General features: G+C 61.6%; 56 protein-coding genes and 1 tRNA gene (2 of these 57 only partly in view). 36 read left to right on the top strand and 21 right to left on the bottom strand.

The window, feature by feature from the left end; all coding sequences use genetic code 11:
- On the bottom strand, positions 1–548 hold the 5' end (the start) of the coding sequence (locus tag G489_RS18845) for a lytic transglycosylase domain-containing protein (protein ID WP_051332243.1). 1498 nt of this gene lie to the left of the window's left edge; only the first 548 of its 2046 coding nucleotides appear in the window; the start codon lies at positions 546–548; its stop codon lies off the left edge, out of view.
- A gap of 283 nt (positions 549–831) precedes the next feature.
- Between G489_RS18845 and dapA the strand changes: the two genes are divergently transcribed.
- On the top strand, positions 832–1707 hold the full coding sequence (gene dapA / locus G489_RS0102910; protein ID WP_029040251.1) for a 4-hydroxy-tetrahydrodipicolinate synthase: 876 nt from the start codon (positions 832–834) through the stop codon (positions 1705–1707).
- Positions 1708–1749: 42 nt separating this feature from the next.
- Positions 1750–2208: an SsrA-binding protein SmpB gene (smpB, locus tag G489_RS0102905; RefSeq protein ID WP_029040250.1), complete on the top strand. Its 459-nt coding sequence runs from the start codon at positions 1750–1752 to the stop codon at positions 2206–2208.
- A 521-nt stretch (positions 2209–2729) separates the two neighbouring features.
- On the opposite strand, the gene G489_RS0102900 is transcribed toward smpB, so the two are convergent.
- Positions 2730–3377, bottom strand: coding sequence for a uracil-DNA glycosylase (locus tag G489_RS0102900; protein WP_029040249.1), 648 nt, complete (start codon positions 3375–3377; stop codon positions 2730–2732).
- 14 nt (positions 3378–3391) lie between these two features.
- Positions 3392–3955, bottom strand: coding sequence for a LabA-like NYN domain-containing protein (locus G489_RS0102895; RefSeq protein ID WP_029040248.1), 564 nt, complete (start codon positions 3953–3955; stop codon positions 3392–3394).
- A 269-nt stretch (positions 3956–4224) separates the two neighbouring features.
- On the opposite strand from G489_RS0102895, the gene rpoZ reads away from it, so the two are divergent.
- The 7 genes from rpoZ (at position 4225) to era (ending at position 10528) form a co-directional block, all read left to right on the top strand.
- Positions 4225–4593, top strand: coding sequence for a DNA-directed RNA polymerase subunit omega (rpoZ, locus tag G489_RS0102890; protein ID WP_029040247.1), 369 nt, complete (start codon positions 4225–4227; stop codon positions 4591–4593).
- A 123-nt stretch (positions 4594–4716) separates the two neighbouring features.
- Positions 4717–7011 carry a RelA/SpoT family protein gene (locus G489_RS18840; RefSeq protein ID WP_051332242.1) on the top strand — a complete coding sequence of 765 codons (2295 nt, stop codon included), beginning with the start codon at positions 4717–4719 and terminating at the stop codon, positions 7009–7011.
- 61 nt (positions 7012–7072) lie between these two features.
- Positions 7073–7657 carry an orotate phosphoribosyltransferase gene (gene pyrE, locus G489_RS0102880; RefSeq protein WP_029040246.1) on the top strand — a complete coding sequence of 195 codons (585 nt, stop codon included), beginning with the start codon at positions 7073–7075 and terminating at the stop codon, positions 7655–7657.
- Positions 7654–8073 carry a holo-ACP synthase gene (acpS, locus tag G489_RS0102875; RefSeq protein ID WP_029040245.1) on the top strand — a complete coding sequence of 140 codons (420 nt, stop codon included), beginning with the start codon at positions 7654–7656 and terminating at the stop codon, positions 8071–8073. The genes pyrE and acpS overlap by 4 nt, the downstream gene beginning before the upstream one ends.
- 30 nt (positions 8074–8103) lie before the next feature.
- The gene (lepB, locus tag G489_RS18835; protein ID WP_051332241.1) at positions 8104–8907 is read left to right on the top strand and encodes a signal peptidase I; all 804 of its coding nucleotides are present in this window, start codon (positions 8104–8106) and stop codon (positions 8905–8907) included.
- A complete protein-coding gene (gene rnc, locus G489_RS0102865) occupies positions 8907–9614 on the top strand; it encodes a ribonuclease III (protein ID WP_029040244.1) in 708 nt (235 codons plus the stop codon). The genes lepB and rnc overlap by 1 nt, the downstream gene beginning before the upstream one ends.
- The gene (gene era, locus G489_RS0102860) at positions 9611–10528 is read left to right on the top strand and encodes a GTPase Era (RefSeq protein WP_029040243.1); all 918 of its coding nucleotides are present in this window, start codon (positions 9611–9613) and stop codon (positions 10526–10528) included. Before rnc ends, era begins: the two co-directional genes overlap by 4 nt.
- Before the next feature lie 15 nt (positions 10529–10543).
- Here the strand turns inward: era and G489_RS0102855 are convergent, their stop codons facing one another.
- Positions 10544–13186: a bifunctional diguanylate cyclase/phosphodiesterase gene (locus tag G489_RS0102855; RefSeq protein ID WP_155889292.1), complete on the bottom strand. Its 2643-nt coding sequence runs from the start codon at positions 13184–13186 to the stop codon at positions 10544–10546.
- Positions 13187–13345: 159 nt separating this feature from the next.
- Here G489_RS0102855 and G489_RS18830 point away from each other — a divergent pair, with 159 nt between their 5' ends.
- The 6 genes from G489_RS18830 to parC all read left to right on the top strand — a co-directional run bounded on the left by G489_RS18830 (position 13346) and on the right by parC (position 20048).
- The gene (locus G489_RS18830) at positions 13346–13717 is read left to right on the top strand and encodes an ArsR/SmtB family transcription factor (RefSeq protein WP_051332240.1); all 372 of its coding nucleotides are present in this window, start codon (positions 13346–13348) and stop codon (positions 13715–13717) included.
- The gene (locus G489_RS0102845) at positions 13701–14210 is read left to right on the top strand and encodes an arsenate reductase ArsC (protein WP_029040241.1); all 510 of its coding nucleotides are present in this window, start codon (positions 13701–13703) and stop codon (positions 14208–14210) included. The genes G489_RS18830 and G489_RS0102845 overlap by 17 nt, the downstream gene beginning before the upstream one ends.
- 3 nt (positions 14211–14213) lie before the next feature.
- The gene (locus G489_RS0102840; protein WP_029040240.1) at positions 14214–14894 is read left to right on the top strand and encodes an aquaporin; all 681 of its coding nucleotides are present in this window, start codon (positions 14214–14216) and stop codon (positions 14892–14894) included.
- Positions 14895–14975: 81 nt separating this feature from the next.
- Positions 14976–16790: an ABC-F family ATP-binding cassette domain-containing protein gene (locus G489_RS0102835; RefSeq protein ID WP_029040239.1), complete on the top strand. Its 1815-nt coding sequence runs from the start codon at positions 14976–14978 to the stop codon at positions 16788–16790.
- A 255-nt stretch (positions 16791–17045) separates the two neighbouring features.
- Complete coding sequence (recO, locus tag G489_RS0102830) at positions 17046–17765, top strand: DNA repair protein RecO (protein ID WP_029040238.1); 720 nt, start codon at positions 17046–17048, stop codon at positions 17763–17765.
- Between the two features lie 39 nt (positions 17766–17804).
- Entirely contained in the window at positions 17805–20048 is a 2244-nt protein-coding gene (parC, locus tag G489_RS0102825) for a DNA topoisomerase IV subunit A (RefSeq protein WP_029040237.1), read from the top strand.
- Between the two features lie 177 nt (positions 20049–20225).
- Here the strand turns inward: parC and G489_RS0102820 are convergent, their stop codons facing one another.
- From G489_RS0102820 to hemB, 6 genes are all read right to left on the bottom strand, one after another.
- Positions 20226–21254 (bottom strand): endonuclease/exonuclease/phosphatase family protein, encoded by a 1029-nt coding sequence (locus G489_RS0102820; protein ID WP_029040236.1) that lies wholly within the window; start codon positions 21252–21254, stop codon positions 20226–20228.
- 132 nt (positions 21255–21386) lie between these two features.
- The gene (locus tag G489_RS0102815) at positions 21387–22406 is read right to left on the bottom strand and encodes an endonuclease/exonuclease/phosphatase family protein (RefSeq protein WP_029040235.1); all 1020 of its coding nucleotides are present in this window, start codon (positions 22404–22406) and stop codon (positions 21387–21389) included.
- Positions 22407–22436: 30 nt separating this feature from the next.
- Positions 22437–23165: an arginyltransferase gene (locus G489_RS0102810; protein WP_029040234.1), complete on the bottom strand. Its 729-nt coding sequence runs from the start codon at positions 23163–23165 to the stop codon at positions 22437–22439.
- Positions 23166–23189: 24 nt separating this feature from the next.
- The gene (locus G489_RS0102805) at positions 23190–24983 is read right to left on the bottom strand and encodes an SLC13 family permease (RefSeq protein WP_081691366.1); all 1794 of its coding nucleotides are present in this window, start codon (positions 24981–24983) and stop codon (positions 23190–23192) included.
- Between the two features lie 136 nt (positions 24984–25119).
- Positions 25120–25662 (bottom strand): RDD family protein, encoded by a 543-nt coding sequence (locus G489_RS18825; protein ID WP_051332238.1) that lies wholly within the window; start codon positions 25660–25662, stop codon positions 25120–25122.
- A gap of 83 nt (positions 25663–25745) precedes the next feature.
- The gene (gene hemB / locus G489_RS0102795) at positions 25746–26732 is read right to left on the bottom strand and encodes a porphobilinogen synthase (protein ID WP_029040232.1); all 987 of its coding nucleotides are present in this window, start codon (positions 26730–26732) and stop codon (positions 25746–25748) included.
- Positions 26733–26939: 207 nt separating this feature from the next.
- Between hemB and G489_RS0102790 the strand changes: the two genes are divergently transcribed.
- The 11 genes from G489_RS0102790 to G489_RS0102740 all read left to right on the top strand — a co-directional run bounded on the left by G489_RS0102790 (position 26940) and on the right by G489_RS0102740 (position 35785).
- Entirely contained in the window at positions 26940–27326 is a 387-nt protein-coding gene (locus tag G489_RS0102790) for a hypothetical protein (protein ID WP_029040231.1), read from the top strand.
- Positions 27327–27506: 180 nt separating this feature from the next.
- A complete protein-coding gene (gene ldtR / locus G489_RS0102785; RefSeq protein WP_029040230.1) occupies positions 27507–28016 on the top strand; it encodes a transcriptional regulator LdtR in 510 nt (169 codons plus the stop codon).
- Between the two features lie 402 nt (positions 28017–28418).
- Complete coding sequence (locus tag G489_RS18820; RefSeq protein WP_035871213.1) at positions 28419–29717, top strand: L,D-transpeptidase family protein; 1299 nt, start codon at positions 28419–28421, stop codon at positions 29715–29717.
- A 27-nt stretch (positions 29718–29744) separates the two neighbouring features.
- Positions 29745–29996 carry a DUF6898 family protein gene (locus tag G489_RS18815; protein WP_051332237.1) on the top strand — a complete coding sequence of 84 codons (252 nt, stop codon included), beginning with the start codon at positions 29745–29747 and terminating at the stop codon, positions 29994–29996.
- Between the two features lie 96 nt (positions 29997–30092).
- Positions 30093–31391 carry a serine hydroxymethyltransferase gene (glyA, locus tag G489_RS0102770; protein ID WP_051332236.1) on the top strand — a complete coding sequence of 433 codons (1299 nt, stop codon included), beginning with the start codon at positions 30093–30095 and terminating at the stop codon, positions 31389–31391.
- Between the two features lie 17 nt (positions 31392–31408).
- Positions 31409–31888: a transcriptional regulator NrdR gene (gene nrdR, locus G489_RS0102765; protein ID WP_029040228.1), complete on the top strand. Its 480-nt coding sequence runs from the start codon at positions 31409–31411 to the stop codon at positions 31886–31888.
- Positions 31885–32976 (top strand): bifunctional diaminohydroxyphosphoribosylaminopyrimidine deaminase/5-amino-6-(5-phosphoribosylamino)uracil reductase RibD, encoded by a 1092-nt coding sequence (gene ribD / locus G489_RS0102760; protein WP_029040227.1) that lies wholly within the window; start codon positions 31885–31887, stop codon positions 32974–32976. The genes nrdR and ribD overlap by 4 nt, the downstream gene beginning before the upstream one ends.
- On the top strand, positions 32976–33599 hold the full coding sequence (locus tag G489_RS0102755; protein WP_035871211.1) for a riboflavin synthase: 624 nt from the start codon (positions 32976–32978) through the stop codon (positions 33597–33599). Before ribD ends, G489_RS0102755 begins: the two co-directional genes overlap by 1 nt.
- Positions 33596–34057: a 6,7-dimethyl-8-ribityllumazine synthase gene (gene ribH, locus G489_RS0102750; protein WP_029040225.1), complete on the top strand. Its 462-nt coding sequence runs from the start codon at positions 33596–33598 to the stop codon at positions 34055–34057. The genes G489_RS0102755 and ribH overlap by 4 nt, the downstream gene beginning before the upstream one ends.
- On the top strand, positions 34047–34526 hold the full coding sequence (gene nusB / locus G489_RS0102745) for a transcription antitermination factor NusB (protein WP_035871210.1): 480 nt from the start codon (positions 34047–34049) through the stop codon (positions 34524–34526). The genes ribH and nusB overlap by 11 nt, the downstream gene beginning before the upstream one ends.
- Positions 34527–34552: 26 nt before the next feature.
- Positions 34553–35785, top strand: coding sequence for an MFS transporter (locus tag G489_RS0102740; protein ID WP_051332235.1), 1233 nt, complete (start codon positions 34553–34555; stop codon positions 35783–35785).
- 133 nt (positions 35786–35918) lie between these two features.
- Here G489_RS0102740 and G489_RS0102735 read toward each other — a convergent pair whose 3' ends face one another.
- Positions 35919–36368 (bottom strand): outer membrane protein assembly factor BamE, encoded by a 450-nt coding sequence (locus G489_RS0102735; RefSeq protein ID WP_029040222.1) that lies wholly within the window; start codon positions 36366–36368, stop codon positions 35919–35921.
- Positions 36369–36518: 150 nt separating this feature from the next.
- Here G489_RS0102735 and G489_RS18810 point away from each other — a divergent pair, with 150 nt between their 5' ends.
- The 6 genes from G489_RS18810 (at position 36519) to G489_RS0102705 (ending at position 40753) form a co-directional block, all read left to right on the top strand.
- Positions 36519–37103 carry a ubiquinol-cytochrome C chaperone family protein gene (locus G489_RS18810; protein ID WP_051332234.1) on the top strand — a complete coding sequence of 195 codons (585 nt, stop codon included), beginning with the start codon at positions 36519–36521 and terminating at the stop codon, positions 37101–37103.
- A complete protein-coding gene (locus G489_RS0102725) occupies positions 37075–37647 on the top strand; it encodes a YceD family protein (RefSeq protein ID WP_162142397.1) in 573 nt (190 codons plus the stop codon). Before G489_RS18810 ends, G489_RS0102725 begins: the two co-directional genes overlap by 29 nt.
- Positions 37648–37724: 77 nt before the next feature.
- Positions 37725–38795 carry a phosphate acyltransferase PlsX gene (plsX, locus tag G489_RS18805; protein WP_051332232.1) on the top strand — a complete coding sequence of 357 codons (1071 nt, stop codon included), beginning with the start codon at positions 37725–37727 and terminating at the stop codon, positions 38793–38795.
- A 5-nt stretch (positions 38796–38800) separates the two neighbouring features.
- On the top strand, positions 38801–39766 hold the full coding sequence (locus G489_RS0102715) for a beta-ketoacyl-ACP synthase III (RefSeq protein WP_035871350.1): 966 nt from the start codon (positions 38801–38803) through the stop codon (positions 39764–39766).
- Between the two features lie 104 nt (positions 39767–39870).
- Positions 39871–40182: an integration host factor subunit alpha gene (locus tag G489_RS0102710; protein ID WP_029040219.1), complete on the top strand. Its 312-nt coding sequence runs from the start codon at positions 39871–39873 to the stop codon at positions 40180–40182.
- A 124-nt stretch (positions 40183–40306) separates the two neighbouring features.
- A complete protein-coding gene (locus G489_RS0102705) occupies positions 40307–40753 on the top strand; it encodes a MerR family transcriptional regulator (protein ID WP_029040218.1) in 447 nt (148 codons plus the stop codon).
- 9 nt (positions 40754–40762) lie between these two features.
- Here G489_RS0102705 and G489_RS0102700 read toward each other — a convergent pair whose 3' ends face one another.
- Entirely contained in the window at positions 40763–41857 is a 1095-nt protein-coding gene (locus G489_RS0102700; protein WP_029040217.1) for an ATP-dependent DNA helicase, read from the bottom strand.
- A 99-nt stretch (positions 41858–41956) separates the two neighbouring features.
- On the opposite strand from G489_RS0102700, the gene G489_RS0102695 reads away from it, so the two are divergent.
- Complete coding sequence (locus tag G489_RS0102695; protein ID WP_029040216.1) at positions 41957–42340, top strand: response regulator; 384 nt, start codon at positions 41957–41959, stop codon at positions 42338–42340.
- Positions 42341–42343: 3 nt separating this feature from the next.
- On the opposite strand, the gene G489_RS18800 is transcribed toward G489_RS0102695, so the two are convergent.
- From G489_RS18800 to G489_RS0102670, 5 genes are read right to left on the bottom strand one after another with little or no spacing between them, the layout of a single operon-like run.
- Entirely contained in the window at positions 42344–42739 is a 396-nt protein-coding gene (locus tag G489_RS18800; RefSeq protein ID WP_035871207.1) for a response regulator transcription factor, read from the bottom strand.
- A gap of 4 nt (positions 42740–42743) precedes the next feature.
- Positions 42744–46220, bottom strand: coding sequence for a PAS domain S-box protein (locus G489_RS0102685; protein WP_029040215.1), 3477 nt, complete (start codon positions 46218–46220; stop codon positions 42744–42746).
- Entirely contained in the window at positions 46210–47538 is a 1329-nt protein-coding gene (locus G489_RS18795) for a GGDEF domain-containing protein (RefSeq protein ID WP_051332231.1), read from the bottom strand. Before G489_RS18795 ends, G489_RS0102685 begins: the two co-directional genes overlap by 11 nt.
- A 34-nt stretch (positions 47539–47572) precedes the next feature.
- On the bottom strand, positions 47573–47896 hold the full coding sequence (locus tag G489_RS0102675) for an Hpt domain-containing protein (RefSeq protein ID WP_162142396.1): 324 nt from the start codon (positions 47894–47896) through the stop codon (positions 47573–47575).
- Entirely contained in the window at positions 47896–49176 is a 1281-nt protein-coding gene (locus tag G489_RS0102670; RefSeq protein ID WP_029040213.1) for a response regulator, read from the bottom strand. Before G489_RS0102670 ends, G489_RS0102675 begins: the two co-directional genes overlap by 1 nt.
- Before the next feature lie 213 nt (positions 49177–49389).
- On the opposite strand from G489_RS0102670, the gene G489_RS0102665 reads away from it, so the two are divergent.
- Positions 49390–49466, top strand: a tRNA-Pro gene (locus tag G489_RS0102665).
- Positions 49467–49505: 39 nt separating this feature from the next.
- Positions 49506–50537, top strand: a complete 1032-nt coding sequence (locus tag G489_RS18790) for a phosphotransferase enzyme family protein (protein WP_051332230.1) — start codon at positions 49506–49508, stop codon at positions 50535–50537.
- On the opposite strand, the gene G489_RS0102655 is transcribed toward G489_RS18790, so the two are convergent.
- The 4 genes from G489_RS0102655 to G489_RS0102640 all read right to left on the bottom strand — a co-directional run bounded on the left by G489_RS0102655 (position 50516) and on the right by G489_RS0102640 (position 55057).
- On the bottom strand, positions 50516–51775 hold the full coding sequence (locus G489_RS0102655) for an O-antigen ligase family protein (RefSeq protein WP_029040212.1): 1260 nt from the start codon (positions 51773–51775) through the stop codon (positions 50516–50518). The two genes, G489_RS18790 and G489_RS0102655, sit on opposite strands and share 22 nt — an antisense overlap.
- A gap of 5 nt (positions 51776–51780) precedes the next feature.
- On the bottom strand, positions 51781–53178 hold the full coding sequence (locus tag G489_RS0102650) for an undecaprenyl-phosphate glucose phosphotransferase (protein ID WP_245578796.1): 1398 nt from the start codon (positions 53176–53178) through the stop codon (positions 51781–51783).
- A 204-nt stretch (positions 53179–53382) separates the two neighbouring features.
- Positions 53383–54498: a glycosyltransferase family 4 protein gene (locus tag G489_RS22180; RefSeq protein WP_029040210.1), complete on the bottom strand. Its 1116-nt coding sequence runs from the start codon at positions 54496–54498 to the stop codon at positions 53383–53385.
- 4 nt (positions 54499–54502) lie between these two features.
- On the bottom strand, positions 54503–55057 hold the full coding sequence (locus G489_RS0102640) for a polysaccharide biosynthesis/export family protein (RefSeq protein WP_029040209.1): 555 nt from the start codon (positions 55055–55057) through the stop codon (positions 54503–54505).
- A 189-nt stretch (positions 55058–55246) separates the two neighbouring features.
- On the opposite strand from G489_RS0102640, the gene G489_RS0102635 reads away from it, so the two are divergent.
- Positions 55247–57077 carry the 5' portion of an exopolysaccharide transport family protein gene (locus G489_RS0102635; protein ID WP_029040208.1) on the top strand. Its footprint extends 575 nt past the window's final position, so only the first 1831 of its 2406 coding nucleotides appear in the window; its start codon is at positions 55247–55249; its stop codon lies beyond the right edge, outside the window.

The raw sequence follows: 57077 nt of genomic DNA, 5'->3' as shown, positions 1-57077 counted from the left end.
GTCCAGATGTATTGAACGATCCGCATCCCACGGTCGACCTGCCCGGTCTTCACATAGGAGGCCGCCAGGGCAATCTGGCCCTCGACGGTGTTGGGCATCTCCCCGCCAAGCAGCGAGATGACCTCGTTGGCGCCGGGATTGCCCTTGATGAGCGCCTGTTCGAGTCGGGTCCTGTAAAGCGAGGCAGAGGCGAAATGCGGGGCATCTTCGGCGAACCGGGCCACCGATTGATAGTCGACTTCGCCCTTGCCGAAATAGATCGCCGCCCACTGTATGGCCCGGCGTTCGACCGGATGCTGCAGCCCGCGCGCCATGGCATAGGCTTCGGCATATTTGCCGTCTTCCAGCAGGTTGGCGGCCTTGCGGAACCCGATCGAGCCATTGGCTTCAAGCGGCTGAATGCTGCTCTGACTGACCGAATTGGTGATCAGGCTGGCAATAGGGTCTTTGGCGATGCCTGCACCCGTGCCTGCCGCGATCAGCATCGCGGCGACGGTGGCGGTTCGGGCGAGCCGCGCAAGCGGCGCTCTCGAGAAACTGCGAAACATGATCCGGCCTGTTGGTCCGACGCGTTACAACCTGTCCAACAAGGTGCCCCCGCACCCTTGAGGCTCGGTGACGCATGGTGCGCCTTCAAGGTGAACAAACCGTTGAGACGCTTGCCAGTTCGATGGATTTAGGCCACCAAACGGGCTTCTTGTCGCCACCGGGACTTGCCATTATGGTGCACAACTCAAGCCAAACCATGGTGTCGCCATGGCCGCACCGGGGCACGCCCGGGGCGTGAATGGGGCCACGGTTCCATTGACGCAGGAATAGAAGGAATACTGCATGTTCAGCGGGTCGATTACCGCACTGATCACCCCGTTCCGTGACGGGGCGGTCGATAAGGAAGCTTTTGTCCGTCTCCTCGAATGGCAGATTGCCGAAGGGACCCACGGTGTCGTGCCGGCCGGGACCACCGGTGAATCGCCGACCCTGACCCATGAGGAGCACCGCGACCTCATCAAACTGTGTGTCGAGGTGGTAGACAAACGCATCCCGGTGATTGCCGGTGCTGGCTCGAACTCGACCGCTGAAGCCATCGATTTCATCAAGCACGCCGAATCCGTTGGCGCGGATGCGGTGCTTTCGGTCACCGGCTACTACAACAAGCCCAATGCCGCCGGTCTCGTCGCCCATTACGAGGCGATCGGCAAGGCCAGCACCATGCCGGTGTTTCTCTATAATATTCCGCCGCGCACCGTGATCGACATCTCGGTCGAGACCATGGCCGCGATCCGCAAGGCCAACCCCAACGTGATTGGCGTCAAGGACGCGACCGCGGACATTTCCCGCGTGTCGGCGACCCGGCGTGTGGTGGGCGAAGACTTCATCCAGCTCTCGGGCGAGGACATCACCGCCCTCGGCTTCAATGCCCATGGCGGCCTTGGCTGCATCTCGGTCTCTGCGAATGTGGCGCCGAAGCTGTGTTCCCAGTTCCAGGAAGCGACCCTCAAGGGCGATTACAAGACCGCCCTTGCGCTTCAGGACAAGCTGTCCGCGCTTCACAAGGCCCTGTTCATCGAGCCCAACCCGGCCGGCGTCAAATATGTCGCCTCCCGGCTCGGCATTTGCGCCGAAGACCTTCGCCTTCCGCTCGTGCCCGTATCACCCGCGACCCGGGCGGTCATTGACGAAGCGCTCGAAATCGCGGGCCTCGTTTAGGCCGGCGTCATGGCCAAGAACAAGAAGACCGGCAAGAGCGGCATGATCTCGACCGGCCCGGTGGCGGAAAACCGCCGGGCCAAGTTCGACTATGAGATCCTCGACACAGTCGAGGCGGGGATCGTGCTGACCGGCACAGAGGTCAAATCCCTGCGCCGCGGCAAAGCCCAGATCACCGACAGCTATGCCTCGCCCGAGGAAGGCGAGATCTGGCTGATCAACGCCTTCATCCCCGAACTGGCCGAAGCCAACCGCTTAAACCACTTCGAACGGCGCAAACGCAAATTGCTGCTCAACAAGCGCGAAGTGAACAAGCTTTCCGGAGCCGTCCAGAAAGAGGGCAACACGCTGGTGCCGCTCCGGCTCTATTTCAACGACCGCGGCATGGCCAAGCTGCTTTTGGGCCTTGGCAAGGGCAAGAAGCAGTTCGACAAGCGCGAAACCCAGAAACAGCGCGACTGGAACCGCCAGAAACAGCGCCTGTTGAAGGACCACGGCTAGGGGCCGCGGCTGAACCGCCGCACCTTCCACTTTCCTTGTCACCCTCGGGCAGCCCGCCGACGAACTCGGCGTCACTCCCGTGAAAACGGGAATCCAGCGGCAGGTTGGCCGAGACGGCGCGGAAGGTGTGGCACCGCGTATCTTCCACTCTTCTCGTCACCCTCGGGCTTGACCCGAGGGTCCATGAGGCACTGCAAAGACTTCGGCGGTCGTGGCTGGATGTTACGGTTCCCGCGCATCAACTCATCATGGATTCTCGGGTCAAGCCTGAGAATGACGAGCGAGAGAGGCGAAGGCCTCGCCAAACAACCGGTGTCATTCCCGTGAAAACGGGAATCTAGCGGCAGGCTGTCCAGCCTGCCATTAATCCCTGCAAGCCGACAGCGCAGTTTTACCCGCAATGAAATGGCGCGCTGGGACGGGAGTGGGTGGGACGGCGCCCGAACCAAAACACTTACTTCATCCTGAGGTGCGAGGCGCAGCCGAGCCTCGAAGGATGGGCCGTGTCGCGCACCCCAGCCCTAACCCGCGGCGGCCTTGGCCTTGCCGATCACATCCTCGAACATCTCGGTCGTCAGCCGGCCGGTGTTCGTGTTGTAGCGCGAGCAGTGATAGCTGTCATAGATCACGCGGCCATCGGGCAAATCGTGCCGGGCGGCGTGGCCGAAGGGGTAGGCCGAGCGCTTGAGATCGAGAGTCGTCAGCAAGGTATCGTGGGCGATACGCCCGAGGGTCACGAATACCTTGATCGGGGCATGGGCCTCGATATTCCCGGTCAGAAAGGGTCGGCAGGTCTTGATTTCGGCGCCGGTGGGCTTGTTCTGCGGCGGCACGCAGCGCACGGCATTGCAGATCCGGACATTGTGCAATCGCAGGCTGTCATCCGGGCGCTTGTCATATTCGCCCGAGGCGAGGCCGAACTTCTTGAGCGTCTCGTAGAGCAAATCGCCGGCATAATCGCCGGTGAAGGGGCGCCCGGTGGCGTTGGCCCCCTTGAGGCCTGGGGCCAGCCCCACGATCATGATCGCGGCATTGGCATCGCCCCAGCTCGGCACGGGCGCATTGAAGAACTCGGGATATTGCCGGGCATTGTCGTGACGGAAGTCGGCAAGGCGCGGACACAGCGCGCAATCATGCGGCGGTTCGGCAAGGGCAGGGGTTTCAGACATCGGCTGGGCGCGGCTCAGTCGTCATCCCGGGTGACATTCCCCCGGTTTTCCGCGGGCACCCGTCCGGCGCGCTTGATGAGATCGGCAACCTCGATGAAGGTGTCGGCCTGGCGGCGCAGATCGTCGGCGATCATCGGCGTGGCAGTGGCGAGCGTCGAGGCGACGGTCACGCGCTTGCCCTTGCGCTGCAGTGCGGCGACCAGCGCGGTGAAATCGCCATCCCCCGAGAACAGGACGATGTGATCGTAATGCGGGGCCATTTCGAGCGCGTCGACCGCCAGCTCGATATCCATATTGCCCTTGATCTTGCGCCGGCCCTGCGGGTCGGTGAATTCCTTGGCCGGCTTGGTGACTACGGTGTAGCCATTATAGTCGAGCCAGTCGATCAGCGGCCGGATCGAGGAATATTCCTGATCGTCGACCAGCGCCGTGTAGTAATAGGCGCGCAGCAGATAGCCGTCTTTTCGGAATTCATCGAGAAGTCGTCGGTAGTCGAGGTCGGTTCCAAGCGCTTTGGCGGTGGCGTAAAGGTTCGCACCATCGATGAACAGAACAATCTTCTCGCGCTGGTCCGGCATATATCGGCTACCTCAAATCTCTTAAAACAAACAACGTTTTCAATCCGCTTCCGGTTCAATCACCTGAGCCGGCACGGCGAACACCTGAAAATTGCACCTTCGGCGTTCGTTACAATGCCACCATACTCACCTCGGAACTGAAAAAACAGGTGAAATGAATTGCGCGCGCGGGTGAGCGGCCATGTCGCACCCGCTCGCATCGGAAAGCTTGAATTCCCAGCGGCCTTGATGTAGGGAACGCCTGTTTTCCCGTCATCAGGAGATTGCACGTGGCGCGCGTCACCGTCGAAGATTGCATTGAACGCATCCCCAATCGCTTCGAGCTCGTCATGGCCGCTGCCCATCGGGCGCGCCTGATCTCGACCGGTGCGCAGATCACCGTCGACCGCGACAATGACAAGAATCCCGTCGTTGCCCTGCGTGAAATCGGCGATGGCACCATCTCGCCGGAAGACCTCAAGGAAGACCTCATCCACTCGCTGCAAAAGCATGTTGAAGTGGACGAGCCCGAGCCCGAAACCGCGCCGGTCATCGAAAGCCAGGGTGACGATGATTCCGTCAGCTTCGACAAGATGAGCGAAGAAGAACTGCTGCGCGGCATCGAAGGGCTGGCTCCGCCTGAGCGCCGCGACGATTGATCTTGCGCCGCAAAAGGCGACAACGTTACAATTTGAGGGCGCTTGCGGCGACGCGGGCGCCTTTTTATTTGGCGGGCGGCATCGCCCGCTGAGCGGAATCGAGTTGGAGTGTCGTGACGCCCCATGATGCGTCAGTACGAGCTGGTCGAGCGTGTCCAGGCCTATAATCCGAATGCCGACGAAGCCTTGCTCAACAAGGCTTACGTCTATGCCATGCAAAAACACGGCATGCAGAAGCGTGCCTCGGGCGATCCCTATTTCGCCCACCCGCTCGAAGTCGCAGCCATCCTGACCGACCTGCATCTCGACGACGCCACTGTCGCGGTCGCGCTCCTGCATGACACGATCGAGGATACCGATGCGACCCGGGTCGAGATCGACCAGATGTTCGGCGCCGAGATCGGCGCCCTGGTGGAAGGGCTGACCAAGATCGAGCGGCTCAACCTGATGTCGCGCGAGGAAGCGCAGGCCGAAAACCTCAGAAAGCTCCTGCTCGCCATCGCCGAGGATGTGCGCGTGCTGCTGGTCAAGCTCGCGGACCGGCTGCACAACATGCGCACCCTCGAGTTCATGAAGCCGGCCTCCCGCCGTCGCATCGCGCAGGAGACCATGGATATCTATGCCCCGCTGGCCGGGCGCATGGGCATGCAGGACATGCGCTCCGAGCTTGAGGACCTGGCGTTCAAGGTTCTGCAGCCCGAGCATTACGAGGCGCTGACGGCGCGGTTGAAGGCATACCAGGAAGAGGCGGCGGATTCGGTCAAGCAGATCACCGACGAGCTTTCCCGCTATCTCGAAGAGAAGGGGATTGCCGCTAGGGTGCAGGGGCGGTTCAAGCGGCCCTATTCGGTGTTCCGCAAGATGGAGCGCAAATCCATCGGCCTCGAACAGCTCTCGGACATTATCGGGTTCCGGGTAATCGTCGACACGGTCGATGACTGCTATCGCGCGCTGGGGGTGGTGCATTCGCGCTGGTCGGTCGTGCCCGGCCGGTTCAAGGATTACATCTCGACCCCCAAGCAGAATGACTACCGCTCGATTCACACCACCATTGTGGGGCCGAACCGCCAGCGCGTCGAACTGCAGATTCGCACCCGCGAAATGCATCAGGTGGCCGAATACGGCATCGCCGCTCATGCGCTCTACAAGGACGCGATCTCCGGGAACATGTCGCGGTTGGAGACTGAAAGCCGCGCCTATGGCTGGCTGCGGGCCACGATCGCGCATCTGACCGAGGGCGAAAACCCCGAGGAGTTCCTCGAGCACACCAAGCTCGAACTGTTCCAGGACCAGGTGTTCTGTTTCACCCCGCGCGGGCGGCTGATCGCCTTGCCGCGCGGCGCCACCCCGATTGATTTCGCCTATGCGGTGCATACCGACATCGGCGACAGCACCGTTGGCTGCAAGATCAATGGCGCCATCCTGCCGCTGATCACAACGCTGCGGAACGGCGACGAGGTCGAGATCATCCGCGACCCGGCGCATGTGCCGCCGCCCAACTGGGAGAATATCGCGGTCACCGGCAAGGCCCGTGCAGCCATCCGCCGGGCCGTGCGTCAGGCCGCGCATCAACGCGCCGAAGTGCTGGGCCGCCAGATCCGCGCGGCTGTGGTCGAGCGCGAAGGCATTCAGCTCACCGAGAAGGAGCAGCACAATCTGCTGACAGCGCTCTCGCTGACCAATGAACATGAATTGCTGACCGCGCTCGGGGAAGGCCGCATAGACAGCGACGATCTGGCCCGCGAGATGTGGGCCCTGCGCGGCAAGAGCCCGCAGCGCCGCCGCGACCTGACTTTGCCCGCGGGCACAAGCGCCGACGGCTGGTTCGCCTTGCGGGCCTCCGAAATGTTCCGCTTCCGCATTCCAGGCGGCCAGACGGTGAAAATCGCCAATGGCGCCTCGGGTCGGACGCTCGAATTCAATACCCCGGTGCTGATCTCGGTCGAAGGGGCGGTGCCCGGCGACCGGCTGGTGGGGATCTATGGCGACGACAAGACCGTCACCGTCTATCCCATTGATTCCGAAGCTCTGGTCGCCCATCACGATGCCGATGTGATCTGGCTCGATGTACGCTGGGACCTGAAGGAAAACGAAGACCGGCTGCATCGCTGCGTCGTCGCGCTTAACGCGGTCAACCGGCCCGGCGCGCTTGCCCAGGTCACTGCGGCCATCGCCGCTTGCGATGCGAACATCCACAATGTGCTGGTGCATGCCATCTCGCCCGATTTCCATGCCATGCTGTTCGAACTCGAACTGCGCGATGTGACCCAGCTCAACGATGTGTTGACAACCCTCAAGCGCACACCGGGATTGACCGAGGTGCATCGCGCCTCGGTTGACGAGGCCGCCGCCTTTGCCGCACTAAACCGGCCACAACTCAATGGCAGCGGCGCACGGGCCGAACAGAGCCCCGCATGATGGCAGCCCTCATGACAAGGATCGACGCATGACTGAGCCCAAGGCCGTATCCGAGGCTTCAATGACCCGCGACGAGGTGCTTGCCGTGTTCAAGCAATGCGGTGCCATCCTCGAAGGGCATTTTATCCTCTCTTCGGGACTGCGCTCGCCGGTTTTCCTGCAAAAGGCGCATGTTTTCATGCACCCGGACAAGGCTGAAATTCTGTGCAGGGCGTTGGCCGGCAAGATCCGTGCAAGCGGGGTAGGAGACTTCACCCAGGTCGTGTCTCCGGCGGTCGGGGGCATCATTCCGGGCTATGAAACCGCACGGCATCTCAAGGTCCCGGCGATATTCACCGAACGCGTCAACGGTCAGTTCGAACTGCGCCGGGGCTTTCATATCGAGCCGGGCGAGAAGGTGATTGTTGTCGAGGATATCGTCTCGACGGGCCTCTCGATTCGCGAATGCGTCGATTGTCTCAAGGCGCTGGGCGCCGAGGTTGTGGCGGCCGCGTGCCTCGTCGACCGCTCTGCCGGCAAGGCCGATGTGGGCGTGCCACTGATCGCGCTGGCCGAATACGAAGTGCCGGCCTATCCGGCTGACGCCTTGCCGCCCGAACTGGCGGCCATTCCGGCGGTCAAACCTGGCAGCCGTGGCCTGCAATGATCATCGGGCTCGGCAACGATCTGTGTGACATCGCCCGGCTCGAGCGAGTGCTCGAGCAATATGGCGAGCGCTTTACCTATCGCTGCTTCACCGAAATCGAGCGGAACAAGTCGGATCGCCGCCGCGCCCGCGCGGCCTCTTATGCCAAGCGGTTCGCGGCCAAGGAGGCCTGCGCCAAGGCGCTCGGCACTGGGCTGTCCCACGGGGTCTACTGGCGCGATATGGGAGTGGTGAACCTGCCCAGCGGCAAGCCGACAATGCAGCTCACCAACGGCGCCCAGCGCATGCTGCATCGCCTTGTTCCTTCCGGACACGTGCCCCATATCCATGTTAGCATCACCGACGACTATGGCATGGCCCAGGCCTTTGTCATCATCGAGGCCTTGCCGGTTGACCCGGGCGGCCCGGCGGCATAATCGACTACCCGAGAAACAAAGGGACTTCCCATGGCCTCGACCGACGACAAGGCGAAACGCCGCGAGCAGGAAAAGCTCGCCAGCAAGGCCGCCAAGCCCGCCAAGAAGAAAAGCGAGCTGCGCGAGACGATCGTCGTCGTCATCCAGGCGCTCCTGATCGCATTGATCTTCCGCAGCTTCGCCTATCAGCCCTTTTCGATTCCGACAGCCTCGCTGCAGCCGAACCTGATGATCGGCGACTATGTGCTCGCCTCCAAGTTCACCTATGGCTATGGCCGCTATTCGCTGCCGATGGGCATCATCCCGTTCGAGGGCCGGATCTTCGGCAATGAGCCGAATCGCGGCGATATTGCCGTGTTCAAGCCGGTGCCGCAGGACGACAATTACATCAAGCGCGTGATCGGCCTGCCGGGCGACCGCATCCAGATGAAGCAGGGCCGGTTGTTCATCAATGGCGAAATGGTCGAGCGCGAAATGGTCGAGCGCACGACCGATACCGACAGCTTCAACACCACGCTCCCGGTCATCAAATATCGCGAAACCCTGCCGAACGGCGTGAGCTACATCGTTCAGGAGATTTCCGATACGGCGGCGCTCGACAACACCCAGGAATACATCGTTCCCGAAGGCCAGTTCTTCATGATGGGCGACAATCGCGACCGCTCGCAGGACAGCCGTGTGCTATCCGCGGTCGGCTTCGTGCCCTTCGACAATCTGGTCGGCAAGGCCGAGGTCCGCTTCTTCTCGATCAAGGACAATATCAATCCCTGGTTTGTCTGGATGTGGCCGGGCAATGTGCGCTGGGACCGGATGTTCACCTCGGTCTATGATTGATGGATACGGAAATCGACAGCCTTGCGGCGCTTGAGGAGGCCATCGGTCACCGCTTCGCCGACCGCGCCTTGTTCGAACAGGCGCTGACCCATTCAAGCGCTGTCGCTCCGTCCCGCCGCACTGCCAAATCCTATCAACGGCTCGAGTTTCTCGGTGACCGCGTGCTCGGCCTTGTGGTGGCCGAAGCGCTGATCCGGCGCTTCCCCAAGGCCAATGAAGGTGATCTGTCGCGTTCGCTCAACGCAGTGGTGCGCAAGGAGAGCTGTGCCGCAGTCGCCCGCGAATTGCAGCTCGGCGAATACCTGCATCTCGGCGATAGCGAGGCCCGTTCGGGTGGTGCCGACAAGGACGCCATTCTTGGTGACGTCTGTGAGGGCCTGATCGGCGCCATTTATCTCGATGCGGGTATCGAACCTGCGCGGCGCTTTGTCGAGAAACGCTTCGAACAATGGCTCTCCATCGGGCTCGCACAACGTGGCGATGCCAAAACGACCTTGCAGGAATGGGCGCAGTCCCGGGGGCTTGAGCCGCCGGCCTATGTCGAGGTCAGTCGCTCCGGCCCTGACCATGCGCCCGAATTCACCATCGAGATTGCGCTTGAAGGGTTCGCCCCCGTACGGGCACTCGGACGATCCAAAAAGATCGCCGAGCACGAAGCCGCCGAGCAGTTCCTTGTCCGGGAGAAAGTGTGGAAGAAGACCTCATGAGCAGCCCTCAATCCGGGGCTGAGCCGACCCGCTGCGGTTTCGTGGCGCTGGTCGGAGCGCCCAATGCCGGCAAATCGACCCTGCTGAACGCGCTGGTCGGCACCAAGGTGTCGATCGTCACGCACAAGGCGCAAACCACCCGCACCCAGATCCGCGGCGTCGTCACGCTCGACGAGACGCAGATCGTCTATGTCGATACCCCGGGGATCTTCAAACCCAAGCGCCGGCTGGACCGCGCCATGGTGCAGTCCGCCTGGGCAGGCGCGGAAGACGCCGACCGCGTGGCACTGATCGTTGACGCCGAGAAGGGTCTGGCGCCCGATGTCGAAGCGCTGCTTGAGCCGCTGGCAAAGTCCGCGCGTCCGAAGACCCTGGTACTCAACAAGATCGACCGGGTGAAGCGCGAGACGCTCCTGGCGCTTGCCGCTGCGCTCAACGAAAAGGTCGAATTCACCGACACCTTCATGATCTCGGCGCTGAAAGGGGAGGGCGTATCCGATTTCGTCGCCCATTGCGCTGCGTCGATGCCGCTGAGCCCGTGGCTGTTTCCTGAGGATCAGCTGTCTGATCTGTCGCTGGCGCTGACCGCTGCCGAAGTCGTACGTGAGAAGCTGTTCCTGCGCATTCACCAGGAAATTCCCTATGCGGCGACTGTCGAGACCGAGAATTTCGAGGTCCGCAAGGACGGGTCCTACAAGATCGATCTGGTGATCTATGTCACCCGTGACAGTCACAAGAAGATCGTGCTGGGCAAGGGCGGGCAGACCATCAAGCAGATCGGCGCCGAAGCGCGCGGCGAGCTGACCGACCTGTTCGAAACGCCGGTACACCTGTTTCTTTTCGTCAAGGTGCGCGAGAAATGGGCCGACGATCCAAGCCGGTATCGCGAAATGGGGCTCGATTTTCCGCAGTAGTGCCGGAGCAGGGTGTCAGGACGCTTTGCGCCAGGTCTCCTGGGTGAGGAAATCGGGCACCATCTCCGCCGGTATCGGGCGGGCAAAGACGTAGCCCTGCAGCGTGTCGCAACCGAGATCGCTCAGAATACGGGCATGCTCCATGGTCTCGACACCTTCCGCGACCACTTCGATGTTCAGTGACTTGCCGATCTCGACGATGGATTCGACAAGGTGCCGCTGGCCCGGATGCTCGACAATGGGGGTCACGAACCGCCGATCGATCTTCAGCCGCTTCGGTTTGATCTGCAAAAGCGAAATGATTGAGGCGTGGCCGGTGCCGAAATCGTCGATTTCGATGTCGATACCCAGATCATTGAGCTGATCGATATTCCAGCCGACCACTTCGTCGCGCTCGTCCAGGAAAATCGATTCAACCAGTTCGAACGAGACCGTACCCGGCTTGAAATCCAGCTCGCGCAGGCTGGCGATCAACCGCTCATCATGCAGCCGTCGGGCAGACACATTGACCGAGACCTTGGGGATCTCGAAGCCGAGATTGCGCCAGCGCGCACTATCTTCGATGGACTGCTCGAGAATCTGGCCGTCAATGGTCGCCACCACGTTGAGCTCTTCGGCAATGCCCAGGAACTTGTCGGGTGTGAGAACCCCTTCAGCGGGGTGCTTCCAGCGGGCGAGAGCCTCGAAGCCGGCAATGTCGAAGGTCCGGGCGCAGATCTGGGGCTGATAATAGGCCACGAATTGCTGCTGCTCGAGACCGATGAGAATGTCGTCAGCGCGGTGTTTCTGGAAAACGATTTCGGCCTGCAGGGCTTCGGTGAACACCTCGAAACGGTTCCGGCCCCGGCTCTTTGCGCGGTAAAGGGCGATATCGGCATTGATCAGCAACCGCTTGGGATCGATGTCATCACCTTCCTGCGCCGCAATGCCGACCGAGATACCGGTGCGGCATTCATGTCCCTCATATTGTACCGGGCGTCTCATCTGCTCGATGGCGCGTTCGGCGAGCCCTTCGACATTGGCGACGCTCTTCATCGAGCGGCAAACGACGACGAATTCATCGCCCCCGATGCGCGCGACGAAATCGCTTTCCCGAATATTGGACTTGAGGACCTCCGAGGCATGGATCAGCATGGCATCACCGGCCGCGTGGCCGAGCGTGTCGTTGATCTGCTTGAAGCGATCGAGGTCGATATGCAAGACCGCCAGGCGGCCGCCCCGGGCGGCACACTCGCTGGCGTGAAACTCGAGCATTTCATCGAGGAAACGGCGATTGGGCAGCCCGGTCAGCGCATCATGCAAGGCGTCGTGCTCGATGCGCGCCTTGGCGGCTTCGAGTTCTGAGTTCCTGGCTTCGGTGAGGGCCTTGGCGCGCTTGAGGTCCTGGTTGAGCGCCATGTCGGCGGTCACGTCCCAATTGACCCCGACAAGGCGCGTCGGGCCTTCAGGATCCACATAGATCTCCGCTATCGCCCGGATATGGCGCACGCGCCCGTCCTTCAGCAGCACGCGGAACTGGGAGTGATAGCGCTGATGGGTCTCAAGCGAGTTGCGGAAGTCGGCTTCGGCCTGCTCGAGATCGTCGGGGTGCAGCGCTGCCCGCCAGTGGCGATAGCTGCGCGCGCCGCCGTCGAGGGGAAGGCCGTAGAGTTCGTTCATCCGGTCGTCCCAGACCAGGGCACCGGTGTCGAGTTCGTACTCCCACACTCCGACCTTTGAAGCGTCAAGCGCCATCTCCAGCCGATAGGAGAGGCGTTGCAGTTGAGCCTCTCGCCGGCGCAGTTCGCGGATATGCAGCCAGCGTTCCTCAACGAGATGGCCGGTAACCAGGATCGGGAGCACAACAGCAATGCCCGCGATCAGGATGATGGCGCGTAAACCCCAGATATAGGGCGGCAGGGTGTGCCAGCCGGTCTTGGGCTTGGCATACATGGTCCACGAGCCGGTCGGCAGGCCGATTACGCCCTTGACCGGGTTGCCGGTAACGACGTTTTCGTTTCCGAAAAAGACGCGATCGCCTTCGTCGATTGCCGGATTGCCCGTTATCGCGATGTCGATGCCGAGCTCGGGGTCAAGCAGACCTGCCTCGCGATAGACCTTGTCGATATCGATGACGGACGCGACCAGGCCCCAGAACTGTGTTTTTCCGCTATTCTCGACAAAGACGGGATAGCGCACCACAAAGGCATCGCCGCCCTGAACGAGTTTGATCGGGCCGGCCATCATGGCTTCACCCGAATAGCGCACCTTGAGCGCGGCATCGCGCTGCTCGTCATTGGCACGGTAATCGAGCCCGACAGCAGCCTCGTTGCCCTTGAGCGGATAGATGTATCGGACCACCAGATCGGGTGCGACGGCGATGTGCCTTATGCCCGAATTCTGGCGCAGGATGCTGCGGGCAAGGCGCTCGAAACGGGGCTGATTCAACTGGGGTTCGGCGGCGATTGCCCCCACAAGGCCCCAAGCCAGATGGATGTTGGTGTTGAGCAGGTCCTCCATATCCGAACGCACGCTGTTCAGCTTGTCGCTGACGTCGTGGCGCTGGTTATGGCGGTAAGCTTCAACGTTCTGGCGGTCGGAATAGACCCCTGCTGCAATCACCACGAACAGGGTGATCAGCGCCGGGATGTAGCTCGGCCTCGCAACAAACGCCAACAAGCTTTTGAATGCCTTGATCAAATCCTGACCCCAAAGACTGCCCGCAAAACGGGGAGGAATAGCCCTCGAAAGTGACGCGATCCGCTAAATTTCGCGTTAATGGCCCGGATTTTTTGATTTTGGCTTGACGTGTTGAGATAAATCGAGAAATCTAGATATATGGAAAAGAAAGACGCACTCGATGTTTTGTCCGCGCTCGCCCATGAGGGGCGGCTCGACATTTTGCGCGAGCTTGTCGCAGCAGGCGAAGACGGGCTGGCGGCCACCGATGTGGCGGTGCAGACAGGCGCGCTGCAGAACACAACCTCGACGAACCTCGCGATTCTGGCCCGCGCCGGGCTGATCGACGGCGAGCGGCAAGGGCGTTCCATCCGCTATCGCGCGGAGCTTTCCACAATTCGCGGGCTTATCGCCTATCTTTTGCAGGATTGCTGTAATGGCCGGCCAGAACTCTGTGTGCCGCTGATCAACGATCTCTCCTGCATCACACCTGGCCAAAACTCTGGAAATCGAGATGACCGACGCTGCTGACGCGCCCTACAACGTGCTGTTTCTGTGCACGGGCAATTCCGCCCGTTCGATCCTTGCCGAAGCCAGTCTCACCCGCCACGGGCAAGGCCGTTTCAACGCGTTTTCTGCCGGCTCGCAGCCGACAGGCGAGGTCAATCCCCATGCGATCGCGCTGCTCAAAAAGATGAATTTCGATACCGGCTTCGCGCGCTCGAAGAGCTGGGAAGAGTTCGCCGGCCCCGATGCACCGAAAATGGACTTCGTTTTCACGGTCTGTGACAGCGCGGCCAAGGAAACCTGTCCCATCTGGCCCGGCCAGCCCATGTCGGCCCATTGGGGCGTACCCGATCCCGCAGCCGCGACGGGCAGCGAGGCGGAAATCGCCCTTGCCTTCGCGGACGCCTTTCGCATGCTCGACACCCGCATTTCGATCTTCACCAATCTGCCCATCGGTTCCCTCGACAAGCTGACGCTGAAAAAGAGCCTCGAGGATATCGGCAAGACCTCCGCATAACCCATGGATATGACTCGCAAACTCGGCGCCGAAGCGCTCGGCACGGCCTTTCTGCTCGCGACGGTCGTCGGGTCAGGCATCATGGCCGACCGGTTGTCTGGTGGCAGTGTAGGCCTGGCGCTCCTGGGCAATACGCTACCCACCGGCGCCATCCTCATCGTGTTGATCACAATGCTGGGGCCGGTTTCGGGTGCGCATTTCAATCCCGCGGTCACCCTGGTCTTCGCCTTGCGCCGGGAGCTGGTCTGGTCCGAGGCCGGGTTCTACGTCGCGGCGCAGGTCATCGGTGCGGTGGCGGGTGTGCTGGCGGCGCACGCGATGTTTGCCGAACCCTTGTTCATGGCGTCGCAGACCGCGCGCAGCGGGGCAGGCCAATGGTTTGCCGAGGCGGTGGCGACGTTCGGGCTCGTTTTCACTATCCTTGCAACCCTCAAGGCACGGCCCGCCGCGGTACCGGTCGCGGTCGGTCTCTACATCACCGCCGCCTACTGGTTTACCGCTTCGACGAGCTTTGCCAATCCCGCCGTGACCCTGGCGCGGGGACTGACCGACACCTTTTCGGGCATCCGCCCTAATGACGTGCCGGCCTTTGTGGTCTGCCAGTTGATCGGCGCGGTGCTCGCATTGGCCGTCGCCGGCTGGATGGTCTCGGGGCCGAAGCCATCGGAAACCTCTGCGCCTTAACGATCCAGGGACGAGTTGCCCCTTGTCGGTATCCCGGCTGCCGCGCTACACGGGGCGCGGTATTTCTCACACCGGTTTTCCATGGCCCCGCCGCTTCTCACCCTCGCCGGAATCGAACTCACCATCGGCACCCAGAAACTGCTCGATGGTGCCGAACTCAGCGTCCATGCGGGCGACCGCATCGCGCTGGTGGGCCGCAATGGCTCGGGCAAATCGACCCTGATGAAGATTGCTGCCGGCCTGATCGAACCCGATGGCGGCGAGCGTTTTCTCAAACCCGGCACGACGACCCAATACCTGCCGCAGGAACCGGATCTGACCGGCTATCAAAACGTCGCGGACTTCGTGGAAGGTGCAATGACGGTCGGTCACGATCCCTACCGCGTGCCCTATCTCATTGGCGAACTCGGGTTGGATGGCAGCGCCGACCCGGCAACGCTTTCGGGTGGGGAGGCTCGCCGCGCCGCGCTCGCCCGCGCGCTGGCACCCGAACCCGAAGTGCTGCTGCTCGATGAACCGACCAACCATCTCGACCTTCCGGCCATCGAATGGCTCGAAGCCGAGCTCCGATCGATGAAGTCGGCGCTGGTCCTGATCAGCCACGACCGGCGCTTCCTCACAGAGCTGACCCGCAAGACCGTCTGGCTCGACCGCGGGATCGCCCGCGAACTCAATGAGGGTTTCGCCGGGTTCGAGGCCTGGCGTGACAAGACCCTTGAAGAAGAGGAAACCGCTCAGCACAAGCTCGATCGGCAGATCGTGCGCGAGGAGCACTGGCTGCGCTACGGCGTGACCGCAAGACGCAAGCGCAATGTCAGGCGGCTGGGCGATCTCAACAAGCTGCGCCAGCAGCGGCGCGATTATCGTGGGCCACAGGGTAATGTCTCCATGGCCGTGACCGAGGGCAGGTCCTCGGGCGCCATCGTCATTGACGCCGAACACCTTTCAAAAGCATTCGACGGCCAGCAAATCGTCGAGGACTTCTCGATCCGGGTCATGCGCGGCGATCGCATCGGTGTGGTCGGTCCGAACGGCGCCGGCAAGACCACGTTGATCAAGCTCCTGACCGGCCAGATTGAACCCGATGCGGGCACCATCAAGCTCGGCGCGTCGATCGAGCTGGCGCATATCGACCAGCGCCGCGCCGCTCTCAACCCCGACATCACGCTCAAGGATGCGCTCACTGGCGGGGGTACGGACCTTGTCCAAGTCGCTGGCGGCAGCAAGCACGTCATCGCCTACATGAAGGATTTCCTGTTTGCGCCCGAACAGGCAGGCACCCCCATCGGCGTGTTATCTGGCGGCGAACGGGCGAGGGTGGCGCTGGCTCGAATCCTCTCGTTGCCTTCAAACCTGTTGGTGCTCGACGAACCGACCAACGACCTGGACCTCGAAACGCTCGATCTGCTCGAAGAACTGGTCGCCGACTACAAGGGCACTGTGATCGTCGTCAGCCATGACCGCGACTTTCTCGACCGGGTGGCGACTTCGATCATCATGGCGGAGGGCCAGGGCCAATTCACCGAATATGCCGGCGGATACTCCGACATGGTCGCCCAGCGCGGTGGCGGTGTCTCGAAAAAACCCGTGAAACAGGCCGAAGCGGCCAAACCAGTGTCCAAGCCAGCCCAGGCACCCAGTGCGCCCAAGCCAAAGCGAAAGCTCTCCTTCAAGGAAAAGCACGCTCTCGAAACCCTGCCGGCGCGAATGCAGACAATCGAGGTCGAGATTGCGGAAGCCGAACGTCGGCTCGCCGACCCCGACTTCTACCGCAAGGACCCCGAAGGCTTCGACAAGACCTCGAAGGCCCACGCCGCGCTGCAGACGGAACTCGAAGAAGCCGAACAGCAATGGCTGGAGCTCGAAATCCTGCGCGAAGAGCTCGAAGGCTCGTGACCCCCGGCAAGTCAGGATGAGGTGAGATACTCGGTCTGGACGTTCCAACTCTCTCCACCGTCATCACCCGGTTCATCCGGGTGTTCCATGGGAGGCGGCCAGATGGACCACCCGAACAAGTCGGGTGGTGACGTCAGTGGTTGGAGAGGCGCAGGGCCACACTCTCTGTGCTGTCCCGACCAGCCCGCCGGCCAGCACAAAATGATCGCCCCATTCCCTGCGGACCTCGCAATTTGAGAGTGCTATAGCTTCGCCATGCAGTGGTCCTCCGAAGGTCTGATCATCGGCACGCGCCGGCACGGGGAAAACGCCATGATCCTGGAGGTCATGACGCCGGATCGCGGTCGCCATCTGGGCCTGGTACGCGGCGGGCGCTCGCGGCGCTATGCGGCGGTGCTGCAGCCGGGCAATTCTGTGCTGATCACCTGGCGTGCCCGGCTCGACGAGCATCTGGGCACCTATCAAGTCGAGGCCAAGACCCTGCGTGCCGCTGCGCTGATGGAGAGCCGCCGCCGGCTGTATCTCAGCCAGCTCCTTTGCGAGCATCTGCGCTTGCTGCCGGAGCGCGATCCCCATGAACGGCTCTATCTCGAGGCCCTCGCCATGCTCGACAACGAGGCTGATCCGCTCACGCTCGGGCGCGCGCTGGCGCGTTTCGAACTGCGGCTTCTGGACGATCTCGGCTTTGGACTTGACCTGACCAGCTGCGCTGCGACCGGGGTAACCCATGATCTGAGATTCGTATCGCCACGATCCGCTCGGGCGGTTTCGGCCGAGGCGGGCAAACCCTACGCCGACAGGCTCCTGCCCCTGCCGGCTTTCCTCACAGGGGCAGGGGATGCCGAACCGGGTGACCTCGCCGAGGCGTTTCGCCTGACCGGGCATTTCCTGGCTGTGCATATCTGGCAGGCGCGGGACATTTCACCTCCTGCAACCCGCGATCACCTCATTTCCCGCCTCGTCGAGCCGGTATAGTGAGTCACTGATTCGGAATTCTGACGAACGAGGCCATTCATGGGTGAGCAGTCGCCCCCCGATCACGGCAAGCTCGAGGTTGTGGACCTCAAATCGGCGCTCGAAGAGCGCTATCTGCAATATGCGCTGTCGACCATCACCCAGCGCGCACTCCCCGACGCCCGCGACGGGCTGAAGCCGGTTCACCGCCGCATTCTGCACGCCATGCGTCTTTTGCGGCTTGACCCGAGCCAGGGCTACAAGAAGTGCGCCAAGGTGGTTGGCGACGTCATCGGTTCGTTCCACCCGCATGGCGACCAGGCCGTCTATGACGCTCTGGTGCGGCTCGCCCAGGACTTCTCCATGCGCTACCCGTTGGCCGACGGGCAGGGTAATTTCGGCTCAATCGACGGCGACGGCGCGGCAGCCTATCGCTACACCGAAGCACGCATGACCGACGTCGCCATGCGGCTGATGGAAGGCATTGCCGAGAACGCGGTGGATTTCCGTCCGACCTATGACGGAGAAACCGACGAGCCGGTGGTCATGCCGGCCAATTTCCCGAACCTTCTGGCCAATGGCTCATCCGGCATTGCTGTCGGCATGGCGACGAACATTCCCCCGCATAATGTCGCCGAGCTCTGCGAGGCGGCCCAGCATCTGATCGTACATCCGGATGCCGAAACCCGGGACCTTGTGCAATTCGTCAAAGGCCCGGACTTCCCCACAGGCGGCATCATCGTCGACGATCAGGCCTCGATTATCGATGCCTATGAGACGGGCCGGGGCGGTTTCCGCGTGCGCTCCCGCTGGGAGAGTGAAGACACGGGCCGGGGCGGCTATCAGATTGTCGTCACCGAGATTCCCTACCAGGTTCAGAAATCGCGTCTCGTCGAAAAGATCGCCGAACTCCTGCTGGCCAAGAAGCTGCCCCTTCTCAAGGATGTGCGCGACGAATCCGACCACTTGATCCGGCTGGTACTGGAGCCCAAAAGCCGCACGGTCGATCCTGTCCTCTTGATGGAATCCCTGTTCAAGCTCACCGAGCTGGAAAGCCGGATTTCGCTCAACATGAATGTGCTCGATCATGGCACCGTGCCCCGCGTCATGGGGCTTGGCGAAGTGCTCAAGGCCTGGCTCAACCACCGCAAGGAAGTGCTGGTCCGCCGATCCAACCACCGGCTCGAACAGATCGCCCACCGGCTCGAAGTTCTCGAAGGTTATCTCGTCGCCTATCTCAATCTCGACGAGGTGATCCGCATCATTCGCGAGGAGGACGATGCCAAGGCGGTAATGATGGAAACCTTCTCCATCACCGATGTCCAGACCGAGGCGATCCTCAACATGCGGCTGCGCGCTCTGCGCAAGCTCGAGGAAATCGAGATCCGCACCGAGCATGAAAAGCTGACCGCCGAAAAGGGCCGGCTCGAAGCCTTGCTGGCCTCCGACAAGAAGCAATGGGGCGCGATCTCCGCCGATATCGCCAAGCTGCACGAGGATTTCGGACAGAAAACCGAGATCGGCAAGCGCCGCACCACCTTCGAAACCGCTCCGGAGGCCAATCTCGACGACATTCAGTCGGCGATGATCGAGCGCGAGCCGGTGACGGTCGTGCTCTCGGAAAAGGGCTGGGTCCGGGCCATGAAAGGCCATATCGAGGACCTGTCGAGCCTTGCCTTCAAGACCGGCGACAAGCTCAGCCTCGCAATCAAGGCACAAACGACCGACAAGCTCTTGCTGCTCGCGACCAACGGCAAGATCTACACCATCGGCGCAGACAAGTTGCCGGGCGGGCGCGGCAATGGCGAGCCGATCCGCATCATGGTCGATATGGAAGAAGGCGCTGATATCGTCGATCTTTTCGTCCATGTGCCGGGCACGAAGCGACTCTTGGCCTCGGATAAGGGCGACGGCTTCATCGCGCTCGAAGACGAGATGCTCGCCAACACCCGCAAGGGCAAACAGGTCATCAATGTGAAGACACCGGTCGAAGCGAAATGCGCTGTCGAGGTCACCGGCGACACGATCGCCGTGATCGGCCAGAACCGGAAGCTCCTCGTTTTCCCGCTCGACCAGTTGCCCGAAATGGGACGCGGCAAGGGCGTGCGCCTGCAGCGCTACAAGGATGGCGGTCTTTCCGACATCAAGACCTTCAAGGCCGAAGACGGGTTGACCTGGACCGACAGCTCGGGCCGCACCTACACCAAGGCGATGAGCGAACTCGGCCCCTGGATCGGCGAACGGGCCCAGGCAGGCCGCCAGCCGCCCACCGGCTTTCCGCGGAACAACCGGTTCAAGGGGTGAGACCTGCTATCTGAACGTGTCGGGTCCGATCATGTGCCGGCGTCATTACCCGACTTGTTTGGGTGACCCAGCAGAAGTGGTTTCGGGACCACCCGGATATACCGGGTGGTGACGAGAATGGATGGTGAAACTCGAAGCAGAGCAGTTGCGTCGCAACGCTCGGCGGGCCGAGACCTGTCAGTCCGCCCGCAGGGTGACATCCGCATAGACGGGATAATGGTCCGAAGCGCCGGAATCCGCGGCAAGCGTGACATGTGACACGGCCATGCCCCTGGTCATCAGATGATCGAGGGGCAGGAAGGGCGGAACGCCGAAGGGGATCGGCCAGGCGATGAAGCGCGAAAAGCTTTCCAGGTGACTGGCGACCGCCGCCGGAAAACTCGGCAGGAACCGGGTCTGGCGCTGAACGCGGGCATCTGTGGCAAACCGCTTCAATGCATATGAAAACGGGGTCGAATTGAAATCCCCACCCACCAGCACCGGTGTTTCAATACTGGCCAAACGAGCTGCAAGCTCTCGCATTTGCCCTTGCTGACGCTCGACCGGGGCGGGCCAGCGGAGGTGGGTAACGGCAACGGCAAATGGTTGGCCGGCGTCATCCGTCGTTTCGGCAAAGATTGCCGCCGTCCTTAGCTCAGGATTGGTTGAGGTCAAGCAGTCCTGTCCATCGAGGGGCGCAATCGGTCTCTTCGAATAGATGGCGAGATAGGAGCCGATCGGCTCTCGGCAAATGAGCTTGTGCGGGAAGCGGCGGTCGAGCTGATCTTCGATCTCTTCGCGTATAGAACTCCAGAACTCCTGTAGCAGGAGAATGTCGGGATCGGCATCGTCTATCGGCGCGAGGTTGGCGGTCGCGGGGCCGAAACTGGCATTGATGTTGAAAGTCATCACCCGCACGGAGCTTTGCGGCGCCGTGCTTGCCCGTGGGCCCGAACTGATGGCTTCGGGAAGAATAATCGCCGCAGATGCGGCAATGCCGATCAGGCCGATCCCGACAATGAACTGTCGCGCTTGACCCGGCTGAAAGAGAAGGCCCGCGGCGATGGTCGCAACGATCAGGGCCGGAAGCCAAATCAGTTGCCCGTGATTGAACAGGTCGAATGGCGCGTAGGCGAAACCCGCAAGCGCTGCAACACAGATCAGCGCCAGCCCCAGTGTGGTGAGGCTTGAACACAGCGCCAGAAAACGGCGGGCAAGCTTGGCCATCAGCGGTCATTGTCCTCGGGACGGGTCGTGGAAGGGCCGCCGTGACACCGTGGCGCCAATGCGGTCCGCGCACCGAAATACACAAATCCCGTCCGCAGTGCCATTGCCGGTCTCGCGATCAGGGCATTGTGGTTACTGAGCTTCGGTAGCGTTGGGTTCGCTGTCGAGGGCGAAATCCGCATAAACGGGATAGTGGTCCGAAGCACCCGAACTCGGCGCCCGGGACACGTTGGAGACGATAAGGCCCCGGGTCATGACGTGATCGATCGGCAGGATTGGGAAAGGCGCGAACAGGTAGCGCCGCATGATGCGCGAGGGAAAGCTCGTCAGAAACTGGGTCTGGCGTTCAAGACCGGCATCCTTGGAGAACTGGCGCAGCGCATAAGAGAACGAGGTCGAGTTGAAATCGCCGGCCAACAGGACGGGCGTATCGATGTCGCGAATAAGATCGGCCAGCAAAGCGCGCTGATCCGCCTGGCGCTGGATCGGTACCGGCCAGTCGAAATGGGTGGTGATGATGGTGAAGGGCTCGCCCGCGTCGTCCTGTATCTCCACCATGATCCAGGTCATGCGGGTCTCCTGGCCCGGCGGGTGGACGCAATCCTGCCCGTTGAGTGGTGAGAAGGGACGTTTGGAATAGATCGCCACGTTGCGCCGCTTGCCGCCATGGCAGGAAAGGAAATAGGGGAACCGCTCCAAGAGGTCGTCATGCAGGCGGTCTCGCGTCCAGGTCCAGTATTCCTGCAGCACCAGAATGTCGGGATCGACCTCGTCGACCGGAATCAGATTGTCCACCGCCTCGCCGTAACGGGTGTTGAAATTATAGGTCATGATCCGCAGAGTTTCTGCGCTGGTGGTCGGCCGCCCGGCCATGGCCCGCAGGCCTTCCGGCACCACCGTGGCCGCTGAACTGAGAAGGCCTACCAGGCCAATGGCCAGCACAAGGGCTTTGGTCGGCCCGCGTTGCATCACGACCGCTGCGAGCACAAGGGCAGGCACCAATCCAGCCAGAAACACCAGCTGACCGTGATTGAGCAGGTCGAACGGAGCGAAGCCGAATCCCAGCAACGCCGCGATCAGAATGAGCGTCAGGCCGGTGACGGCGAGCGAGACGGCGGAAGCCAGCAGCTGGCGGAAAACACGAAGGATCAAGAACGGGCACCCGGGCGAACAGACTTTGCCCTAGTCAACGCGCGTCCAATTCCGACCATCGGAAAGCACTTCGAGCGGGCGATAGCGTCCCTTGTACGCCATTTTGGGCGATTCCTTGACCCAGTATCCCAGATACACATAGGGCAGTCCGGCAGCCCGGGCCCGGCGCACATGATCGAGGATCATGTAATTGCCGAGGCTCCGCCCTGCCGCATCCGGATCGAAGAAGGAATAGACCATGGACAGCCCGTCGGGCAGTACATCGGTGAGGGCTGCGGCGACGAGCCCGGTGCGCGGCCGCCCCGGCAGGCGATATTCAACCACCATGCTTTCGACCGGCGTATCCTCGATCATGTATTCGTAATCGAGGAAGGACATGGCCGCCATGCCGCCATCGGTATGCCGGTTGTTGAGATAACGCTTGAAGAGTTCGTATTGCTCGGCAGAGGCCAGCGGAAACCGCTCCTCGGTCACCAGGTCAGCATTGCGCCTGGAGACGCGGCGCTGCGACCGGTCAGGTTCGAAAGCATCGACCGGAATGCGCGCGGACTGGCAGGCACTGCAGCTGTCGCAGGCAGGGCGATAGACGATATTCTGGCTGCGGCGGAAGCCATGCTGCGCCAGAAGGTCATGCAGCATATTGGCGCGCTTGCCGCCCAGATGCGTGAACAGCTTCCGCTCCTTGCGCCCATCGAGATAGGGGCAGGGGGTGGCCGCGGTCAGGTAAAACTGCGTTTGTTCGGGTTTCTGCTGAGACATGCCGCACTCACTGGTGAGGCGATTCTAGACGCCGTACCACCATGGTGCAACAACGCAAAACACGATCCAGACTAGGAAAACGAGGGGCAGTCCGGCAACCAGGAAATGTTTGAACTGGTAATGGCCCGGGCTCATGACCAGAAGGTTGGTCTGATAGCCGATGGGAGTCGCAAAGCTGGCATTGGCGCCCAGGATCACGGCCACGACGAAGGGAAGGGGATCAACGCCCAGCGATTTTGCCGCAGAAATGGCGATCGGGGTGAACAGCACAGCGGTGGCGTTGTTGCTCAGAACATTGGTCAACAGGGCCACAACCAGGAAGATGCCGCCCATCACGAATGCCGGTGGAACATCGCCCAGGCCGCTGACGGCGAGACTGGCGACAAGCTCGGCACCCCCTGTGACCTCGAGCGCGGTGGCCATGGCGATCGCCGAACCGACGAGCATGACGATCCGCCGGTCGACTGCGCGGCCCGCCTGCCGGATGTTGAGGCAACCCGCCGCGATCATGGCGAAGGCGCCGGTCACCGCCGCGATGACCGTTGGCACGAAGCCTGTCGCGATGGCGGCCACAGTGAGCGCAAAGATGCCTAGCGCCCGCTGCGCGTAGCGGTTGGACTGAACCTCAGACGTGCTCCACTCGAAAACGACGAGGTCCTGCAGACCGCGCAACCGTTTCACCTGCTTGGGATTGCCCGCCAGCAGCAGCACATCCCCGGCCTCGAGCCGAATTTCGCTGAGCGCCTGGCGCGGCATGCGGCTGCGCCGCTCGACCCCGAGAATGAGGCAGCCATGCTGGGCCATGAACCCGGCCTGGTTGACGCCATTGTTGATGAGCCGCGAGCCCGGCGGCACCAGCGCCTCGCACATCACGATCTCGGGCCGGCGCTCGTCGGTGCCCCCTGCGATCTCATCCGGGTTGTCAAAGGCGCGCCATTCCTTGAGCGCTTCGGTTAACCGGTCGCGCGTGGCAGCGAGGATGAGGGTATCGCCTGCCTGCAAGGTCAGGTCTTCGAAAGGGGGCACGTGGTTGATGCCATAGCGGCGCACCGCGCGCAGCGTCATGGTGGTGAGCGCCGGGAACATGCCCGCGACCGAACTCTGCCCGATCAGAGGATGGCCCGGCGTCAGGCGAACTTCCGAGATGAATTGAAGATTGCGCGAGGGCGCTGAATCATCCGCGCTCTCGCCCGCAGACGGCAACAGCTTCGGCATGACGAAAAGCACGTAAAGCGCACCGACCGACGCCATGGCCAGACCCGGCACCGTGAAGGCGAAGAAATCGAGCCCTTCAACCCCGGAATCGCGAGCCACGCCGGCGGCCAACAGGTTGGTCGAAGACCCGATCATGGTGGTCATGCCGCCAAGAATCGAGATGTAACTCAGGGGCATCATGATCTTGCGGGTCGAGACCCGGCGACGTGCCGCAACGGCCGCGAGCACGGGAATGAACATCACCACGACCGGCGTGTTGTTGATCACCGCGCTGATGATGCCGGCGGCAATCAGCACCAGGATCATCACGCGTCCGACCTGGCGCGGCCACAACCGCTCAAGATTGGCGGTGAACGGGCCGAGCGCATCGGTATGCATCAAGCCCTGGCCCATCACGATGAGGGCGAGAATCGAGATCAGCGCCGGATTTGCGAAACCGGCGAGCAGCGCTTCCGGTGTCAGCCCGGCATCAGGCGAGGCGGCGCCGATCAGCAGCAGCGCGACAATCGCGCCCAATGCCGAAACTTCCATCGCCACCCGTTCGGTCGCGAACAGGATGATGGCCACAAAAATGACGGCGAAGCTGAGCCAGGCCGCCAACATTGGAGAAAGAGAAATCAACTGCCCCATACCGCAAGGGTATCACGCAGCGCGCGCGCCGCGCCAAGGCAAATATGAAGGCCGGAAAAAGAAATCCTTTCCCGGCCTCACGTTTGGAAAATTGAGGTTTCCCTAGGGCTTAACTGTAGCGCCCGAATCTCTCGTTGAACTGCGGGTGGTCAGCGGCTTCCTCGGCCCAGAACCTCTCCATGGGCGAGCGGCGAACCATCAAGGTCCCGACAATCAGGTCGTGCAACATCTGCCGGCGCGGCGTGAACAGTGCGATCAGCTGCACGAAGGGGATATTGAGCGTCAACCAGAACACGATGACATGCAGGATCGCATGCCAGCCTTCGAGTGGCCGCGTGCGTGTCGGCGTCAGAACAATATCCATGAACTGCATGCCGAGCGTCGCCCGCGCTCGCGAGCCGAGCGTCACTGCGTAATAGAAGATGAAGACAGCCGGCACGACGATGAAATAGCCGAGCCATGCAACACCAAAGGTCAGGACCCCCGCAACAGCGAGGATCAGAGAGGCGACAATCAGGAGAATGCCGACGATGAGACAGTCGATGAACCAGGCGACGACCCGGCGCAGCAAAACGCCGTCGAACAATTCCGGTGACGTGCCCGGATCGGGAAGATCGTCGCGATAGAACCAGCCAAGCGAATTGGTCGCCATTGTGAACCCCTGCCTTTATGCCTTGTGAGCCATAAATGGGCGCAAACCGGCGTTTCGCAAGCCTTTAGAGGAAAAACCGGTGATCAGGCGTTGAGCTTACGCGCGGCCTCGAGCGCGAAATAGGTCAGAATGCCTGAACACCCGGCGCGCTTGAACGCCATCAGGCTTTCCATGACAATCGGATCGCGGGCAATGGCCCCGGCTTCCGCCGCATAAGCGATCATCGCGAACTCGCCGCTGACCTGATAGGCAAAGACCGGAACCGAGAAGCGCTCGCGCACGTCGCGCACGATATCGAGATAGGGCAGGCCCGGCTTGACCATGACCATATCCGCGCCCTCGACAAGATCCTGTTCGACTTCGCGCATCGCCTCTTCGCGATTGGCCGGGTCGAGTTGATATGTCTTCTTGTCGCCGACAAGCCGGCTGCCCGAACCCACCGCATCCCTGAACGGGCCGTAGAAAGCCGAAGCGTATTTGGCCGAATAGCTCATGATCATGACCTTCTCGAAGCCCTCGGCGTCGAGGGCATCGCGAATAGCGCGCACCCGTCCGTCCATCATGTCGGAAGGCGCGATGATGTCAGCGCCTGCTCGGGCCTGCACGATGGCTGACTTGACCATGATGGCCACGGTCTCGTCGTTGAGGATTTCACCGTCGACGACAATGCCGTCCTGGCCGTCTTCAGAATACTCGTCGAGCGCCGTATCCGCGATCAGCCCGATTTCCGGTACTGCATCCTTGATGGCAGCCATCGTCCGGCACATCAGATTGTCGGGATTAAAGACCTCGTCCGCGGTGCTGGAGCGCAATTCGCCCGGCGTGTTGGGAAACAGCGCAAGCGCGGGAATACCTTCGGCATGGGCATGCCTGGCCGCATCGACGGCCAGATCGATGCTCAACCGGTCGACGCCCGGCATGGTTTTGACCGGCGCACGCTCATTCTGGCCTTCGATCACGAAAAGCGGCCAGATCAGATCGCCCGGCGTCAGAACAGTCTCGGAAACCATCGACCGGCTCCACGACGCCTGGCGGGTCCGGCGCAGGCGGCGGCCATCGAGAAACGACATGTCGTGCCGGGGCAGGGCGCTGGCATCGCGGAAGGTCTTGGTCATCTTCGGCACCATTGGCTGGCGCGCGGCGCGCACCGTGAATATCTGTCCGGCACCGTATAGCAGGCGATTGTCCACGACAAAACAGCGGCCAAGGGCCGCGCCCGATCACGGGCTGCTTGCCGCCACCCCTTCGCCACGCTAGGCAGAGGCGGGGGATACCACATGAGTCTCAGCGCCGCCCCGATTTCGCGCTATGCGCGTATTGTTGCCCTGGTCGCGCTCGCGCACGGCCTGATCGATGGCGCGCGCATTTTGATGGGCTCGGGCAGCGGTCCTCAGCTGGCCCAGAACCACGAAGCCTTCTGGACCCTCGCTTCCTTCGTCGTCATCCGCCTGATCGCAGCCGTCGGCCTCTGGAACTACGCCGTGTGGGGCGCCATGCTCGTCGCGCTGGCCAATCTCGGCGAAATCATGTTTGCGCTTCTGCGGCCCGAACTCGTCGGCATCGGCATATTCGGACTGGTGTTGAGGCTCCTCATGCTCAGTGCCGCAATCCTGCTGCTGGCCTTCGAAAGGCACCTGCGCCGTCTCTCCGCCGACGAGGTTTGAGAACTGGTAAGGTTACAATTTCGTGACCCCTGGTAACCCTTCGGAAAGCCAAATATTGCCTTTTTTTCAGTAAGATATCCTTAAGTTTGAATCTTAAGCCGTTCTTGGGAGGATCGCCCTAATTTGACCTCATGAGACGCGAGACAATCGCGCAGACATTTGAGCAGTGAGGCAGAAACAATGGGTATCACCCCTATGGCCGTACAGGCCGCTACGCCCGAAGAACATGACGGGCTGAAGCCGCGTTATCTTGAAGCCGTCGCCCGTGTGGAACGGCTGCACCGCCGGCTTCTGGATCTCATCAAGGACGAATTCGACCGTATGGGCTGGGATGACATCAATCCCGTGCAGGCCCTCCTGATGTTCAATATCGGTGGCGAGGAACTGACCGCCGGCGAACTCAGGACCCGCGGTTATTATCTTGGATCGAATGTTTCTTATAATCTCAAGAAACTCGTCGACACCGGATACATCCATCAGGAGCGTTCACGAACCGACCGCCGTTCCGTGCGGATCAAGCTGACCCCGAAGGGCGAAGAAGTCGCTGAGGTCATCGATGAACTTTATGATCGCCATCTCAAGTCGATCGAGAAGGTCGGCGGGCTGAGCGAAGAGGAATTCGACGGGCTCAATACCGCCCTGGCACGCCTCGAACGCTTCTGGGTCGACCAGATTCTCTACAAACTCTGAGCTTTCACAGGGCCGCGCGGGGAAGTGCGGCCACTGCCTCCAGATCGGGCCCTCGTACGATGATTGTTGGCATCGTGCGGGGGCGCCGGTCGTTTGTGGCGCCCTTGCAACAGACAGCCGCAAATCGCGTTCAGTCGCCGTCAATACAACAAGTGTTGAATCGCCCGGTGACCGCCGTTCTTATTGCTGCCCCAGTTCGCCCATATCAGCGCCTCAAGCGATCAACCGCGGAACCGTACGCGCTCTCATCGGTTTGATCACCGGTGTAGGCCCTTCTCGTTGAGCCGGGCCGAATACAATGATATGTCGCGTGCTCCTTTTCGGGCGCGGCTGGTTGGTCAAGGACCGGAACCGGGGTCCTCAAATTGGGGGACCGAACTGTTGAGGCATCAGGAAATTCAAATGCGGCGTAACAAGTCTTCACTGGCGGCAATAGCGCGTGTGGCAACGCTTTCGGCGGCCTTTGCGGCCACCATGGGGCTGGCGGCAGCTCCGGCCATTGCGCAGACCCGCTCTCTGCTCGATCTGTTCACAGGCAAAGACGATCAGTCTCAGGAGACCATCCAGCTTGCCCAGAACCAGGTCATGCCCGGCGGCATGCCTCGCGAGATCGACACGTTCGAGCCGATCCTTTCCTATGACACCGCCTATAATTTGGCGCTCGCGATCAACATGTATGAGCAGATCGTGGCCAATGGCGGTTGGGGACAGCTGCCCCAGGAAGTTTACGGGCTTGTGCCTGGCCGCCGAAGCAAGGAAGTGCGCTACCTGCGTCGCAGGCTGATCATTTCCGGCGATCTCCCGCAGGAAGCGGGCGTCGACAGCCGTCATTATGACGAGCAGGTCGAGGCGGCTGTGCGCCTGTTCCAGGCCCGCCACGGCCTCAAGGTCAACGGTGCCATCGACCAGCCGACCTTCTTCTCGATGAATGTACCAGCCTCCGAGCGCCTGGCGCAGCTCAAGCTCAATCAGCAGCGCGTCGAACAGATCGTGACCGACAATTTGTCGGAGCGCTACGTGGTCGTGAATATTCCCGCTGCCTCCATCGAAGCGGTGGAGAATGGCACGGTCGTCCAGCGCCATACCGCGATTGTAGGGCGCATCGACCGTCAGACCCCGATTCTCGAATCCAAGATTCACCAGATCAACTTCAACCCGTACTGGCATGTGCCGAAAAGCATCATTCAGCGGGACCTGATCAAGTATGTGAACGAGAACCCGAACTATCTCGCCGAGCAGCAGATCAAGATCTATGACGGCAACGGCAACGAGATCCAGGCTTCCCAGATCGACTGGCATACCGACGAAGCGGTCAATTACCTCTTCCGCCAGGAGCCGGGCGCCGAGAACTCGATGGGCCATGTGAAGATCAACTTCTACAACAAGCACAACGTCTATCTGCACGACACCCCTCAGAAGTCGCTGTTTGGCGAAACCAACCGCTTTCACTCTTCGGGCTGCGTGCGTGTTGAAGGCGTTGAGGAACTGGTGGCTTGGCTGCTCGAATCGAACGGCTACGATGTGAACACCGTCGAAGCCACATTCAATTCGGGCGAGCGTCTCGATGTGGCGCTGAACCGGCAGGTTCCGATCCTGACGACCTATATTTCCGCATGGGCAAATCGCGCCGGCGTGGTACAGTTTCGCGATGATATCTATGACTTCGATGCGACAGGACAACTGGCTTCGCTCGAGCGGTAAACGCGCAACGCGCAACCGGATTCAGACATGAAACGCTCGTCCGCTCCGCCGGGCGAGCGCTTTCTGTTCGAGTTCCGCAAGGTCGGCACCCAGATGCGGGTGGCCGCCATCGACGATGCGACCGGCACCGAAGTCGTGATCGTTGCACCCCTTACAGCGTCTCAAAAGCAGATGCAGCTCACGGCTGCTGCCAAATTGCGCCGCCGGCTGGCCGACCGCGAATCCGAGAACGGCGGTTCCCGACCGCATTCGGACGGCAGACCGGGCCGCCTGGCCTGAGTACCGCTTTTGTTGGCTTCACCCTGAAGGGTGTGATAACGCTCTGCGCGTCATCGCCCTAGACATTGACCGATCCCACCCAAAACGAGACCGCAGATGACTGATCAGACCCCCGTGCCCCTTTCCGCCCGGTTCTTTTCCCGTTCGCTCGCCGAGGCCGATTCGGCCGTGGCCGACGCCGTGGGCAAAGAGCTTCACCGACAGCAGACCGAAATCGAGCTGATCGCCTCCGAGAACATTGTCTCGGCCGCGGTTCTCGAGGCCCAGGGTTCTGTCCTTACCAATAAATACGCTGAAGGCTATCCGGGCCGCCGCTATTACGGCGGTTGCCAATATGTCGATATCGTCGAGCAGCTCGCGATCGATCGCGCCAAGCAGCTCTTCGGTGCCGAGTTTGCCAATGTCCAGCCCAATTCTGGCTCGCAGGCCAACCAGGCCGTCTACCAGGCGCTGGCCAAGCCCGGCGACACTATTCTCGGCATGAGTCTTGATGCCGGCGGCCATCTGACCCACGGCGCCAAGCCCAACCAGTCGGGCAAATGGTTTAATGCCATCCAGTACGGCGTCCGTCAGCAGGACGGTCTGTGCGACATGGACGAGGTCGAGGCACTGGCGAAGGAACATCGCCCGCAGATTATCGTGGCCGGTTTCTCCGCCTATTCGCGCGTGCTCGACTTTGCCGAGTTCCGCCGCATCGCCGATGAGGTTGGCGCCTATCTGATGGTCGATATGGCCCATGTGGCCGGGCTCGTTGCCGGTGGCAACTATCCTAACCCCATGCCTTATGCGCATGCCGTGACGACGACCACCCACAAGACCCTGCGCGGGCCGCGTGGCGGGCTGATCCTGACCAATGACGAAGCGATCGCCAAGAAGATCAACTCGGCCATCTTCCCCGGCATCCAGGGCGGGCCGCTGATGCACGTCATCGCTGCCAAGGCCGTCGCCTTCGGCGAAGCGCTGACCGATGATTTCAAGCGCTACACGCGCCAGGTCGTCGCCAATGCCAATGTGCTCTCGGAAACCCTGGTGGCCGGCGGTCTCGAGATCGTCACCGGCGGCACGGACAACCACCTGATGCTCGTCGATCTGCGCCCCAAGGGCGTGACCGGCAAGGCGACCGAAGCAGCGCTCGAGCGGGCCAACATCACCTGCAACAAGAACGCCGTGCCGTTCGACCCGGAAAAGCCGGCGATCACGTCGGGCATCCGCGTCGGCACCCCGGCGGCAACCTCGCGTGGCTTTGGTGAGGGCGAGTTCAAGCTGGTCGGCGAACTGATGGTCGAGGTTATCGACGGTCTGGCCGGCAACGGCGAAGACAACAATGCGTCGGTCGAAGCTTCGGTGCGCGAACGCGTACTGGCCCTGACTGCGGCTTTCCCGATCTACGCCTAACACGGGAACTCACGTCGATGCGTTGCCCCTATTGCGGAAACGACGACACCCAGGTCAAGGATTCCCGGCCAACCGAGGATTCCAACGCCATTCGCAGGCGGCGCATCTGCTCCGCCTGCGGTGGGCGCTTCACCACCTTTGAACGCGTCCAGCTCCGCGACGTGACCGTGGTCAAGAAGTCGGGCCGCAAGGTGCCCTTCGATCGCGACAAACTCACCCGCTCGGTGATGACGGCGCTTAGGAAGCGCGATGTCGACCCCGAACGGGCCGAGCGGATGATCTCCGGCATTGTGCGGCAACTCGAAAGTCTCGGCGAGAACGAGGTGGCGGCCGAACAGATCGGCCTGCTGGCCCTCGACGGGCTGAAAAAACTCGACGATGTCGCGTTTGTCCGCTTCGCGTCAGTTTACAAGAATTTCTCGCATGCCGATGATTTCAAGTCCTTTCTCTCCGAGATGGATAGCGACGAGGAACCGTCTTCGGAAGACCTGAAGTGATCAGGAACGACGAGGACTGGGCATGGCTCGACGCTGCCGCGCGCATGGCAGCGCCATTCCTCGGCACGACCGCCGAGAACCCCACAGTGGGAGCGATTATCCGCGATCCCTTGGCCGGAAAGGTGCGCGGCGTCGGCGTGACAGCGCCGGGTGGCCGGCCCCATGCCGAAACCATCGCCCTCGAAAAGGCGGGAAAGGCCGCCGAACGCACAACGCTTTATGTCACCCTCGAGCCCTGCCATCACACCGGGCGCACCCCGCCTTGTGTCGACGCGGTCATCGAGGCCGGCATAGCGCGGGTTGTGATTGGTCAAATCGATCCCGATCCGCGCACGGCGGGGCAGTCCGTTTCCCGGCTGAAAGCGGCAGGCGTTGAGGTCGCCGTCGTCAAGGATCACGACGCGTCGCGGCGCCTGCATGAGGGCCACATCGCCCGGCAGACATTGGGCCGGCCCTTCGTCAGTGCAAAGCTGGCGGTGTCGCGCGACGGCATGATTGGCCTGCCGGACAGGGGCAATGTGCCGGTCACAGGGGAAGCGGCCCGGCGCTGGACACATATGCAGCGGGCGCTGAGCGACGCGGTCATGGTGGGCGCAGGCACTGCGCGTCTCGACAACCCATCACTGACGGTCCGAATTCCGGGCCTTGGGACACGCAAGCCGTTGCGGATCATTCTGGGCGGTGATCTGCCTGTTTCGCTCGGCCTTCTCACAAGCACCGCACAGACCCCGACATGGGTGCTCGGTGAGAGCACTCGGCCGCAGGACCTGCCAAAGGCCGTCGAGTGGATACCGGTCGGTGCCCGCGATGGCCGGCTCGACCTCGACCAAGCACTGGCCGAACTGGGCGAAAAAGGGATCTCTCGTCTGCTGGTCGAAGGCGGGGCGACACTCAACGCGAGCCTGCTCGAAGCGGGGCTGGTCGACCGCTTCTGCCTTCTCAAAGGCGCTGGCATGATTGGTGAGGCTGGCGTGCCGGCGATGCCCGGCCGCAGTCTCGAAGTGGCGCTGGCGGCGGCGGGACTGGAAAAGGTCTTTTCTCGGCCCTTGGGTGGCGACACACTGACCGTATTCGAAAGGAAGCGCTGATGTTTACCGGACTGGTCACCGATGTGGGGCGGCTTGTGGAGGCGGAGACCGGCAATGATGGCCGCCGCTTCCGCATCGCCACTGCCTATGATCCCGCAACCATCGAGATCGGCGCTTCGATCTGCTGCGACGGCATCTGCCTGACCGCCGTCGAGCGGGGCGGGGAGGCCGGCAATGGCTGGTTCGACGTCTTCGCGGCGGCCGAAACCCTGCGCGTGACAACTGCCGCCGAATGGCAGCAAGGGCGCCGCATCAACCTCGAACGCTCCCTCAAGGCAGGGGACGAACTCGGCGGCCACATTGTGTCGGGTCATGTCGATGCGGTCGCCACGATCGTTGAGACCGAGGATGTGGGCGAACAGCGCCGGATCGATATCGAGGCGCCGGCAGAGGTGATGCCGTTCATCGCCGCCAAGGGTTCGGTGGCGCTCAACGGGACATCGCTGACGGTCAACACCGTCACGGATCGCCAATTCTCGGTGCACCTCATTCCGCATACGCTTGAAGTCACCAATTGGGACGAATCTGCACCCGGTGGCCGGATTAATCTGGAAGTCGACCCGCTGGCGCGCTATGCAGCCCGCCTGATCGAAACCCTCAATCTCCCGAAGGCCGGACAATGAGCGACAATCTGCGCGTTCTGATCATCGAGGCACGCTTTTACGCCGACATCGCCGATGCGCTGCGTGATGGCGCCGAAACCGCCCTGCGTGAAGCAGGTGCCACCATCGACACCGTGGAAGTGCCTGGCGTCCTCGAAATACCCGCGGCGCTCGCAATGGCGCTCGAGGCGGGTGAACGCGGCACCGCACCCGCTTATGACGGTTTCGTGCTGCTGGGCTGCGTCATTCGCGGCGAAACCACGCACTACGACATTGTCGCCAATGAATCCGCCCGCGCCATCATGGACCTGTCCGTCGGATACGGGCTGGCCCTCGGTAACGGGATCCAGACGGTCGAAAATGCCGATCAAGCCTGGGCGCGTGCCGACAAGGCGAAGAAAGACAAGGGCGGTGGCGCCGCAAAGGCTGCGCTGGCGATGATCACCCTCAAACAGCGCCTGGGGCTCGATGATGAGTGACGAAAAACCCGCCCGCCGTGCCAATCAGCGCGGAACAGCCCGGCTTGCCGCCGTGCAGGCGCTTTATCAGATGGATGTCGGTGAGGCCCCGCTTGAGGACACGCTCGCCCAGTTTATCAGTTTCCGTCTCGGGCAGGAAATCGAGGGTGAACAGTATCTGCCTGCCGATTCCGATTTCTTTTCCACCATCCTCAAAGGGGTCGTCGCCCATCAGCTCGAGATCGACCCGCTGATTGACACTTCGCTGGTCAAGGGCTGGCCGGTCACCCGGATCGACACCACGCTGCGCGCCATTCTGCGCGCCGCTGCTTTCGAGCTTGGACACCGTCCAGATGTTCCGACCAAGGTGATCATCACCGAATATGTCGATATCGCCCGGGCCTTCTACGAGAGCGACGAACCTCGTATGGTCAATGGTGTTCTCGATACGATCGCCCGCTCCCTCCGTCCGGACGATTTCTCCGATTGATTGACTGAAGGGATAGGCGGTGCGCCATGGTGGACGCGAACAGCGATGCGGCTGAACTGACCCCCGAAACCAAGCGACTGGCTTACCGCAATATCGGCCTTCTGGCTGGCGCACAGGCGCTGGCCGGCTCTTCCCAGGCCGTTGTGATCTCGGTGGCGGCGCTGGCCGCGGCAAGCCTTGCGCCCGACCCGTCGCTGGCCACGGTGCCGGTCACGGCCATGGTCATTGGCCTGGCGCTGACCGCCGGTCCGGCCACCGGGGTGATCTACACGCTCGGGCGCACCCGCGGCTTCATGGTCGGCGCCAGCGCTGCGATCCTTGCCGGTATCGTCGCCGCTGTCGGGCTCATCCAGGCCTCTTTCGTGATCTTTTGCCTCGCCATGTTCATGGTCGGGATGTCTGCGGCTTTCGGTCAGCAATACCGCTTCGCCATTGCCGATAGCGTACCCGGTCCGCTCAAATCGCGCGCCATCTCGCTCGTTCTGCTCGGTGGCGTGGCGGCCGGTTTCCTTGGCCCGCGCCTGTCCTACATCACCAAGGACTGGCTGGGCGCCGAATTCGCAGGCTCATTTGTTGCCCTGTCGATGATTGCCTTCGTCGCCCTTGTGATCATCGGGTTCACGCGACTGGCGCCAGTGTTAAAGCCCGAAAAAGGTAGTGATCGCGGCCGCCCGTTGAAGACGCTGATCAAGTCGCCGACGGTTTTCATCCCGATCGTGACATCGGTTCTTGCCTACGCACTGATGAACTTCGTTATGGTCGCCGCGCCCTTGGCCATGGTCTATGTCTGCGGCCACTCGACCGAGGCCGCCACCACGGCCATCCAGTGGCATATCGTGGCCATGTTCCTGCCGAGCCTTTTCACAGGCTTCATCATCCAGCGGATTGGTACGCACCTCACCGTCGCCATCGGTCTGGCGCTGATCATCATGAGCGCGGCCGTCAACCTCAACGGCATCACGGTCACCCATTTCAACATCTCGATGGTGCTGCTGGGCCTGGGCTGGAACTTCGGGTTTATCGGCTCCACCGCGCTGCTGACAAAGTCCTACCGGCCCGAAGAAGCGGGAAGGGTGCAGGCCATGAACGAAATGTGCGTTTTCGGTTCGATGGCAATCGCCTCGATCACATCGGGCGTGCTGCTCAATACGCTGGGCTGGGAGACGATCAATATCCTTGTGCTGCCGCTCGCCACGATCGGCATCGCGCTGCTGGCCTGGGACCAATTCCGTCGGTCCGACGCAATGGCGGCTGCGTGATCCGCCAAGCGCGACTTGGTCGCCGACCTTTTTGCGCACACCCGAACGGGCTGGGCGTGACGTCCAGAGTTACAAGCCAATAAAAAAAGGCAGGCCCTCGGGCCTGCCTTCGTATTCGAAGCTGAGAAGTGGGTCAGTTGCCGATAATCGGCAGTGAACCCAGCAGCGATTCGATGAAGGATTTGTCGTTCGAGAAGCCCGGCGTGGTGCGCGGCACCAGTTCGAACACCCGGCCATCCTTGAGCGTATAAACGGCCTTGTCGGCGACCCGGTTGTCGTTGCCATAATAGACGGCGAGCACGGTGCGTTCCTTCACGCTCTGCGTGCCGAACGAGGTGCGGTCGACTTTGGTCTCGACGTAATACCAGCTTTCCTGGTTGTTGAAATTGTTGGTCGTCTGTGGCGAGCCCAACACGATGCGGACGAAATCCTGGGATACGCCCGGGCGGATCTGCTGCAGGGCGTCCTCGGGAATGTCATAGCCCTGGGTGCGGGTCTGTGTCAGGCACCCGGCAAGGGTGGCGACCATCATGGCCGCGACGATGACTTTGAAAAGGCCCAGAAAGGGGCGCGCTTGACGCATTGGTTTGACTTCCCCGGATCGACTTCACTATTAGGCTGCGTTACGGCGCCTACAAGAGCGCATTACTAGCCGCCCGAAGGCGGATGTGGCAAGGAACCTTCTGCCCCGGCCGACACTCTCGGCGTCCCCGGAACAACCGATTGAAACCCGATGATTTTGTCCCTTTTTCGCAAAGATCCACTCGAGCAGCCTGTCAGCGCCGTCTACAAGGCTATTGTGGCGCAATCCCGGCAGGAGCGGTTTTTCCGCGACTGGGGCATCCCGGACACGGTGCAGGGCCGATTTGACGTACTCAGCCTGCACGTGGCGCTGGTGCTGCATCGGCTTCGCGATGGGGGCGAGGAGGCCAAGCCATTCTCGCAGGCACTTTTCGACATGTTTTTCCGCGATATGGACCGTTCGCTGCGTGAACTCGGGGTTGGCGACCTGACAGTGCCCAAACGAATCAAGAAAATGTCGGAGATGTTCTACGGCATGCTGGGTGCGCTCTCCGAGGCCATCGCCTCCGGCCAGGTCGAAGCGCTCAAACCGGTGCTGGCCCGCAATCTTTACACTGATGACGAGCCAAAAGGCGTCGACGAACTCGCTTCCTACTGTGCCCGGCAGGTTGGTTCGCTCAGGACCCAGCAGGTCAGCAACATCATTTCGGGCGAGGTGAGGTTCGCCGCCATCGACGGTTCGGTGGCCGATGCCTCTGCTGATGAGGATGGCGGCGCTGAAGGTGGAGATGCCTAAGCAACCTACTTTGCAGAGCCTGATGGATGCGCGTGTCCGGATCGGTGGTTTGCCGGCCGATGGCCGCAAGCTTACGCTCAAGGGCGATGACGAGCTCAACCCCATGCTGGCCGAACGCCTTGATATTCTGGCGGTCGACGATTTTGCCGCGGATCTGCTGGCCCGTCCCCTGCGCGGCGGCATTCAGGTGATCGGCAAGGTGCGCGCGACCGTACAACAAGCGTGTGTGGTGACGCTGGTGCCCGTCACCCAGACCCTCAAGGCGAATGTCGACAGGGTCTTCATGCCGGGCAAGGATCCGCATGCAGACAAGACGGCCGATCTTTATTTCGATGCCGAAGGCGAGGATGAGCCGGACTATTTCGAGGGCGACTACGCGGATCTGACCGAACTGGTCGTCGAGACCCTGGCGCTGGCGCTCGACCCCTATCCACGGGCGCCGGGTGTCGAGTTTGAACCGGGTAGGGACGGTGATGATGATCCCGCGAAAAGCTCACCATTTGCAGCACTTTCGGCGCTGAAGCCGGACAAGGACAAAAGCTGAGAGAAGGCAAAAATGCTTGTAACCATGTCCCTGCCGGTTAAGGTGCGGGGAATTCTCCAGGCCGCGCAATCTCAACTATGAGCCAGACAATCACCATATCGGTTGACGCTATGGGCGGCGACAACGGGCCCAGAGTGGTCCTTGATGGCGCGCGCATGTTTCTGACCGAGCGGCCGGGCCTCAATTTCATTTTTCATGGCCGGCAGGAAGAACTCGAGCCGCTGATCGAAGAGTTTCCGGACCTCAAGAAGGTCTCGACCATCCGCCATTGCGACAACGTCATCGCCATGGATGCCAAGCCGAGCCAGGCGTTGCGTAAGGGCCGGGGCAATTCCTCGATGTGGGCGGCCCTGCAGTCGGTGAAGGACGAAGAGGCCGACGTCGCCATCTCCTGCGGTAATACCGGCGCTCTGATGGCCATGGCGACGTTCTGCCTGCGCCCGATGGAGGGCATTGCCCGCCCGGCCATTGCCGCGATCTGGCCGACGCTCAGAGCAGATACTGTGGTCCTGGATGTGGGCGCGACGGTGGGCGGCGACGGACGCCAGCTCGTCGATTTCTCGATTCTCGGAGCCGCCATGGCCCGCGCCCTGTTCGATATGAAAAGCCCGACCGTGGGCCTGCTGAATGTCGGTACCGAAGAAGTGAAAGGGCTCGACGCGGTCAAGGAAGCAGCGCAGTTTCTTTCGACCGCCACCAATGCCGGCATGACTTATCACGGCTTTGTCGAAGGTGATGATATCGGCAAGGGAACGGTTGATGTGGTGGTGACCGAAGGGTTCACCGGCAACATTGCGCTCAAGACCGCCGAAGGCACCGCCCGCCAGGTGGGTACCTATCTGCGCATGGCGCTCAAGGAAACGCTGATCTCCAAGATCGGCGCCTTCATCGCCCGCTCGGCGCTGCGCGCGCTCCGCCGCAAGATGGATCCTCGCACGGTCAATGGCGGGGTGTTTCTCGGACTCAATGGTATCGTCATCAAGAGCCATGGCGGGACCGATGCGGTCGGGTTCAAGAGCGCGCTGGGGCTGGCCTATGAGATGGTGCGCAACCGGCTCAAAGACAAAATCAGCGAAGGTATGAGCCGGCTCGGCCCATTGCCCGAGCACGAAGCGGATGACAAGGAACTCGAGGCGGAATCGACGTGACGGGTATTCGATCAGTAGTATGTGGCGTCGGCGGCTATCTGCCTGAGCGCATCGTGACCAACGACGAACTCGCAAAGACGGTCGACACGTCGGACGAGTGGATCCAACAGCGCACGGGCATCCGTGAGCGCCGTGTCGCCGCCAAGGACGAGACGACAGTCGATCTCGCACACAAGGCAGCCGAGGCCGCGCTGTCCAATGCCGGCATGACGGCGCAGGACATCGACCTCATCATCATCGCCACGACGACACCCGACCTGACATTTCCGGCGGCGGCAACGCTGCTGCAGAACCGCATGGGCATCCATCACGGGATCGCACTCGATATCCAGGCAGTGTGCTCGGGGTTCGTTTATGGCGTGGCCACCGCCGACAGCTACCTCAAGAACAATCTGGGCACCTGTGCGCTGGTGATCGGCGCGGAGACCTTCTCGCGGATTCTCGACTGGCAGGACCGCACCACCTGCGTGCTGTTCGGTGACGGGGCTGGCGCCATGGTGCTCAAGGCGGTTCCCGAGGCCGAGGCCGAGGGCAGGGGCGTGTTGGCCAACCGCCTGCGCGCTGATGGTGAACACTGGGACAAGCTCTATGTCGATGGTGGTCCCTCGACCACTGGCACCGCCGGTTATGTGAGAATGCAGGGACGCGAAGTGTTCCGCCACGCCGTCGGCATGATCTCCGACGTCGTTGAGGGGGCCTTTGCCGATTCCGGATTTACTGTGGATGATCTCGACTGGTTCGTGCCGCACCAGGCCAACAGGCGGATCATCGACGGCGTTGGCAAGAAGCTTAACCTGCCGGCCGAAAAAGTCGTCGTGACCGTCGACCGGCACGCCAATACTTCTGCCGCTTCGGTTCCCCTGGCGCTCAGCGAAGCTGTCGGAGATGGTCGCATCAAGCGCGGCGACCTGGTCATGCTCGAAGCCATGGGGGGTGGCTTCACCTGGGGCGCCTCACTGATCCGCTGGTAACACTTAGCGCTCGTCCACCGCTCCCGCCTCACCGTTGACCGCCGGCAATTCCGCAACTAGGCTAGGCACTTGCCCGCTACAAAGGGCAGAAAGGTTGCGGTCAAATGTCGGGAAAAACGGTAACCAGAGCCGATCTCAGCGAGGCCGTCTATCAGGCGGTCGGACTATCGCGATCAGAATCGGCTGAACTGGTGGAACGTGTCCTCGAACTCGTCAGCGACGAACTCGTCAAAGGCAAGAACGTCAAGCTCTCGTCTTTTGGATCCTTCCAGGTCCGCTCCAAGAATGAACGCGTCGGACGCAACCCAAAGACAGGTGAGGAAGTCCCGATCCTGCCCCGGCGGGTGCTGGTGTTCAAACCGAGCAATGTATTGAAAAGCCAGATCAACAAAAATATGTTGAACTCTGGAAAATAGAGCGAATCCGGGGCGGCGCACCCAATAGCGTGCCGCCCTGTTGGGGGGATCGCGCAATCCAGTTTTGGGGGGCGCCGGGCACATCGTGCCGCGACGCTGACAAGGGAAACAACCGGGGCAGCGCGTGGAAAAGTCGCCGGACGCTTTTCGGACCATTTCAGAGGCAGCCGACGAACTCGACCTGCCACAGCATGTCTTGAGATTCTGGGAGACCCGCTTCGCCCAGATCAAACCGCTCAAGCGTGGCGGCGGACGGCGTTATTACCGCCCGGACGACGTTCAACTCCTGCGTGGCATCCGCTTCCTGCTCTACGAGCAGGGTTTTACCATCAAGGGTGTCCAGAAAATCCTGAAGGATCAGGGCGTTCGCCATGTGATCCAGATCGGTGAGACAGGCGCTATCGAACCGGTGGCCCCGGCAGGCGCCGGCAGCCCCGAAGTGGCGGAGCTTGCGCCGCCTGAACTCGCCAGTCCCGATATCGACACCTATTCCCGGGCCCGGCTCAACGAGGCGCTCAAGGAGCTCCTCGAATGCAAGCGCCTGCTCGAAGAGGCGCGCGAAGGCGACTGAACCGGGTGATCACCGCACGACAGTAATCTGTTCCACGGCGCGGGTGAGGGCGGTGTACAGATGCCGCTGGCGGTGTTCGCGGAACGCAAAGCTCTCATCGAACAGATAGACATTGTCCCATTGGCTGCCCTGCGCCTTGTGGACGGTCAGCGCATAACCGAAATAGAACTCGTCATACTGTTTACGCTCGGCCCAGAGCATTTCTTCCTCGCGGCCGAGGAAGAACTTCTCATGGGTCTTCACCTTGGCACTTGCCTTGCGCCCGCCTGCGTCTTCGGGTTCGAGCAGCATGGAGATGGCGCCATGCGGCTTGCGCTTCACTTCCGAGACGATCCAGAGCTGCCCGTTCAACAGGTTTTTCTGGCGATTGTTCCTGAGGCAGACTAGCTTGTCCCCGACCACGGGAATGCCCGCCGGCAAGCCACGCAGCTCGCGCACCCGGTCATTGTATGTGAGCCGGGTGGCATTGCGCCCGACAAGGATCTGGTCGGCCTCTAGAACCGCATCGCGATCGACATCGGCAGCCCGGATCACCAGGCTTTCCCCGTAGCGACCATAGTCGAGCCCGTCCCCTTCGCGCACATCGATCGACATGCGGATGATCGGATTGTCAGCCGCCTGGCGATGGATTTCGGTGAGCATGATGTCGGGCTCGGCCTCGGTGAAGACGCCGGTGCCTTTGACCGGAGGGAGCTGGAACGGGTCGCCGAGCACAAGCACCTTGGTGTCGAAGGACAACAGGTCGTGGGCGAGTTCTTCGCCGACCATCGAGACTTCGTCGATGACGATCAGATCGGCGTCCTTGGCCGGGCTTTCATGGTTGATCACGAAGCTCGGTTCGCCGCCCTTGTCTTCGACTGCGACGTAGATGAGGCTGTGGATGGTGCTCGCGCCCTTGCAGCCGCGCCTGCGCATGACGAGCGCTGCCTTGCCGGTGAACGCGGCATAGCAGACCTTGTTTACCCCTTCCGCGAGATGCCGCGCCAATGTCGACTTGCCTGTGCCGGCCCAGCCGAACAGACGGAAGACCTGTTCGCCATCCGGATCGCGCAGCCATTCGGAAACGGCTTTGAGGGCGGCGTCCTGCTGGGGTGACCATTGCATGGGTGGAAGACCTGTGGCGGGAATCACAAAGAGCTTCACCTATAGCAGGCATTTGCCGCTTCGCCTTGCCCCGGCCCGCCAGCCTGATAAGCTGGTGAAATGTCAGTGAAAGTCCTCTATGTCGACGACGAGCCGGATATCCGCGAGATCGCGGTGATGGCGCTCGAACTCAATTCGGGTTTCGAGGTGAAGTCGGTGGACGGGGGCAGGGCGGCGCTGGCGATCGCCGCCGAATGGCAGCCCGATGTCGTTGTGCTCGACGTCATGATGCCCGACATGGACGGCCCGATGACCCGCAAAGCGCTGGCCGAACAGCAAAGCACCGCCGATATTCCGGTGATCTTCGCCACGGCCCGAACCCAGCCGACTGAAATCGAGGGCTATCGCGCGATGAACGTCGCCGGCGTCATTTCCAAGCCCTTCGATCCGATGACCATCGCCGATCAGGTGACCTCCATTCTCGGAGCGGATCGGCTCGGTTGAGCCCTAATACCAGGGCACCCGCCTGGAATTGCTTGCAATGGCGAGAGCGTTCTGGACGCGTGTCGACAGCTCGTCAGCATCGAAGGGTTTGACGACGTAATCCGCCGCACCGCGCCGGACGGCGGCCGTCACGTCTTCGATGCGGCTACGCGCGGTCAGCATGATCACGGGGACGCCGGCCATGGCCGGACGCCCCTTGATCGCTTCGAGCACCTTCAGGCCATCCATCTCCGGCATGGCGATGTCGAGCAACACGACGTCCGGCCGCCGCTGAACAATCGCTTTCATCGCCTCGGCGCCGTTCACGGCGGTCATCACCGAATGACCGCGCTCGCCGAGCAGCAGCTCGATGGATTCGAGGATCAGGGGATCGTCGTCACAGGCCAGGATGGTGCTCATCTGCTCAGCTCGCGATTTTCTGACGTTTCGATGGGATTTCGGACACCTCGGACTTTAACAGGCTGGCGATCGCCTCGATCACCTTGCTTTCCGGCATCCGCGATTTGACGATATGCAATTTGGCCCGGGGATGAACGAACAGGGTCTCTTCCGCGGTCAGGATAACCACGGGCTTCTCATTATCTTCGGGCAGGGCGTCGATGATCTTCTTGCCGGACCCGTCAGGCAGGTTGAGATCGACGATGATCAGATCATAGTCCGGGTCCCGCGCTTCCTTCAGCCCTTCCTCCAGCGTCGGCGCGTTGATGACGACCATTCTGTCGCTCAGCGCGGTCGCCAGATAGGTGCTGAAATCGGTGTCATCCTCGACATGCAGCACCAGCGGGAGGTCCGGCATCTCGTCGACGAGCTTGCTTCCGGCGGCATGGGCCATGGGGAAGTCCACCCAGAAAGTCGAGCCAAACCCTTCGGCACTGTTGAAATCGATGCGTCCGCCCATGCGCTCCACCATCTGCTTGGTGATGTGCAGGCCGAGACCGGTACCGCCCTTTTCCCGCGTCGCTGACCCGTCAGCCTGGGAGAAAGGGGAGAAAATGCTGGCTCTGAAACCGGCCGGAACGCCTGGCCCCTGATCCGCCACCAGGACGCGTACACTCCCATCCATGTACCGCACGGTGATGTCCACCGTGCCGCCGCGGGGCGAGAATTTCGCCGCATTGGAAATCAGATTGGCCAGCACCTGCTGAAGGCGATCCTTGTCGAGCATGGCCACATCAGGTGCCTCGGGCGCCTTGAGGTTGAGCGTCACTTCGAACTGATCGGCATAACCCTGAAGCGCCTCGACGGCCTGGTGAGCCTGGGCGGTGACGTCGGTTTCCTCGAGATCGAATTTGAGCTTGCCCGCCCTGAGCTTCTCGACATCGAGAATGTCGTTGACCAGAAGGATCAGCCGTTCGCTGTTCTTATGGGCGATGTTGACGAGCTTCATCACCTGTTCGGGCACGTCCTTGTTCATTGCACCGGCAATCAGTCCCAGCGACCCACGGATCGAGGTGAGGGGCGTGCGCAGCTCATGGCTGACATTGGAAACGAACTCGCTTTTCATGCGGTTGATTTCACGCTGCTCGGAAATGTCGAGGACCTGCGAGATGAAATAGGCCGGTTCGCCATCGGCGTCCCGCGCCACGGAAACACTCAACAGTCCCCACACCGTATGGCCGTGCTTGGTGATGTAGCGCTTTTCCATCTGGAAGGTGTCGATCTCGCCCGAAAGCAAGCGCTCGACATTGGCGAGGTCCTCGCTGAGGTCTTCAGCTTCCGTGATCGTCTGGAAGTCTGTGTGCCGCAGCTCTTCTCTGGAATAGCCCACGAACCGGCTGAAAGCCTCATTGACCCGCATGAAACGTCCGTCGAGGCCCACCAGCGCCGTGCCGATTGGTGCATTGTCCATGGCCGAGCGCAGTCGTGCTTCGCTGAGTTCGCGGGCCTCTTCGGCGCGCTTGATCTCGGTGATGTCGACCTGCGTGCCGACATAGCGCAGCGGCGTGCCGTCTGCTGCGCGATCGACAACGGTTGCTTCGGAACGCATCCAGATCAGTTCGCCGTCGGTGCGGAAGAAGCGGTACTCCGATATCGACTTCTCGGCCCGGCCTTCGAAGACCGCGTGATCGCGCTCCTCGATCAAGGGCAAATCCTCGGGGTGGACCCGGGACTTCCATTCCGCCTGGTGATCCATCTCGGCTTCGACATCGAACCCCAGCATTTCCATCCAGGTTGGCGAAACGATCGTCACGCCGGTCACCAGATTGATGTCGAAAACCCCGATCTGGGCGCCGGTAAGGGCGTTGTTCCAGCGGCTTTCGGCCTCTTCGAGTGCCTCGGTGATCTTGCGCTGCGCAGACACGTCGCGAATGATGCCACTGAACAGGCGCCGATTGTCGAGCTTGAGCTCGCTGACGGCGAGCTCCATGGGGAAACGCTCACCATTCTTGCGCAGGCCCTGCAATTCGCGCGTCTTCCCGATTATCTGATGTGCAGTGACATGTGCCTGCTCGAGGTAACGGGCGTGCTGTTCACGCAGATTTTTCGGCATCAGGATCGAGATGCTGCGTCCGACAGCCTCTTCGGCGCTGTATCCGAATATGGCCTCGCAGCCCGGATTGTAGCTTTCGATAATGCCGTTCTCATCAATGGTGATCACCCCGTCGACGACGTTGTCGATCACGGCGCTCGAGCGCATCTCGGCGTCCTTGAGTTCACGCGTGCGGCGGCGGAACGCGCGGGCAAGTTCACCGATCTCGTCCTCACGCTCGGTGGGCAGGTCCTCGATCTCGCGGTTGGCCCCGCCCATGCGGATACGCTCGGCCATCGAATGCAGAGGATCGGTGAAGCGGCGCGCAATGAAGAAAGACAAGATGGTGCAGAGGACGACCAGCGCAAGGCCGGTATAGATCGCGACTTCCCGGGTTCTGTGGACCTCTTCCAGCAATTCGCCGAGCGGTACGCTGGTGATGACGCCCAGGTCCGCCTCGGGATTCTTCTGATCCGTCGTCAGCCGGACAAAATAGGAGACATCGCTCTTCGTGAGGGAGACATCCTCATTCGCGGTCTGCATCAAGAGGTCCGCTGCGTCCGGCGCATGGTCATCGGCATGCAGTTCGTGATGCAGCAAATCGCTGATCCCGGCTTCCGGGTCGTATTCGATGCGATCGCCGGTGCCGTTGACCACTATGGTCTTGCTTTTCGGCGCGATCTGCTCGAACGCCTCATGGACAAGGACGCGATAGTCGGCGTTGATCACCAGCATCGCGAACATGGCACCGTTTTGGTCGAATACCGGCTTGATAGATCGGATCGTGGGCGTCAGGTCGGGTGAAATCTCGCCGCTCTCACGGTTCATCGTGACTGCGGAAAACTGCACTTCGGCACTGCCGCTGCCGATGACGTCCTGGAAATAGGGTTCTTTGCCCTGCTTCTGCAGGTTGTGCGTGTTGACCGGCAGATACCTTACGCCCTGACGGTTCACGCGAACCAGCTCCCGGCCGCCATCGGCGATCCCGATCAGGCGAATCTGGGTATAGGAATCCCGCATCGCCATGACCGAGGCGAAAATGGTGTTCAGCCGGGCGCGCCAGAGTTCGCTGGTCGAGTTGTCGAGCGGATCCACCCCATCATTTCGGGTGGCGCGGATGAGACCGTCGATCGGTGGCGTGCGGGACAATATCTCGGTGTCCGACCGCATCAGGTCGAACGAGGATTCGAACTCTTGCGCCACCAGTCTGGTCTCGCCGGCGAGCCGCTCGATGGCTGCGCGGCGCATTGAGTCTTCGACCCGGAGATATTCGACGGTTCCCACCAAACCCGTCGCAAGTAGCACCGACACACTTGTCATCACGACGATGCGGTTGCGCAGCGTCCCGGTGAGGGCACGGCGCAACCGACCGAAAATGACGGCCGCCTTGCGCGCAATCCTAGCTGGCATGACGGGTTCCGGACTTGAGAACGCTGGGACGTTTGGGTTCCTCTTCGCATTCCACGCGGTCTCGGCCCTGATGTTTGGCCGCATAAAGGGCGTCATCAGCGCGGCCGATGATGGCTTCGGTCGTATCGGATTTATGCGCTGCGGCAATGCCCGCACTCATGGTGCAGGAAAAGGCAGCTTCCCCGGCATGGAAATCGAGGAGCGAAAACGCCTCGCGGATTCGATTGATCACGGTGGCGGCGGCATCGAGCTCGGTATCGAGCAGGATGACCGCGAATTCCTCCCCGCCGTAGCGCCCGATTACATCGCTGCGTCGGAGAGCGCCGGTCAGCGAATGCGCGAGGGTCTGAATCACGCGGTCGCCGGCCTGGTGACCATGGGTATCATTGACCCTTTTGAAGTGGTCGATATCGATCAGGCACAGCGATAGCGGAGTGCCGGAACGTTGCGAGCGAATGAGTTCAGCGTTGAGACGCTCCTTGAACCGCACATGGTCGAGCAACCCGGTCAGACCGTCGCGCTCGGCAATTTGTTTCAGTTTGCGTGCCCGGTTGGCCCGGATTTTGACAAGCCGCGCCAGGGTCTGGCCGTCCACCGGCTTGGAGATGAAGTCGTCGCCCCCGACCTGCCGGGCCTCCTGCTGGCGCGTCTCGTCGCGTTCGGAAGACAGGAAGAGGATCGGCAAGGTGAGGTGATGATGCTCCTGACGGATGATCTTGGCGATCTCGATGCCATTGACCCCGGGCATGTGCATGTCGAGAAGCACCAGGTCGGGATTGAGTTCGTCGAGCGTATCGACGGCCTTGGTCGGATCGGTAATGACATGTGCCCGCAGACCGGCCTGCTCGAGCGCCAGAGCATGCGCATGACCGGCCAGCTCGTCGTCATCGATGATCAGGATCTCGTAGACCGGCTCTTCGCGGTCGTGGAAATCGCCAAGCCAGCCGCCCAGCTCCACCATTTCGATGGGTGGCCAGATTACAGCCTCGACCCCGGCACGGGCGGCGGCCAGGCGCAATTCGAATGTGGGCTCTTCAGCGACCAGCACGGTGTGGTGCTTCTTGGCGCAATCCTTCGCCAGTTCAAGATCAGGGTCGACCGCCGAACTGATGATCACGGCCCAGAACTCACCGTCGGGCAGGCCATTCCGGCCGTCGATGATGGTGTAGCCGAGCCCGGCCAGCCGGGTAGACATTTCGCTGAAACCAGTGTCGGTGTCGACGACGCACACCGTGCGCGGACGGAAGCTTCCGCTGCGCGGGGCAGGGCCACCTGTCCGCTTGATCGGCTGGCTCTTGTCGAATTCTAACGCAGTCACTTCACATCCCCATTAGACCGGCGCTTGTGGGCGGTCAGACCGTTTCGGCCTCGCGCCGCATATGCGCGATCAGTGCTTCGGTTTTTGTCCGGACCGTCTCCGCGGCCCTTTTGTCGATAATCAGGTCTTCGACCAGAGCTGAGGGTTCGGTCAGCCTGTCCAGCCCGAAAATGCCGGCTCCGCCGGCAATGCGATGTGCGATCTGACGGATTTCCTCGCCGGATTCGCTGTCGCTTTGCGTGAACTCGGTCAGCAAATCCTCAAGCCGCGCGGCATCATTCAGCGTGCGCTCTGCAAATTTCTGCTTGAGCTGCCGATGGCGTTCTTCGAATGCGGCCTGGGTCCTGGCGTCGGCCATCATCCCTGTTCCTCGTATTGAACGCCGACATCGTTGCCAACCTGCCAGCGTACCAGCACCCAGCGGGGTTCGCCGGCCCCGACGATTTCGAGCTTGAACCGGTCTGGTGGCACGAAATAGCTGGCGAAGCGCAATTGGGCGCCGGATTCGGAGAGATTGCGAACGGTGCAGTCGATGACTGAATGAAGGCCGTCGACGATGGCACGGCCACGCCGCAGAACCCGGTAGCGCTGGTCGCGTCTACGGTCGGATCGGCGCCGGTCAATCCCGTCCGGCGGAGACAGATCCATGCCGCGCCGGTCGGGCGTCGGCACGGCGAGCGAATCGTCGAGCTGGCTGTTGGCAACTGCTTCGGTCCCCGGATCGAGGAACGATGTCGCCCAGCGTGCCTCCAGCGTGGCGGCGCGATCGGATTCGGCCAGAGCGGTATCGATTACTGCGTCCGCGGTATGCCCGTCCTGCGGAAAGAGCGACGCCCCGACAATGGCTTCGCAGTCGATTGAAAGCCCGTCATGGCTGACAGTGAATTTCAGCTTTGACGCCATCAGCCGGCAGGCATCGGCGACATCGTCTTCGCCGGGATCGTCCTCGAGCACACTGACCAGCGTGTCGGTACCCAGATGCCCCCAATAACCGCCTCGAATGTCGAGTTTGGCCGCATGTGCCGCCAGATCCCGGAACAGCATTTCCGAGGCCCGGTGGCCAATCCGCGCATGGATGGTGCGGCTGTCCTTTATGCGCACCGCAATCAGGGCGAACGGAGAGGCGTGGCGCCCGCTCGTCATTTCCTCAAGCCGCGCCCGGATATAATGGTCGGCATAAAAGCCGGTGAGACTGTCATGGCGCTCGCCTTCGAGCAGCTTCTTGGTGCGCTCGCGGGCTGCCTGATCCTGTTCGGCGCGCGAAATCGCGGACCGGATCGCTCCGATCAGTTCCCGGTTCTGCAAATTGCGCTTGGGCACATAGTCGCTGAAGCCGATGCGGAAGGCCTTGACCGCAGTTCGTTCGCTGCCCGCCCCCGTCAGCATGATGATCGGCGGAGGGTTGGCGACTTGCTCGCGCAGCGCCTGACCGATGGCAAGGCCGCTTTCAGCGCCCAGGTTCTGATCGAGGACAACGCAGGAAATGCTCTGGTTTTGCAGCGCATCGAAAAGCGATTTGCTGTCGTTCAGCTTCACGACCCGCAGTCCGCCTTCGCGCAGCAGGGCGGCCTCGATATGCTCAAGGAACAGGGGATCGTCGTCGACGATCGCAACGCGCTTTCCATCCGGTATCGTCATATTCAACGCCTCTTTCTGGCGTCGAGAGTAGACATGCCCGGTAAACCGCGGGTTTTCAGCAATTCAAACCCATTCCTTTGGTTAATCTGGGCTAAAACGTTTGATCGGCATTTGAACAAATTCGGTGCCCTTCGGCGGGGGACCGGGCGGGAGCCCGATTATCCGGATTGGCACTTGCCAAAATTGGCGCGGTTATATAGGCATTCGGCCCGTCGGGGCGTAGCGCAGCCTGGTAGCGCATCTGTCTGGGGGACAGAGGGTCGTCGGTTCAAATCCGGCCGCTCCGACCATTTCTCTTCACCGCGAGTTCCGGATCTGAGCGAGCGTTCGTGACCGATCATGTGAACCCCACAGCACCGTCCACCGCCGCCATCGCTGCAGCGGGGATCGATATGGAAGTGCTGAGCGCAGCACTGGCCAACTGGCCGGATTTCGGTGAAGCGAAGCTCGAGCCGCTTCACATCTCCGAAAATGCGAGTTTCCTGGTAAGGCGTGGCGGTGACCCTGTGGCAGTTCTGCGCGTCGGTCGCCCGGGATATCAGTCTCTCCCGGCGACCAGGTCCGAAATCGAATTCATGACCACGCTGGGCGCGCAAACCGGGATTGCCGTACCGTCACCGATTGCCGGGGTGCGTGGCGAGGTTGTTCGGGAAATCGACGTGTCCGGCAGGGCGGACGACGCCCGCCCCGCCGTCATGTTCGCCTTCGAACACGGATCCCCTGTCGGCGCTGATGGCAGTACGCCTGCCGTGTTCGAGGAGCTTGGCACCATGGCGGCCCGTGCCCATCGCTTCGTGACCAAGTGGAAACGGCCGATCGGTTTCGAGCGCCCGGAACTATGGACCGATATCGCCGGCCCCCAGCACACCGGTTGGGGTGACTGGCGCATTGCCGCCGACATGGACGCGGAGGCGGTCAGCGCCACCGAGCGCGCACTGACCGTGATGGCCCAGCGGCTCGATGCTTACGGCCGTGGACCCGACCGCTGTGGCCTCATCCATGCAGACATGCACGGTGCCAATGTGATGCAGCGACCGGACGGTCAGGGACTGCTGCTGATTGATTTCGACGATTCGGGGTTTTGCTGGTTCGGGTACGATTTTGCCGCCGCCATCTCATTCATCGAGACCTGGCCACGGGCCGGTGACCTCCGCGAGGCCTGGCTGAACGGATACACGCGGCACCGTGCCTTTTCGCGAGACGATATTGCCGAACTCGACAGCTTCGTCCTTTTGCGCCGCCTGGCCCTGCAGGGCTGGATCACCACCCATGGCGGCACGCCGCTGGCTGACCGGTTCGGAACCGGCTTTGCCGAGGGAACGATGGACCTAGTGAGCGCCTATCTCAGCCGGTTTGGCTGAGGCCGGCGCTCCACCCGGTCATAGCCCGCAGCGACGCCCCAGATCAGCCCGATAATCAGGAACAGGTGACGCCAGTGGTCGATGTCGATGATCGCCGCTTCGCCGATCAGCGGCAGATAGGTGGCAAACAGCGGGATCATCAGTATCCGGTTGGGCGAGGGGATCGCGAGCGACTTCACCGCCCGCATCAGGGTCGCCCAGATGAGCCAGACAAAGGCCGCGCCACCCAGCCAACCATAAGTCAGGAACACATTGGCATAAGTGTTGTGCGGCTCCTCGACGATCCGCAAATGCCGGAACTGCAAGGGACCGATGCCGAACGGATGGGTGCGGATCAACTCCAGCGCATAGAGCTGACGTCCGAAGCGGCCGAACACGCCGCTGTCATAGTCCTGCACCACCGACGCCCGGACTTCGAACAGTTCGCGCACCGAATCGATGGACAGCAGGCCTGCGGTGATCACAACCAGGCCGATGGCGCCGGCAATCGAGAGATAGGCAATCCGTACCTTGATGCGGGCGCCGGCCTCGAGCGTGAAGGTGAGCAACACGACCAGCAGCGCCGTGACGGCGAAATGGACCCATGCGCCGCGCGAAAATGACACGAAAATACCCACAAACAACACCGCCAGGATTGCGGCATTGAACAGGAACCCCCGCATCCGCCCGATCAGGATTCGCTGCAGCACGGCCGCAGCCGGCAACATCAGGAACGGGCCATAGACATTGGGATCCTTGAACGTGGCCTTGGCACGCCCGAACTTGAGGAACACATCCTCGCCCGGCAGAAAGCCCAGATAGGCGAGGGTGCCGATGATCGAGAGCAACAGGGCGCTGGCGATATAGGCGTTGAAGATCCGCCGCATCATGGCCGCTGGGGCTTCGGCCACGACATTTGCCACCACGAAGCTGGTGATCAGCAAAAACAGGGTGACCGCCGTGTAGACGAGCGCATCGCTCATTGCGCCGAAGCGGATCTGCGTCACCGCCAGCAGCGAACTGGGCACGAAGACAAACAGGAACGGCACGAAACCACGGGTGCGGTAATGGATCGACACCCCGGCCATGAACACGGCGGCGAGCACGCCAAGAAAGGCGAACTCGTAAGGGGAGGGTTCGAAGATCACGAAGCCGCCGGCAAAGATCCAGATCGGCAGCATGAACCGGAGGAAACGCCGGCCGTAGCCGGCGATGACCTCACCGCGCGAGAACCCATCGATATCCCCGGTTACTGCCATAGAGGTCAGAACGCATTTTCGTTCTTGCTGACCAGCGAGAACGGGGTCATCAGCAGGATGTAGGCGTCCAGGAAGATCGACCAGTTTTCAATGTAATAGAGGTCGTGATTCACACGCTGCATGATCTTGTCGATCGTGTCGGTCTCGCCGCGCCAGCCATGGATCTGGGCCCAGCCGGTGATGCCGGGTTTCACCTTGTGGCGCGCGAAATACCCATCGACCGCCTCGTGATAAAGCATGTTGGCGGCCTTGGCCTCCAGCGCATGCGGGCGTGGACCGATGACCGAAAGCTCGCCCTTAAGGACGTTGAAAAGCTGAGGCAGTTCGTCGATCGAGGTCTTGCGGATGAAGCGCCCGACGCGGGTGACGCGCGGGTCGTCACGGGTTACCAGCTTGTCGGCCTTGGCATCGCTCATGTCGGCATACATCGAGCGGAACTTGAACACGTCGATCAGCTCATTGTTGAACCCGTGCCGCTTCTGGCGGAACAGTACAGGACCCTTGCTGTCGAGCTTGATGGCGATGGCGGTGGCGATCATGATCGGCGACAACAGGGTCAACGCGGTGATGGCGACGAACTTGTCAAAGCACCATTTGAGAATGACGTTCCAATCCGAGATCGGCTTGTCGGCCATGTCGAACACGGCAACGTCGCCGAGATAGGAATAGGCCCGTGACTTGAACTGCAGCTTGCTCATATGAGCGGACAGCCGGATGTCGACCGGCAGCACCCAGAGTTGCTTGAGCATGTGCAGGACACGGGTTTCCGCCGACAACGGCATCGACACGATAACCAGGTCGACGCGGGTTCGGCGGGCGAATTCGATCAGGTCCGAAACGCGGCCGAGCTTGCGGTATCCGGCAACCACCTCGGGCGACCGTTCGTCATCGCGATCGTCGAACAATCCAAAGAGCTGAATGTCGCTCTGCGCGGACGCCTCGATGCGATTAATGAGTTCTTCCGCGTCCTTGCCGCCGCCCACGATCACCGTCCGGCGGCGCAATCGACCATCCTGGCTCCAATGCATCACCAGTGCGCGCAGCGAAAGCCGGAACAGGATAAGGCTCACCGCACCCAACGCGTAATAGCTGACGAGCCAGACCCGCGAATAGGAATCCTGCAATTTGAACAGGAACATGAACGCCGTAAGAAGCAGGAACACGATCGACCAACTGGCCAGAACCCGGCCTGACTGGGTCAGCAGGGTTCGATAGGCCGATATCTTGTGCAGCCCCCACGCATTGGCGATCACATTGTAGAGGGCAAGCGAGATGAAGATTGCGACGCCATACGGCACTTCCTGGCCCGGGCCGAGATAGGAATAGAAGATCGCGGCGCCAAGCGTGACGAGCAGCAACGCTTCGAAAAGCTGCGACAGCCCCGAAACGACGGCACCTGACATTCCAGGTTCTACAGGCTTTTCAATGATTTCAAGCGCAGCATCGGACAACGTCCGATTGCCGCCGGCCTCAGACTGTCCGCCGGAAGAAATGTGTTCTGCTACGGCCGTTTTTGGATCGAGCCGGATCATTGACGGGCACCACCTGGAGCAATTCTCGCCCGGGACTGTGCGCGTCAGGAGTGAAAACGGCGTGAAAGCAGAGGGTTAATGTCTTGCTATAGCCCGGCGATACCCCGCCTCGATGGCGTCGGTCATGGCGTCGATCGAAAAGTGTGACCGCACGCGGTCGAGCCGTCGTTTGTCGTTGGTCGCAAAACCGGCCGGATCGCTCTGCCAGCGCGCAAGGGAGGTCGCCAGGGCCTCGGCATCCCCCGCTGGTACCAGGTCGCCCGATGTATCGCCAAAGATCTCGGGAATGCCGCCAACATTGGTTGCGATCACCGTCTTGCCCGCGGCGATGCCTTCGAGAACGATATAGGGCAGGGATTCCTTGCGCGACGGCACCACCACGCATCTCGCCTTGGCGAACATCTCGCGGGCAGGCTGGGCGCCGGCAAAGTGGATGCTGGCTTGAAGGTCGAGCGAATGGACTTTCGCCTTCAACGCCTCCGCGTCCGGTCCGTCCCCGGCCACCAGGAGGCGCGCTGGTTGATCGAGACAAGCGATGGCATCGATCAATACGTCAATGCCCTTGAGATCACGCAACTCGCCGACATAGACGAAATCGAACGCATCCGAAGAAGGAACCGGCTCGAAATCGGCTTCGGGCAAACCATTGTGTACGACCTCCGCCCTGTCGCCCGGGTCGCCGACGATCTCGGCATAGGCGGTTCTGGCGAATTCGCTTTCGAAGAAGATTCCATCCGAGCGGGAGATCAATCGACGCTCGAGGAAATGAAACAGCCGCCCCTGCAAACTCCCCGGTGCGAAGTGGAGGACACCGCCATGGGGAGTGTAGAATACGACCGGACCGGGCTGCCGCCGGCCGAGGCGGGTGTAAAAGCCTGGCTTGGCGCCGTGGCCATGAATCACATCAACACCGAGCTCGTCTGCGAGGTCTGCAATGTGACCGGACGCGCCGAGATCGGCGGCGCCGATCAGCCGGGGCATTGGCATTTTGTGGATGCCCAGCGCAGCGTGTGCCTCGAGTGCCTCAAGACGGGGGGCGGTCTGACTGTCGGCGGTAAGGGAGTCGACAAGCACGCCAACCTTGTGCCCGCGCGCTGCCAAAGCTTCGGTGAGGTCGCGCACATGGCGAAACAGCCCGCCAACTGGCGCCCTCAGGACTTGCAGAACCGATAGGGGCCTGGCCGCGGCCATCCCGCTACAGCCAGCGTTCGGCGATGACCACCGTGTCGCCGGGCTGAACCGGGAAGTCGAGCGCCACCTTGCCCTTTGCGATCTCCTCACCTGTCCGGCGATAGAGGATAGCATAGGATTCGTTGGCGGTGGGCTCATAGCCGCCGGCGGTGCTGACCGCGCCGCGCACTGTCATGCCGGGGACGTAGGGGTACTGGCCCGAAGCGCTGACCGCGCCCTGAATGTAGAAGGGCCGGTATTGCACGACTTCAACGGCAACATCGGGATCTCGGATGAACCCGGCAGCCAGGAGCCCGACGATCTTGTCTGCGGCTTGCTTGGTCGACAGCCCGCGCACATGCACGCTGCCGACAAGCGGCAGGGAAAGCTGACCGGAATCGTCGACGCGGAACTCATCGGAGAGTTCTTCCTCGCCATAAACCGTGAGACGCACCTGGTCGCCGCTGTCGAGAAGATAAACGCCCATGGTTGGCGCCAGATAACTCGACGACTTGGGCGTCGAGGCGCAGCCACTCACCAGAATGAGGGCAAACAGGGCGATGAAATGCAGCGCACGCATAAAGCGGTCCTTGCCGGGAAGGGGGCAGCTCCATTGAGTGCCAAAACATGGTTAACAACTCGCAAAGAACAGTGCCGAAATAAGGGGCAGCGACCCCGATGTTACTTGCGAAATGAAGGCCCGGTTAACCCTTTCCTTACCATGCGGGACCCATTGTCTTGGGTGACGCGTCCCCCGAGGTATACCGGCATGTCGAGCGATCAGCCGACCAGCTTTGATGATATGCGGATCGACTTTCCTGCGCTCGCCATGGCGATCTGGCGGCGCAAGTTGCGCATCATCCTGGTCACGGCTCTTGTCTGCGCGGCAACCTATTTCGTCCTCACGCAGATTCCGCGTTCCTACACGGCGACGGCCAATCTGTTGATCGAGAGCAGGGACAATTCTTTTACCCGTGCCACAACCGACAATAACGGGTCGCAATCAGCAGTCGCTGACGATGCAGCGGTTGAGAGCCAGGTGCAGCTCATCCGGTCGCGCGAGACGCTGATCAAGGTCATCGAAGCCGAAAATCTCGACGAGGTTGCCGAATTTGTCACACCCGATCCAGGCCCCTTCGGTATTTACCGCCTTCTCGGCAGGGGGCAGCAAAGCACAAAAACGCCGGACGCGCGGGCCCTGGATGCTCTGCGGCAGGGACTGGTCGCGGCCCGCGAACGCAGTTCGCGCGTTGTCTCGATCTCCTTCACCGCGCACAATCCCGAGCTCGCAGCACGCGTCGCTAATGCCATCGCCACCGCGCATGTGGGGCGGCGCACCGACCTGGTGCTTTCGGATACGGGCGATGCATCGAACTGGCTGGAAGGCGAGATCAAGAAACTGCGTACCCGCGTCACCGATGCCGAGCGTGAGGTCGCGGACTTCAAGGTCAACAATGACCTGTTCAAGGGTTCGAACGACTCGACCCTGCTCGAACAGCAGCTTTCGGATTATTCCGAACAGATCACCGCGGCTTCCGAGCGCAAAAACACGGCCCGTACCAAGGCCAGCCTGATCGACCAACTGCTCAAGGCTGGCCAACCGGTTGAAACCATCGCCGATGTGCGGGCGTCGCCGGTCATACAGCAGCTGACCGAGCAGAAGGCCGAACTGCAATCGACCCGCGCTGAAAGGCTGGCCACTCGTCTGCCATCGCATCCGGCCATCAAGACGATCGATGCGCAGATCAGGGCGGTGAATGACGAGATTGCGACCGAAGGCGGCCGCATCGCCAGCGCGTTCGAATCCGAGGCGCAGGTCGAAGAGGACCTCGAACAGTCCCTGCGCGACGAACTGACCCGCCTGAAGCTTCAAGCATCGGATGCGGAGATCAACAATGTCCGGCTGGCCGAGCTCGAACGCGAGGCAACGGCCCAACGGGATCTGCTCAATGCATTCCTGATCCGCTTCCGCGAGGCCGCAGCCCGTTCGGAAGCCAATGCGGCCTTCCCGGATGTGCGCATCGTCTCCTCTGCTGCCCCACCGGAGGTCCCGTCATTCCCGAAGAAGGGCATCATGCTGGCCATGGCCGGCTTTGGCGCGTTGCTGATCCAGGGCGGGCTGATCCTGCTCGGTGAGCTTTCTGCCGGGCATGTCTTCGTGCCCCGTGAACGACGGGCAAGTGCTTATCATGGTGCGTATCGCGACGCGTCGGCCGCTCTGCCGCGTGAACGTGGCGAGGCACTGGGTGCCGCTTTTGCGGCGATGCGCATGCCGCCCACGGAAGACAAACACATGGGGCGTGATGAAAGGCCGGCTTCCGCCTTCACTGGCTCTGAGAAGCCCGCCGGCACACGCGAACAGCCAGTTGAAGTGGTTGCACCCTCCGTGTCGACTGCCGCCAATACGCCTGCAGAATCCGACAAATCCGGTCAAGGCACAACGGTTCAAGGCGCAACGGGTCAGGGCAAAGCCGAACAGGCAGTCGGGCAGGAAGCAGTGGCGGTTGCGACGAAAGAATCCGTGTCCAGAAATCCCGCGCCAACAAAAATGGCGCCTGCGCCCAGGGTCGCCGCGCAACCGCCCGTGCTGCCGATCGATA

This window comes from Cucumibacter marinus DSM 18995 (assembly GCF_000429865.1).
Taxonomy (GTDB): Bacteria; Pseudomonadota; Alphaproteobacteria; order Rhizobiales; family Devosiaceae; genus Cucumibacter; species Cucumibacter marinus.
This window is presented reverse-complemented; position numbering and strand designations above follow the sequence as displayed.

Excerpts from the sequence above, each read along its gene's own strand:
- dapA (WP_029040251.1), top strand. The coding sequence starts at position 832 with ATGTTCAGCGGGTCGATTACCGCACTGATCACCCCGTTCCGTGACGGG.
- smpB (WP_029040250.1), top strand. The coding sequence starts at position 1,750 with ATGATCTCGACCGGCCCGGTGGCGGAAAACCGCCGGGCCAAGTTCGAC.
- G489_RS0102900 (WP_029040249.1), bottom strand. The coding sequence starts at position 3,377 with ATGTCTGAAACCCCTGCCCTTGCCGAACCGCCGCATGATTGCGCGCTG.
- G489_RS0102895 (WP_029040248.1), bottom strand. The coding sequence starts at position 3,955 with ATGCCGGACCAGCGCGAGAAGATTGTTCTGTTCATCGATGGTGCGAAC.
- G489_RS18840 (WP_051332242.1), top strand. The coding sequence starts at position 4,717 with ATGATGCGTCAGTACGAGCTGGTCGAGCGTGTCCAGGCCTATAATCCG.
- pyrE (WP_029040246.1), top strand. The coding sequence starts at position 7,073 with ATGACCCGCGACGAGGTGCTTGCCGTGTTCAAGCAATGCGGTGCCATC.
- acpS (WP_029040245.1), top strand. The coding sequence starts at position 7,654 with ATGATCATCGGGCTCGGCAACGATCTGTGTGACATCGCCCGGCTCGAG.
- lepB (WP_051332241.1), top strand. The coding sequence starts at position 8,104 with ATGGCCTCGACCGACGACAAGGCGAAACGCCGCGAGCAGGAAAAGCTC.
- rnc (WP_029040244.1), top strand. The coding sequence starts at position 8,907 with ATGGATACGGAAATCGACAGCCTTGCGGCGCTTGAGGAGGCCATCGGT.
- era (WP_029040243.1), top strand. The coding sequence starts at position 9,611 with ATGAGCAGCCCTCAATCCGGGGCTGAGCCGACCCGCTGCGGTTTCGTG.
- G489_RS18830 (WP_051332240.1), top strand. The coding sequence starts at position 13,346 with ATGGAAAAGAAAGACGCACTCGATGTTTTGTCCGCGCTCGCCCATGAG.
- G489_RS0102845 (WP_029040241.1), top strand. The coding sequence starts at position 13,701 with ATGACCGACGCTGCTGACGCGCCCTACAACGTGCTGTTTCTGTGCACG.
- G489_RS0102840 (WP_029040240.1), top strand. The coding sequence starts at position 14,214 with ATGGATATGACTCGCAAACTCGGCGCCGAAGCGCTCGGCACGGCCTTT.
- G489_RS0102835 (WP_029040239.1), top strand. The coding sequence starts at position 14,976 with ATGGCCCCGCCGCTTCTCACCCTCGCCGGAATCGAACTCACCATCGGC.
- recO (WP_029040238.1), top strand. The coding sequence starts at position 17,046 with ATGCAGTGGTCCTCCGAAGGTCTGATCATCGGCACGCGCCGGCACGGG.
- parC (WP_029040237.1), top strand. The coding sequence starts at position 17,805 with ATGGGTGAGCAGTCGCCCCCCGATCACGGCAAGCTCGAGGTTGTGGAC.
- G489_RS0102820 (WP_029040236.1), bottom strand. The coding sequence starts at position 21,254 with ATGGCCAAGCTTGCCCGCCGTTTTCTGGCGCTGTGTTCAAGCCTCACC.
- G489_RS0102810 (WP_029040234.1), bottom strand. The coding sequence starts at position 23,165 with ATGTCTCAGCAGAAACCCGAACAAACGCAGTTTTACCTGACCGCGGCC.
- G489_RS0102805 (WP_081691366.1), bottom strand. The coding sequence starts at position 24,983 with ATGTTGGCGGCCTGGCTCAGCTTCGCCGTCATTTTTGTGGCCATCATC.
- G489_RS18825 (WP_051332238.1), bottom strand. The coding sequence starts at position 25,662 with ATGGCGACCAATTCGCTTGGCTGGTTCTATCGCGACGATCTTCCCGAT.
- hemB (WP_029040232.1), bottom strand. The coding sequence starts at position 26,732 with ATGTCGTTTCTCGATGGCCGCCGCCTGCGCCGGACCCGCCAGGCGTCG.
- G489_RS0102790 (WP_029040231.1), top strand. The coding sequence starts at position 26,940 with ATGAGTCTCAGCGCCGCCCCGATTTCGCGCTATGCGCGTATTGTTGCC.
- ldtR (WP_029040230.1), top strand. The coding sequence starts at position 27,507 with ATGGGTATCACCCCTATGGCCGTACAGGCCGCTACGCCCGAAGAACAT.
- G489_RS18820 (WP_035871213.1), top strand. The coding sequence starts at position 28,419 with ATGCGGCGTAACAAGTCTTCACTGGCGGCAATAGCGCGTGTGGCAACG.
- G489_RS18815 (WP_051332237.1), top strand. The coding sequence starts at position 29,745 with ATGAAACGCTCGTCCGCTCCGCCGGGCGAGCGCTTTCTGTTCGAGTTC.
- glyA (WP_051332236.1), top strand. The coding sequence starts at position 30,093 with ATGACTGATCAGACCCCCGTGCCCCTTTCCGCCCGGTTCTTTTCCCGT.
- nrdR (WP_029040228.1), top strand. The coding sequence starts at position 31,409 with ATGCGTTGCCCCTATTGCGGAAACGACGACACCCAGGTCAAGGATTCC.
- G489_RS0102755 (WP_035871211.1), top strand. The coding sequence starts at position 32,976 with ATGTTTACCGGACTGGTCACCGATGTGGGGCGGCTTGTGGAGGCGGAG.
- ribH (WP_029040225.1), top strand. The coding sequence starts at position 33,596 with ATGAGCGACAATCTGCGCGTTCTGATCATCGAGGCACGCTTTTACGCC.
- nusB (WP_035871210.1), top strand. The coding sequence starts at position 34,047 with ATGATGAGTGACGAAAAACCCGCCCGCCGTGCCAATCAGCGCGGAACA.
- G489_RS0102740 (WP_051332235.1), top strand. The coding sequence starts at position 34,553 with ATGGTGGACGCGAACAGCGATGCGGCTGAACTGACCCCCGAAACCAAG.
- G489_RS0102735 (WP_029040222.1), bottom strand. The coding sequence starts at position 36,368 with ATGCGTCAAGCGCGCCCCTTTCTGGGCCTTTTCAAAGTCATCGTCGCG.
- G489_RS18810 (WP_051332234.1), top strand. The coding sequence starts at position 36,519 with ATGATTTTGTCCCTTTTTCGCAAAGATCCACTCGAGCAGCCTGTCAGC.
- G489_RS0102725 (WP_162142397.1), top strand. The coding sequence starts at position 37,075 with ATGGCGGCGCTGAAGGTGGAGATGCCTAAGCAACCTACTTTGCAGAGC.
- plsX (WP_051332232.1), top strand. The coding sequence starts at position 37,725 with ATGAGCCAGACAATCACCATATCGGTTGACGCTATGGGCGGCGACAAC.
- G489_RS0102710 (WP_029040219.1), top strand. The coding sequence starts at position 39,871 with ATGTCGGGAAAAACGGTAACCAGAGCCGATCTCAGCGAGGCCGTCTAT.
- G489_RS0102700 (WP_029040217.1), bottom strand. The coding sequence starts at position 41,857 with ATGCAATGGTCACCCCAGCAGGACGCCGCCCTCAAAGCCGTTTCCGAA.
- G489_RS0102695 (WP_029040216.1), top strand. The coding sequence starts at position 41,957 with ATGTCAGTGAAAGTCCTCTATGTCGACGACGAGCCGGATATCCGCGAG.
- G489_RS18800 (WP_035871207.1), bottom strand. The coding sequence starts at position 42,739 with ATGAGCACCATCCTGGCCTGTGACGACGATCCCCTGATCCTCGAATCC.
- G489_RS0102685 (WP_029040215.1), bottom strand. The coding sequence starts at position 46,220 with ATGCCAGCTAGGATTGCGCGCAAGGCGGCCGTCATTTTCGGTCGGTTG.
- G489_RS0102675 (WP_162142396.1), bottom strand. The coding sequence starts at position 47,896 with ATGGCCGACGCCAGGACCCAGGCCGCATTCGAAGAACGCCATCGGCAG.
- G489_RS0102670 (WP_029040213.1), bottom strand. The coding sequence starts at position 49,176 with ATGACGATACCGGATGGAAAGCGCGTTGCGATCGTCGACGACGATCCC.
- G489_RS0102655 (WP_029040212.1), bottom strand. The coding sequence starts at position 51,775 with ATGGCAGTAACCGGGGATATCGATGGGTTCTCGCGCGGTGAGGTCATC.
- G489_RS0102650 (WP_245578796.1), bottom strand. The coding sequence starts at position 53,178 with ATGTCAGGTGCCGTCGTTTCGGGGCTGTCGCAGCTTTTCGAAGCGTTG.
- G489_RS22180 (WP_029040210.1), bottom strand. The coding sequence starts at position 54,498 with ATGGCCGCGGCCAGGCCCCTATCGGTTCTGCAAGTCCTGAGGGCGCCA.
- G489_RS0102640 (WP_029040209.1), bottom strand. The coding sequence starts at position 55,057 with ATGCGTGCGCTGCATTTCATCGCCCTGTTTGCCCTCATTCTGGTGAGT.